The following is a 55426-nucleotide window of genomic DNA, read 5'->3' as shown; positions in this document are numbered from 1 at the left end:
ACGTCCGGATACTCCTGGTAGCAGTCCCAGGTTTTACCGCTTCCCATGGAGAAGCCGGTGGCATAAATGCGGTGCTCGTCAATCGGGTACCGCTTTTTCAGATCCTCGATCACTTCCACTGCTTCGGTGGCGGTGACGTTCTGGTGGTTTTCCACGGAAACAAAGAGGAAGTTGTAGCGGTGGCAGATTTCCCACCAGCCGGCCACAAAGGTCAGGTACATGGAGGAATCGCCGCCGCCGTGGAAACCGAGGACCAGCGGCACGGGACCGTTGGCGAACAGGTCGTTGTTATAGTAGGCGAAATAGCCCACCTTGTGGGTTTTCACGTCCTTGATGGTCCAGTTGTCAGGAGAAGTGTTAACGGTTACGCAGCCGGCGTCTTCCGTCATGTTCAGGGCTTTGAAATCGGGCTCCAGCTCGATCTTTCCGCACCACATCTTGAAATGCTTTACAAAGGCGTCGAAGTCCGCTTCATATTCAGCTTTGTTCTTGACCAGCAGGTGTTCGCAGCCGTCAAAGGCCTTGTTGATCTCCGCGCTGTTTCCGACGCTGAGGACAGGGATGTCCTTCCGCTGCACGTCCGGCACAACGCTCAGGCGTTCCATTGAGCACATGGCGGGAGTGATCTCGCCGGGTCCCCAGAGGTATTCACCCTGCAGGGTCTGCAGGAGATTCTTTGCCACATAATCCGCGGAGACGCCGAAGCTGTAGATATCCGTGCGGAAGATGGCGCCGCGGACGAAATAACCCTTGAAGGTCTGGGTGAAGAAATCAAAGTTTTCAACGATACCGTCTTTATAGACCTGGATCATTTTGATCTCAGAGATCACGGAAGCGTAGAGGTCCTGACCGGCACCGGCCCAGCCGCCTTCCGCGGTGGGGTAGATGAAGAGGACGCTGGAATCAACATTGGCGGCGATGGCTTCCAGGCCGGTATTCCGGGCAAAGGCCACAGCGCTGTCCATGTCCTGCTTTTCTTCTTCAAAAACCAGGAGCAGCGGAGCACGGAAACCATAGTTGTTAACCTGTCCGTCAATCTTGTTATCCGGAACATATACTTTCAGAAAGAACTGATCAAAGGTGTGTTCCCAGCATTTGCCTCCGGTGATTTCCCGGACCTGCGGCCTTTCCATCATTGCCATCGGTGTGTCCTCCTGCGTTTTGTGCGGTTTTATGCTTTTCACGATTCAGATGATCGTTCACTCACTTTGTATTCTATACCGTAAGACTTCTCCGATACAATACGCAGATCTGCCAATCAACGGACAAAAATCGCAAAACCGGCATAAAACGTTCAGAGACACACAAAAAACAATTGAGGTTTACGCAGGACTGGAAACAAGGATCCGACCGCGGCCTTCCACAGCGATTTCCGGCAGGGCGGCAGGGAGAACGGCGGTCTGCCAGGGAAGGAGGGAGATCCGGTGATCTTCCCAGCACAGGGTACAGCCTTTGGCGGTGGCACTCAGGAACTGCATTTTGCCGGTGGCCAGGGACAGCCTGCCGCCCAGGTCACAGGCATACAGCCGGAAATGCGGATCGCTGACCAGCAGCGTGCGAAGGCCGCCGGGAAGCTTTTCCACGGTTTCCCCACGGACGGGGAGGGAATTGATGTTGGAAACGGCAATTGCCTGCTCAATGTGCAGCTGACGGGGCCTGCCGTCCTTTCCGACCCGGCCCCAGTCCCAGAGACGGTAGGTGAGGTCACTGGTCTGCTGGATTTCGTAGCACCGGATGCCGGCTCCCAGGGCATGCACTGTTCCGGCGGGGATATAGAACACATCTCCCGCGTGAACCTCTGTGCGGCACAGGCAGCTTTCCAGCTTTCCTGCATCCAGGACGGACCGCAGGGACTCTCCGCGGGTGTTGATTCCGTACACCAGCTCAGCCCCGGGCGCAGCGTCCAGGATATACCATGCCTCACTCTTGCCGAGCTTGCCTTCATGGGAGAGGGCATAGCTGTCATCGGGATGGACCTGGACAGAGAGAGGCTGACGGGTGTCCAGAAACTTCAGCAGCAGCGGGAAGTCCTTTCCTTCCAGGCCGGTCAGGGATTTTCCCCAGAGGGAATGCATCTCCCGCAGCGTTTTGCCGGCATACTCCCCGCCGGAAACACAGCTTTCCAGTCCGGGCAGGGCGGAAACTTCCAGGCTTTCACCGGTGATATCCTCCGGAGTATCTTTTCCGAAAAGTTCCTTCAGGGCATGACCGCCCCAGGGAGTCTGCGAACCGTGGCGGAAGGCCGGGGTCATAACAAGCGGAAAGACATTCATGTTCATGGCATTATTCCTCATTTTGGCAACAGCAAAGCTCAGGCAGGCGGTATCCGCCTGACAGCGGGTTTTGCTGTTCAGTTGTTATATGCGGGTTCGTAAACCCGCCGGGTATTCAGAAATCAAAGGGTTCAAGCGGCAGGCCGTTCAGCCCGAACAGGCTGACAGGCGCAGCATAATCGGTCCAGGCATAACGGGCGTGAAGGGGATGCTCCACACCATCCGCCCGCAACAGCAGCCGGCTGCCGCTGATTTCCGCCTGCGCGGGAACGTAGAGACCATCCGCACCGGCAATTTCCAGCAGGCCGGGCGCGGCATCACTCCGGATCTCCACAGGAGCAGACAGGTGCACGGCAAGCGTGCTGCCCTCGGGATGGAGACCTTCCGCACGGGGGGATAGTTCACCGCTGCCGTACAGCATGACGCCGGCGAGCTCTGTCAGGCGTTCACCCACGGGGCGCTTCGCGGTGGGGTGAATGTTGCCGTATTCGCCCTGATCCAGGAGGCAGATCATTCCGGTACGGGGCACGGCATCCCGGACTGCGGCCTGCGCCTTGCGGAGCTTAGGCCAGAGGAAGGTATCCGCTGCGCCGGAATCGATCCACATGGGAAGCTGGACGAAGAGAAAGGGCAGATCTTCTTCCCGGAACCAGGTCCTCCAGGTGCGGATGAGCAGGGTGAAGAGCGCATCATAATGATCCGTTTTGGTCGTGTCCTCTTCGCCCTGGTAAAAGAGAACGGCGGTGAGGGTAACGGGAATGATTTCACGAACCATGGTTTCTGCCAGTCCGCCCGGGCGATACGGGGAACCGGGACCTGCGGGAGGAGCCCAGGGGACAAATCCGCAGGCAGCAATAACATCGTCCCAGGGCGCGCCCGGATGCTCGTGCTTATACTTTTCCGCGGTCTGGTTCCAGGCACCGAAGGTGTCCTGGAACTGTTTTTCCTCCGCCAGCCAGGTCTCCATGCTTTTGCCGCCGGCCAGCTCAGCATAATGATCCAGATAGCGGGTGCCTTCCGGATCAGTCCGGAGGGTTTTCTCATCCATCCAGCAGGTGACGGAGGTACCGCCCCAGTAGCAGCCGATGATCCCCACGGGAATATCCGGCATCCGCTCACGGAGCTTCGCGGCGAAGAAATATGCCACAGCGCTGTTGACTCCGCCGGTTCCGGGAGAGATGGCATGCCAGCGGTTTTCATCGTTTGCCTTCCGGTGATCCGGACCGGGAACTGCGATCTTTGGGACATTGAAGAACCGAAGCAGCGGATCATTATACTGTCGGATGATCTCCGGGCCTTCGTCCGCGTTGCGCAGCTCCAGTTCCATGTTGCTTTGGCCGCCGGCCAGGAAGACCTCGCCGATTGCTATATCGTCCGCTTCGGACTGCTCTTCGCCCGCAAGGATGACCAGCCGGCAGCCGGACTGTGCTTCCTGCGGGGGAAGGGTGACCAGGAAACGGGTTCCTTCCGCCTGGGCGGAGCCTTCGCCCAGCAGGATGCCGTCCCGGTTGAAAAGCCGGGCGATGACAGCCAACCCTTCGGAGACTTCCCCGAAGATCCGGATCTCTTTCCGCCGGCACAATACAGCACCGTCGGTGAACAGAGAAGCCGGTTTCAGCATGGAGCATTATCTCCTTTCATTCTTCAGGTATTCCAGGTTCCGGCGGATCAGACCGGCCCGTTGGCGGACGCAGTCCGCGCTGCGCAGGGGATCTTCGGGAGTGTTGAAAACGTAATCCTTCAGCCGCTCGATATCCGTTTCCGCCACATGCATGCGTGTGTCGGAAGAGGCATAGTAGATGTAAACCCTGCCATCGTCATCCGCGATGGCACCGTTGGTGAAGACCACATTGCTGACGTCTCCGGTACGTTCCCGGCCCAGCGGCCCCAGCAGCAGGCCGGAAGGCTCCGCGATGAGCTTTGAAGGATCCTCCAGGTCTGTGGCGAAGGCATACAGCACATATCGCAGCCCGGCAGCGGTGTTCCGAACCCCGTGGGCGATATGGATCCAGCCGCGGTCCGTTTTGATGGGCACCGCACCGGCACCGTTCTTGGCCTCGGTCAGAGTATGGTATTTCCGGCGGGAGATGATCTTTTCCTCGCCGATGACCGGATGGGTGATATCCGGGCAAAGGCCAAAGCCGATACCGCCGCCGGATCCGGTTTCGATGAAATCGTCCATCGGGCGGGTATAGAAGGCATATTGGCCGTTGACAAATTCCGGATGCAGCACCACATTCCGCTGCTGGGGAGAGTTCAGGGTGACCAGGTTGGGAAGCCGCTCCCAGTTTTCCAGGTCCTTTGTCCGGACGATCCCGGCGGCAGCCACTGCCGCGGAAAGATCAGCACTGCCGGTATCCTTGCTCTCAGAGCAGAACACCCCGTAGATCCAGCCATCTTCATGGGCGGTCAGGCGCATGTCATAGACATTGGTTTCCTGCTTTTCGGTGTCCGGAAGAATCACTGGAAAATCCCGGAAACGGAAGCCTTCGGTTGGCCGGTCACTTTCCGCCACAGCGAAAAAGCTTTTCCGGTCAGCACCTTCCACCCGGGCCACCAGGCAGTATTTCCCGTTCAGCTTAATGGCGCCGCTGTTCATTACCGCGTTGACACCCAGGCGCTGCATCATAAAGGGGTTGGTTTCGGAATCAGCGTCATACATCCAGAAGGGAGGAATATGTTCCCGGGTCAGAACCGGATTGCTGTAACGGGTATACAGGCCGTTGTAGAAGTGCTCGTTTGCCGGATTGGGGCGAGCCAGGAGACGCTCGTAGGACTCCATGAGGCTTTCAAAGCTGCGATTTTTCATACGATATCCTTGTTAATTCAGAATTAAGAATTCAGAATTCAGAATTATGCGTCCTTCGGACGTAGTAAGGGATTCCTCGACTACGCTCGGAATGACATTTAGCAGTATGCGCTCGGTTCAGCTGGAACAATTCAATTGTTCATTATTCATTGTTCATTGTTCATTTTCACAATTACTGATTCGTGAATCAGTAATTGTGAACCGCTTCATCGTCGCCGGAATGGAGGACGCTGTGGGACTTGATGTAATTCACGACTTCGTCCACGGTGGTGAAAGCAAGGCCTACATGGGTGTCCGCGGCACCGTAATAGATCGCGATGCGGCCGGTATCCCCGTCCTGCAGCGTGGCGCAGGGGAAGATGACATTGGGAACAAAGCCGGTGACCTCGTAGTTTTCTTCCGGGGTCAGCAGGTGATTGGCGCAGCGGTAAAGCACCTTGCTGGGCTCGTTGATATCCAGGATCGCGCCGCCCATGGAATAGACGAAGCCGTTGCAGGTGGTCGCAACCCCGTGGTAGAACATCAGCCAGCCTTCGCTGGTCTCAATGGGAGCCGCGCCGGCACCGATCTTCACGCTTTCCCACCATTCTCCGCCGCTGCCCATGACATGGCGGTGTTTGCCCCAGAAGGTCATATCCGGGCTCTCGCTGATGAAGATATCGCCGAAGGGAGTATGGCCGCTGTCGGACGGACGGGAGAGCAGACGGTAGGTTCCGTTGATCTTGCGGGGAAACAGAACCGCGTTCCGGTTGAAGGGAATGAAAGGATTCTCGATCCGGGTGAAGGTTTTGAAATCCGTTGTCTTTGCCATGCCGATGGAAGCACCGTAGAAATCCCCGCACCAGATGATGTAATAAGTGTCATCCACTTTCACCAGCCGGGGGTCATAGGCGTAGTGAGGCATTTTCGGATTGCCGGCTTCATCGGTAAAGGGTACTTTTTCCCGTTCCACATCCCAGTGGATACCGTCTTTGGAATGACCGAGATATACATAGGGGATACCGTTGATCTGTTCGCCGCGGAGCACCGCGATAAAACCGTCTTCCCACGGAACGACCGCACTGTTGAAGATGCGGGCGATCTCAGGGGTGGGATTCCGGCCCATGACGGGGTTTTCGGAATAACGCCAGACAGGAGATTCTGTTTTCAGCCCCGCAGGACGCTCCTGCCAGGGAATGTTGGGGAGAGAAGAGACATTCAGCATTTTGATATCTGCCATGTGTTTGTACTCCTTGTGTTTGATTATTAATTCATAATTCTGCGATCGCCGTTACCAAAGCCGCTTCACGCCTTTGACGGCTGTAGCATGGGAACTGTTACCCAAATCATAGATTTGGACAACTCCTCAACAATTATGAATTGCTGAACCAATTGGTCTGATCTGAGGATTGTATAATTACCATTATGCTGCTGATAAACGATGAATGCGGAGATAAACACTATTCATTATGAATTATGAATTCAAAAATTCCCGAAGGGAATTTCTGATCCCCTGTATACCGGCTGACCGCCGACCACCAGGCGGCCGAAGGGTTTCCGTTCACCGGCACAGCGTTCCATCAGCGCCTTGACCGCCAGCTCGATCATTCCATCCGTATCGATCCGGAAGGTGCTCAGCGGTACATCATTTGCGCTGCCCTGGGGGAAATCATCAAAGCCCGTGATTGAGATATCCTCCGGTACCCGATAGCCTTTTTCCTGCAGCAGGCTGATCATCATCCGGGCGGTGATGTCGCAGTTGCAGACAAAAGCTGTCGGGAGTTCTTCGGGCAGAACAGGCTTCACCAGCCCGCCGGTCAGCTCGCGGTCGGGGATGATCCAGTCCTCCCGTACCTGAAGGTCATTGACCAGCATGGCGCGGTAGTATCCCAGAAAACGGTCCATGATGCTGCTGGTGGCTTTGATATTCCCTACGAAACCGATCTTCGTGTGTCCCCGGCGGATCAGGTGGCTGGTAAGCCGGTATGTGCCGTAGCTGTTATCCCCGGCTACAGCATCGGCATTGGCCTGCTCGTCATAGAAGTCCAGGAACACGATGGGTACGCCCGCCTGGGCGATCTTCCGGTAATAGGGCTTGGCAGGCTCACCCAGCAGGATCAGCCCGTCCGCGTGGCCGGCAGTCAGCAGGTTCGGCAGGGCAAACTGCTTTTCCACTTCTGTGGTCAGAATCTCCAGCAGGCCGAAATGTCCCATATCCTCCAGCTTTTTAATCAGCCGCTTGCAGAGGATCGCGTAATAGGAATCCGGTTCAAAGTACTTGTCCGGAATGAGGATGCCGATCTCCATGTGCTCCGGGAGGATGACACGGCTGTTCCGGGGATACTCGTATCCCATCTCCCCGGCTTTCTTCATTATCTTGGAGCGAAGCTTGTCGCTCATGCCCGGCTTTCCGGCCAAGGCTTTGGATACGGTTACTGCACTGGTGCCTACAGCGCGGGCAATATCCCGCATGGTTGCTCTTTTCATATGCTTCTCCAGTCCTTTTCCGCCGGATCTTACAGGATACCCGGCAATCCACCTCCTATCAGGCGCAGACACATCCTGCCGTTGTGATAGGGGCATTTCCATTCTTCCACCATTGGTTTTCCGAGGGAGCTGCCATCCTCCCGCAGTTCATTGAACCATTCGCTGCCTTCCCGGGGATCCACGGTCATCCGGCGGATATATTCCCACTGGGTTTTCATCCTGCTGAGCCATACCGGATCCTGTGTCATCTCCCAGCCGCAGGCAAATCCCAACATAGCCTCCGCCTGGGGCCACCAGGCACGGACTGTGTTCACCCGGCCGTTTACGGACTCATAGTGAAACCCGTGATCGGTAAAGGCGCGGTCCGCGGCACTTTGGAGCAGGTCCAGACACATGACGTCCAGGGAAGCCTGTTCCGCTTCGGGAAGCAGGGCTTTCGCGGCATCCCGGAGCAGCCAGCCGGCCTCGATGTCGTGACCGTAGCTCTGCATGTCCAGCAGGGGACGGAATGACGCGTCAAAGAACACTTCCAAGCGGTGCTTTTCCGGATTCCAGACCTGGTTCAGGCACTGGCGAAGCGCTGCGGCTCCGGCGGACCGGACGGCTTCATCCGGATAAGCCCGATACAGTTCCGCGTACGCTTCGATGACGTGCAGGAGCGTGTTCATGGTCCGGGAAGCCATGACACCGTTTTCGCTCAGCTTTTCATTGCCTTCGGGTGTGAAATCCGCCTTTTGAGCCTCCAGGTAGCCGCCCTTGTCCCGGCATTTGCGCTCGATGACGCGGAACAGAGAACGGGCCCTGTCCAGCGCGCCGGGATTGCCGGTCAGCCGGTAATAGGCCGCAAGTCCGTATACAGCGAAGGCCTGACAATAGGTGTGCTTGGTGGTGTCCGCCGGCGTTCCGTCATAAGTAACAGACCAGAACAAGCCGCCGTTTTCCGGATCACCGAAGCGGTCCAGGAAACGATAGGCATGGTCCGCGTACACCCGCAGATCCGGCCGTTTCAGCACGGTGGCAGCCGTGGAAAAGAACCACAGGATCCGGCTGTTGAGGATGCAGCCTTTATCTGCTTTCCGGTTCAGATGTAAAGCTTCATCCATGTATCCGTAATATCCGCCGAACGCATCGTCCTTCAGGTTTTCCCAGAAGGGAAGGATCTTTGTTTCCAGATGTGAACGGATACCGGATATCAGCACTGCGGGTTCACTGTTAACCATGTTGTTAACCTCACAATTTCATTATAGGGAAATGACGGTTTCTGTCAATCGCCGGAAGGGTATCAGCCTTTTACGGAACCGCTTGCAAGCCCGGCATAGACCTGCTTCTGGAAGACCAGGAAGATGATCAGACTGGGAATCAGCGTCAGCAGGACGCCGGCGCAGATGATGTTGTAGGAGCTCTTGAAAGGACCGGAGAAGGAATAGAGCGCGGTGGAAATGGTGCGCCAGGAATTGGACTGGAGATAAAGATTGGCGCTGTAATACTCATTGTAGACGCCCACACCCTTCAGCACGGCTACGGTGATGATGGCCGGTTTGGTCAGGGGAAGCAGGATTTTGAAAAACACCCCGAAGTAGGTGCAGCCCTCCAGCACGGCGGATTCATCCAGCGCACCGTCCAGGTTTTCAAAATACTGGAGGAAGATATAAATGGAGATGACATCCGTTCCGCTCATGAGGATCATATAGCCCACGATGGAGTTCAGGAACCCCAGGTCCTTCATGATCTGATAGGTGGTGACCTGCATGGCGATGCCGGGGATCAGGGTGGCGATCATGAACAGATTGCGGATGAGGCTGTTGCCCGGGAACCGGAAGCGGTTCAGCACATAGGCCAGCATGGAACCCATCATGACGGAAACGGTGACCACGACGATGACCACGGAGGCGGAGGTCAGGAATGCCCGGAGCATATCACCCTGCGTCCAGACCTGGGCATAGTTGCCGAAGTTGAACCAGTTCCGCGGAAGCGCCATGGCATTGGTGGTGGCATATTCCTCCGCGCCTTTGAAGGAGGTGGTGAAGGAAGACCAGATGGGCAGCAGCGCGATAAAGCAGGCCAGGAGCAGAGCAAAATATTCCAGTCCGCGGATGACGGAACGTTTGATCCGTGAACTCCGGTTGGTGTCCCGCACCGCATGAGTCACAACAGACATTTGCGCAGCCTCCCTTCTTTACCACAACGCCTTGGCCTTGTTGGCCCTGGCGTTGAAGGTGCTTTCGGAATCCTTCATCACATAGCGGAAGAACAGGCGCTGCAGCACGGTAAACAGCAGAATCAGCGCCATGAGCACCATGGCCATGGCACAGGCCTGACCGACCTTCTGGGAAACATGCGCCATCTGGTGGATCTTGATGAAGAAGGTGGCGGTGCCGTTGGCTCCCATGCTGCCGACCACGTAAGCCGGTTCAAAGGCGGAGAGAGAGCCGGTAATGGAAAGGATCAGATTCAGCATGAAGACGGTTTTGATTCCCGGCAGGATGATGGCCTTGAACTGCTGCCAGCGGTTTGCGCCGTCGATGGTTGCCGCTTCATAAAGGGTGGGGTCAATGGATGCGATGGCGCCGATGAACAGCACCATGTTCTGGCCGCAGTATTTCCAGACGGAGGTGAAGACCAGGGACCAGTTGTTGACGCTCTGATCCCGCAGCCAGTAGGGAAGGCGTTCCAGCGGGAAACCGAGCGTCTGCAGGACGGTGTCCAGGACAAAACCATGAGTGTAGAAATACTTGAAGATGTAGCCGATGGCGATACCGTTGACCAGGAAGGGGAAGAACAGGATCGCCTTATAGATCCCTGATCCCCGGAGACGTTCCAGGCTGAGGACGGACGCAAAGAAAAGGGCCAGGGCCAGCTGTACCACCGCACCGGCCATGTAATACAGGCTCAGCAGCATGGCATCCACATACTCGGGCTTGGTAAAAATACGCAGGTAATTGTCAAAGCCGACAAAGCCCTTGTCTTTTGTATAGCTCATGTTGTGGAAGCTGAACTGGATCATCTTCACGAAGGGAACATAAGTGAACAGGATCAGCAGAAACAGCGGAACCACGGCAAACAGGAAGATCACCAGCATCTTCTGGGTGTTGATTTTCCTTCTGCGCAGATTCGGCTGAACTGTACCGATGATACTCACTGGGAACACACCTCCCTGGTGTTGCACGGTTGAAAGAAGAAGGCGGGCCCGGGGGAGTGCTTTCCCGGGCCCGCCCGGTGGAGGAGACATCCGATGCGGATCGGATGATACTCGTTATGGAAGTGAAAGATTATTTGACTTCCACGTTCAGGGCAGCCTGCGCGTCGCTCCAGGCGGCGTTCCAGTCAGCCATGATGTCGTCGAAGGATTTGTCGTGGTTGAAGGCATGCTCGATGATTTCCTGCACCTTGGTGTTGCCGCCGTTGTTGAAGTTCAGTTCGGACTCGGCGTTCATTTCGCTCAGCAGGGTTTCCTCGCCGGCCACAGCGTCGGTGTCGGACAGCATGTCGATGCCATCGAAAGCAGCGTACAGGTCCGGATATTCACCGTTCTTGTCGATCGGGACGCCGCCTTCGCTGTAGGCGAAGCCGCTTTCATGGGTCAGCCACTTCAGGTAGTACAGGGAAGCCAGCTTCTCTTCATAGGAAGCCTTGGCGTTGATGCCGAAGTTGTAGTCGCCGCCGGCAGGAGCATACTGCTTTCCGTCGATGGAAACGGGGAACGCCATGTAGCCAACATCTTCCGGATGCTCGCCGCCTTCGGCGTCACGCATCTGGGTGAAGGCCCAGGAGCCCAGGACCATGGTGGCAATCTGGCCGTTGTTCAGCATCGGCTTGCAGCCTTCCCAGTCGGTGGTGGTGTAGTCGTCTTCGATCAGGCCTTCCGCCGTGGCGTCGTACAGAATCTTGTAGACGGCGTAGGGGCCGGTGCCGTTGCCCTGGTCCGCGAAGGGATCCTTGGTATGGGCCAGAACGCGGTTCATGTAGTCAGGATTGCCGGTGGCGGCCACGCCGATGTAGGCGTCCCAGGCACCCATGGTCCAGCCGGCAGCGTAGTTGGTGTACAGCGGGATGGCGTCGGTCTTTTCCTTGACGGCCTTCAGGGCGGCGATGAACTCATCGGGGGTCTTGGGCAGCTCGGTCACGCCGGCTTCCGCGAAGATCCGCTTGTTGTACAGGACGCCGTTGGCATTGCCGGTGGAAGGAACGCCGTAGCAGATGCCTTCGAAGGACTGGGTGCTCATGAAGTTATACAGGCCGTCCAGCACTTCCAGGGAGCCCAGCGGCACGAAGTACTTGGAGAGTTCGTCCTTCTGGACAGTGGGGATGCCCATGATGGTCCAGTCGGTGTTGTCAACGCGCAGCAGGGCGTTCTCGGCATAGTCGGTGATCAGTTCGTACTCGATCTCCACGTTGGGGTAGATCTTGCGGAACTCTTCCACATAACCGTTCAGTTTGTCCGGAATGTCGGTCCGGTGATAGGCAAAGTGGATTTTCGCGGTCAGATCGGCGTTCTCGCCCAGGACGATCTGATCAAAGGTGGGCAGGGTTTCTTCCGCGGAAGCGAAAGAGGCCAGGCCGAGCAGCAGGCACAGGGCCAGAACCAGAGACAGGATCTTCTTCATTAGGGTTTCCTCCTTTAAAATGATGGATATTTTATGAGCGCTTCGGCCCATATAAACGTGTTTCGCAGCTTCAGCTGCCGCCGCTCCGTACCGCGGAGCCTGTTCTTTTCTCCCGGTTTCAGAACCGGTGAGATTTCCTCCTGAATGAATTTCGTTAGGTTAACATGTAAACCTTATTTGATCATATATTAATCAATTATTGCAAGCTTGTCAATACGCCAAAACGTTGATATATAAGTGTTTGAGAGAAATGAACTTTATAAACTTAACAGAATATTGCCTTTACAAAAACCTGCACTTCAGCTCACAAAGGCTAACAGACGAGTTAACAAGAAACGAAAAATTTAACAAAAACATAACAATCACTTTGGACAGAAAAGAGAGACGGATGAAAAACGGGAATGTGAAAATCAGCCTTGACAGGCATTATGCCGCCGTTGTATAGTCATCCCAATATTTCACAGGAAGGAGCGCCGTATCATGCGACTGAACAAAACCGTATCCGCAGGATCCATTATTGCCGCGAACGCAGAAAAGCATGTCCGCTCTCATTCCGCATATCATTCTGTACCGATCAGGGAAGAATAGCCTGGCATATACATAGATAAACCAGCCGCTTATCCCTGACGGATAAGCGGCTTTTTTCATACGTGAACAACTACACAAAAATGACGGAGGATTCAGATGAACAGAACCAATCCAATGATAGCCCTGATCATGAACCGTCGGAGCTACCGCGGCCAATACAAACCGGACAGGGTACCGCGGGAGGACCTGAAGACGATCCTGGAAACGGGACTGGCTGCACCTTCCGGCTGCAACAAGCAGACTGTCAGCCTGATCGCGGTGGATGATCCGGAGATCCTGAAGCAGATCAACGCGGTGATTGACCCGCCTGTATGCGAGACGGCGCCGGCCATGATCTGCGTACTGAGCCAGCGAATCAACGCCTTCCGGGACCGGTGCTTTGCCACCCAGGACTATTCCGCGGCTATTGAGAATATGCTGCTGGCGATTTCCTCCCTGGGATACGGAAGCTGCTGGTTTGAAGGACATATTACCGATGAGGACAGGATCTGCGACCGGATCGCGGAGATCCTGAACGTGCCGGAAGGATATGAACTGGTCTGCATCCTGCCGGTGGGAAAGATGGAATCCGCGCCGAATGCGCCGAAGAAGAAGCCCTTCGCGGAGCGGGCCTGGTTCAACGGATTCGGAAAAGAAACAGAGGATGGGAAGGAATGAACGGTATGAAACTGGCAGAGCCTTCCATGGAATATGACGCGCAGATCCAGGCGTACCGGAAGGAGTTCCTGGAATACGGCGGATCCATGGACGGAACCAATTCCCTGCGGCAATATGAAAAGACGCAGGACTGGCTGGATCACCTGGAGATCCGCAGAACTCCGGAACTGCTTACCCCGGGCAGAACGCTGAGCCGGCAGTATCTGTATATTCGGGAAGAGGATGAAAAGATTGTCGGTATGTTCAGCCTCCGGCCGCAGTTCAATGAATACCTGGAAAAGTACGGCGGGAACATCGGCTATTCCGTTGTGCCGGGCGAGCGCCGGAAGGGCTATGCCACGGGCATGCTGAAGGCGGCGCTGCCACTGTGCAGGGAACTGGGCCTGAAGCGGGTGCTGATTACCTGCATCAAGGGCAACGAAGGAAGCAAAAGGACGATCCTGAATAATGGCGGTGTGTATGAATCAACCGTGTATGAACCAGATGAAAGAATCTGGCTGGAACGGTACTGGATTAACCTGGACAGGTGAGGAGGATGGCAAAATGGATTCGTTTGTGAATGAGAAGGATTTTGAACTGCTGGCGCAGGATCCGTACACCTTTGCGGTGCTGGACAGGATCCTGAGGGGGAAATGTGAACTGGTCAGGGCTGACCATCGGAAGCTGATCCTGTGCCATTCGGAAAAACAATATCCCGTATGGATCTGGACGCCGGACGGCATGATGGAAGAGGAGAAGGAAGAAGCCTGGAAACTGGCCGAATCCTGCAGGCCGCTGGAGGAAGGATACCGGATCAACATGAAATATGAACTGGCGGAGTATTTCATGAAAAAGGCGCGGGAGAAAGGTGTGGACACCGGGTACTATATGCAGATGTATGCCTATGACTGTCCTGAGCCCATCGCCCCCGGACAGCCTGCTGACGGAGAAATGTATAAATGCACGCCGGAAGACGCGGAAGAAGCTGCCGGACTCTATTCCCAGTTTACTGAGGATATCGGGGAAGAACCTCTGGGAAGTGAACGCAGCCTGGAAAAAGCCAGGGCCAGCATTACGGAAAGTGAACTTTTTTTCTGGAAGGACGAAAACGGGAAAACCACTGCCTGCTGTTCCTACAAAGTCAATCAGTGCTTTGCCTGCCTTGGACCTGTGTTTACTCTTCCGGAATACAGGAGAAGGCACTATGCCCAGCAGCTGGTTTACCTGGTGACAAAACGGCTGAAGGATAAGGGATATACGCCGATGCTGTATACCGATGCCAATTACGCGGCGTCGAATGCCTGCTATGAAAAGATCGGTTATATACTGCGCGGAAGGCTGTGCACGCTGGCTGCGGCAAATAATCAGACAGGAACGGAGGAAGGCTGATGGAATGCAGGTATATGAGGATCCAGGGCAGGGAAGACTCCTGGATCACGAAATATCCCAAGGGGATCTTTGGCATGTGCTGGCGGCTGATCATGGACGGCATGATGGAACCGGAGGATGAGAAAACTTTCAGGGCAATAGATAAATGGTTCAGGGAAAACCTTCCGGAACCGGAACAGTGCAAAAAGCAGGAGAAGGTGATCACCTTCTTCAAGACCGGAACAACCGGGGAGATGCTGAAGATGATTGAACCGGCAGTCCGTATGCTGGACAAATACGCCCGTCCGTATGACATTGTTTACACCAACGCGGTCGGAACGATCATTTATGAGGATGACTGGCAGATTGCGGTGCGTGTTGAAGGAGGAAAGATGATATAATGCTGAAGAATAATATGTTTTACGATACGGAGGATCTCCGCGACGGGGAGATCATGCTGCAACTGGAAAGAACCGCCGAAGGGAATCCGGAGAAAAACTGGGTGCCGGCCTATTACTTCGGCATCTGCCTGGCGGGCGGAACGCGGATCGGGCAGTGCGACCTGCGGATCGGCCACAATGACAGGCTGTACATCGGCGGGAACATCGGCTACGGGATCGATGAAGCCTACCGGGGTCACCATTACGCGGCGAAAGCCTGCAGACTGCTTTTCCGGCAGGCACGGAAACACGGAATGGACTATGTGATCATTACCTGTGATCCGGGCAATACCGCCTCGGCGCGGACCTGCGAGCTGGCAGGCGGGCAGTACCTGGAAACCGCGGACATCCCGGAAGATCATGATATGTATGAAAGGGGATTCCGCCAGGTGCTGGTATACCGGTTTAACCTGGATACGGAGGGAAAAGACAATGGAACGTGCTGAAAAGGTGATCCTGACCAACCTGTGTATGATCCAGGACGGCACAAAGGTACTGGTACAGGACAAGGTGGGCAAGGGAGCTGACGGGATCATTTTCCCGGGCGGCCATGTGGAGGAACATGAGGCGGTTGTGGATTCCGTCATCCGCGAGATGAAGGAAGAAACCGGTCTGACCATAGAGAACCCGAAGCTGTGCGGGATCAAGGAATGGGTGAACGAGGACGGAACGCGCTATATTGTTTTCCTGTTCAAAACCGACAAGTTTTCCGGGGAACTGACTTCATCGGAGGAAGGCCGCGTTTTCTGGCTGGAGCGGGATGAGGTCCTGAAATCCAACTGGATCTGGCAGATGGACTGCCTGCTGCGGATCATGGCGGACGGGGAATATACGGAACTGTTTTTTGATCCGGCGGATGACTGGAAACCGGTGCTGAAATAAACACGGCGGACGATTACGGAGGGAATGATATGAGTATCACCTACCGGAAACTGACGGAAGAGGATCTTGACGTTTTTATCCGCATGCGGATCGCGCAGCTTCGGGAGGAAGGTGCAAAGGAAGACGTTGACCTGGCAGAGCCGCTGACGGAGTACTATCACCGGCACCTGGCGGACGGGACTTTTGTTTCCTGGCTGGCGCTGGACGAAGGGCGGATCGTCGGTACCAGCGGCATGTCCTTTGTGGAGAAACCGCCGTATTTCAGCTGCCCCTCCGGAAGGATCGGCCTTTTGTCCAGTATGTATACTGCCCCGGCATACCGCCGCAGGGGAATCGCGAAGGAACTGCTCCGGCGGGTGACAGAGGAGGCCCGGGCATACGGCTGCGGAACGGTGCAGATCACAGCGTCTGATATGGGCGTCCTGCTGTATACAGCCTTTGGTTTCGAAAAAAACGGAAATTTTATGCAGTATAAGCTGTAACATTTTTCTTTTTCGTTCGTTAATTATTACAGAAGGCAGGTGAAACGGATGCCGGGGGATCTGGAACTGATCGTGTCGCTGAAGACCGGTGACACGGAGGCGCTTGAACAGCTGATCAGGCGCTGGCGTTCCGGGGCTGAGGCGTATGCCTGCAGCCTGCTGCATGATCCCCAGGCCGCCGAAGACGCCGTACAGGAAGCTTTCTCGCGGATCTATGCCGTACGGGAGGATCTTGACGAGCATCGTTCCTTTTCAGCCTATCTGTACACGATCGTTAAACGGATCTGTATAGATGAACTGCGAAGGAAGAAGCGATATCCAAGCCTGCCGGGAGATCTTCCGGATCCGCCTGTTCCATCCGCCGAGGCTGAATACATCAACCGGTGGGACCGGCTGAACCGGATCCATCTGCTGGCGGAGCTGGATGAAACGGACCGGAAACTGCTGACGGCTTTTTCGCTGGAAGGAAAATCCACGAAACAGATTGCCGGGGAAATGAACCTTACGGACGGCCAGGTACGGGTCCGGCTGCACCGGATCCGGAAGAAAATGAAGAAAGGAATGAAAGATGATGCGTGATGAATACCTGAACAAGATCATCCTGCGCGGGAATGAAATTACTGTCCTGGAACAGGCAGCCCTGCTCTTTCCGAAGAACACATCCGCAATCCGCTGGGCGGTAGCTGCCGCCTTCGGTATGCTGCTCACCTTTCTTCCTTCCGTCTGTACCGCCGCGCATGCCTTCTCACATATAATCTGAAAGGCTGGCAGAATGTATGGAAGAAATGAAGAAAAAGAATGTGAAAAAGAAAACGATCGGACGGGAAATCCTGGAATGGATCCTGACCATTGTCGCAGCTGTGGTGATCGCCCTGCCGCTGCGGGCTTTCGCGTTTGAGATGGTCCGGGTGGACGGATCATCCATGAATGGCACGCTCTCCAGCGGAGAGATCATGTTTGTGACCAAGTTTGATTACGCGAGTACCTGGCTTTCCCTTCCCTGGTGGGATGACAAAGGCAAGGAAGCAGCGTCCCGCATTACCACAGGCGGGGATCCGAAGCGCTTTGACGTGGTAGTCTGCCGTTATCCGGGACGGGGTGACACGAATTTCGTGAAGCGCGTTGTCGGCCTGCCGGGGGATACCGTGGAATTGCGGCAGGGCTACCTGTATGTGAACGGGGAAAGATATGAGGAACCGTATATCCTGGATGAATACCGGGGTGGCAGCCTGAACAACTTCGGACCCTATGAGGTTCCGGAGGGAGAATTCTTTGTCATGGGTGACCACCGGAACAACTCCAACGACAGCCGGTCCCAGGGTTCCCTGCCGCGGAATATGATCATCGGACACGCACGTACGGTGCTGTATCCGTTCAGCGGCATCCGCGGAATCGAATAAAGACAGATAAAGAAAGAGGGTATCGCCTGTGCGATACCCTCTTTTTATTGATGAGATCAGAAGAAACGGACAGTTTCCTCCAGGGGCTTCCGGGGTGGGGTGGCAGGCACGATATCACTCCTGCCGACCGCGATGACGGAGATGAGCTCCTCGTTTTCCGGAATGCCGAGTTTATCCCGGAGCAGGTCCACATCCCGCATGCCCATGATCAGGGTATCATAGCCGAGATCCTTGGCCGCAAGGATCAGGTAGGCGTCATGCAGACCCAGGTCGTAAATGCCCCAGCCGTTGCCGATATCATCCACGGGCTTGCCGTCCGGACCGAACCCAACGATGCCTTTGACAAAGGTGGTGACGATGAGGACTGCGTTTGCCGAGCTGTTCCGGTTAAAGGAAGGGAGCGCGGCGTCGCGCAGGGATTCCAGGATCTCCGGCGTTTCCACCACATAGCAGCGGGCTGTCTGCTGGTTCATCCAGGAGGGAGCCTGCTGCGCAGCCTTGCAGATGGCGGCCAGGTCCTCATGACTTGCGCCGGACTGATAACCCCGGACGCTCCGGCGGGCATCGATCAGTTTTCTGAATTCCATATAGGTATCCTCCCTTTATATGTTATTACTCCGGCTTTCCGGAGCTGATATCCTTTCCCGAGTATGCTTTTATCGCGGCTTCCCGGACGGTGCTCAGCGGCACATTGTGTTCTTTGGCCAGGGCAGCGATATCCTCGTATTCTGGCTTGGCTCGGCTGACGCCCATGCCGGAGGCATATTTGACCCGGACGGGGCCGTATTCCGTGCTGACGGTTTCGATCTTCCGCCGGAGGAAATACCGGCTCATATCCTGGCGGCGGATGCCCAGGGTGGTGGTATGCTTCATCATCACTTCCGCCAGGTGATCGGCGTCCTGCGAAGCACAGATGACCGACAGCAGGATACCGGGACGATTCTTTTTCATGCCGACAGGTTGGGTGTAGACATCCCGGGCACCGGCGGCAAACAGCTGGTCCATGGCGAAACCGAGGTCCTCCGCGGTCATGTCATCCAGGTTGCATTCGAGCCGGGTGATGGTTTCCCGTTCCCCCTCGCTTTCCCCCAGGAAGGCACGGACGCAGTTAGCCTGCTCAAAATCCTTTTTGCCCATGCCGTAGCCGATTGCTTCCACCGTCATGACCGGACGATCCCCGAAACGGGAAACGAAGTGTTTCAGCAGGGCGGCACCTGTGGGGGTGCAAAGCTCGCTGCTTACAGAACCTTCACAGGAAGGGATTCCCTGCAGGAGCAGTGCCGTGGCGGGGGCGGGAACCGGAAGGATGCCGTGGGCACAGTGGACATGGCCGCTGCCCGTATGGACGGGGGAGGCCATGACCCGATCCGGGGAGAGCTGCTCCATCAGGAGGCATACGCCTACCACGTCCGCCACCGCGTCCAGGGTACCCACCTCATGGAAATGGATCTCAGTGACGGGCCGGCCGTGAACCCGGCTTTCCGCATCCGCGATCAGGGCGTACACAGCCAGGGCGTCTGCTTTGACCCGGTCGGATATGTCCAGGCCGTTGATCAGCGCCTCAATATCCGCCATGGAGGCATGGTGGTGGTGCCCGTGGCTATGATCGTGATCATGATGATGCTCATGTTCATGTTCATGCCCGTGTTCGTGATGATGCTCATGCTCGTGATCGTGGTGGTGGTCATGATCATGGTGATGTTCATGCTCATGCACATCACCGGCTTCCTCTTCCACCCCGTCTACGGTGACCGTGACATGAGTACCGGTGATACCGCACTTCACGGCAGGTTCCGCAGCAACGGAAACACCGGGCAGGCCCAGGGCATTCATTTTGTCAATGAACGCCTGCCTGTCTCCGGTGAGCTCCAGCAGAGCCGCAGTCAGCATATCGCCGGCAGCGCCCATTGCGCATTCCAGGTACAGTGTTTTCATTGGACTGTTCTCCTGTTATTCAGAATCAGCCGGGCCCGCTCCAGGACCATAACAAGCAGGGGAACCAAAGCAATCTGCAGGATGATCCCGGCGAAAGGCTTGGCAAACGCCCTGACCCAGACAAAGGCCAGGAGGGCATCGTTAATCTTCACCAGCCCCAGACCGGTGAGGAAAAGGTATACGATTCCGTACACGATACGGCCGGCGAGCATGGCGCCGATCAGCGCGGCATAAATGCTCCATTTCTTTTTCGGCAGCAGCCTGTACAGCAGTCCGGAAAGGGCGCCGTACGCGGCCAGCTCAAAAGCCATCACCACCGCATCGGGAAAAATCCCGGGCATACCGTTCAGCAACGAGCTGAGCAGCGGTGCAGTAAAACCAACCACAAGCCCCCAGGACCAGCCGCACAGGAAACCGCACAGCAATACCGGGATATGCATCAGGTTCAGGGTTTTTCCGATGTCCGGGATGAGTCCGGCAATTCTGGGCATCATGACCGCCAGCGCCAGCAGTAACGCGGCGTAGGTCAGCTTTCTGATCTGCAGGGAGTTCAAGGGCAGGTCTCCTCTCATATGAACGATTTACTGGGACTGTATTCACATTATATGTATGTTATCCTCTGAAGTAAACTCTAAGTCAAGGACTGATTTCAGGCAAAAAAGTCGGAAAAGGGAATCTATTTTGCCACTTCAACCCTTTATTACGGTATCATGTAACGGTATGATGGACCTGAAAGGGGCCCGGGACCGGTGCTCCTGACAGAACTGAAAGGATAATCAGACGAGCGATATGGATAATAACAAACAACCCGCGGAGTTTTTGTATAATCCCTTTGCGGATCTTTTCTACTACCTGCTGGCGCATATGCCCATAGACTGCGCCGCGGATGTATCCGACCCGGGATACACGGCGGAAATGGCCGGATGCCTGGGGGTTTATCCCGGAATCCCGCAACGGCTGATCAGTTACTACCAGGAACACTTCGACCGGCTGGCGGTGATCAATTTCATAGCCCTGGCGGCGGAAAACCCGGGACAGTTCAGGGAAATGCTTGCCGGATGCGGCATGCTGACAGATAAGGATATGAAGGATTTCGCGGATCCCCTGATCGAGATCTGCGACAGGGTTTCCGGAACCTTTTATCAGTGGTGGAAGGAACATCATACCGAAACCGCGCAGCAGACGGAAAAGGTTTACAGCCGTTTCCGGGCACTGGCGGACAGGTTCAGCAGCTTTTTCGCGGAACTGGGCATGGACACCAAAGTCCTTTTTTCCTACAGCCTGAGGAAGAACGGACGGGCAGTCAACCTGCAGAACGCCTTGGTGGTTTACCTGACCTGGCCGGAAAAGGAGGAGGATCTCACGGGCTGCTTCCTGCAGTTCCTGCATGAATGCACCCATTCTGTCACAGATCCGATGATGAGCGGGGATATCCGGATGGAAGACGGATCCCATGATATCGCGGAATACCAGGTGCTCTGCTTTGATGAGTACCTGATCGAAGCACTCTGCCCGGATCTTTCCGGGGCCTACCGTGACTGGATCGGAGAGGAGAACCTGGAGGTTTCCCGCAAGGCGCTGGGAGAAGCCGGAGAAAACCGGCTGAAGGAACGCCTGAGGCAGATGGTTCAGGGAGGAACAATATGAAAATCGGACTGGTATCCTACAGGAGCGAGAATAAAAACATCCCGTTCAATCTGACGCAGATTGAGCGGGCACTGAAGGAAACACAGGGACAGGCGGAACTGCTGTGTTTCGGCGAAGCTTTCCTGCAGGGTTTCGACAGCCTGTGCTGGGACTATGAAACCGACAGGCAGATGGCGGTGGATCAAAACTCAGAAACAATGGACTATCTGCGCGGCCTGACGGTCCGGTACGGGACAGGTCTGCTTTTCGGCTATATTGAAAAAGAAGGGGATAAGATTTATTCCTCCTGCGCCGTACTGGCGGAGGGGAAGACCGTGCATAATTACCGGCGGATTTCCCGGGGATGGAAAGAGTTCAGTAAAACGGACAGCCATTACCGCGAGGGAACGGAAACCGGGGAATTTACATTCCACGGGAAAAAGATCATGCCGGCCCTCTGCGGGGATATGTGGGATTATCCGGAAAGGTTCCGGACGGAGCACCTGCTGATCTGGCCGGTGTATTGTGACTACACGACGGAGGAATGGGAGGACAGTGCCCTGGACGAATACGCGGAGCAGGCGCTGCTGGCCGCGAAAGATACGCTGCTGATCAATCCCCTGGACAATGATCCGGTGAACCACGGCGGCGCTTTCCGGTTCAGGGACGGGAAGGTAACGGACAAAATCCCCTTTGATGAGGAACGGATCCTGATCGTTGACGCTTAAGAAAAGAAAGCATGGGGGAGGAAACGGAAAATGGCCATAACCATTCTGATTCAGGCAGCTCTGTGGATCTGGTTCCTGGGCTGCGTGACCACTTACCGGCTCGGGAAACGACTGCTGGTGGGAGGCATGGGCGTGAAAAGCGCGGAGTTCTGCATGCTGTGCCTGTACAGCCTCGGACTGATCGCGTATCACTGCTTCCAGCCGGCGGGGAGATGGATCCTGCTGGGGATCCTGCTGCTCTGGTTTGCCGTGCAGTTTATGTGCCACTGGTATTTCACCATCTTCGGCGCAAGCGAGCGGAAGCTGCAGGGATACAACGACTGTTTCAAAGATACGATCCGGCTTTTCCCTATGAGCGAAAAGCGGCTGGTGCCGGACCTGTATCATATTCTCCTGCATGTGCTGATCCTGCTGAATATCATCGCATGCCTGGTGTAAGCACAAAACGGAGGGAAAAATGATCACACTGCGTGACATGCGCGAAAGTGACATAGAGGATTATGTCCGCTGGTTTACAAAGGACACCGGATGGATGCTTTTTGACGCGCCGTGGGAAGAATTACCCGAAACTACGGAGGAAGAAGAGCGCAAAGGCTGGACGGAATACTATGAATCCGTAAAGAACCTGCCGGAGGATACGGTTCGGTGGAAGTATGATGTAGACCTGGACGGAAAGCATATCGGATGGGTCTGCTGGTATGATGACCTGGACTATGTGGAAAATCCGGAAGGGATCCGGGCTGTCGGAATTGATCTTCCCGAGGAAAGCGTCTATAACAGGGGCGCCGGTACGGAAGCCCTGAGGCAGTTTATCCGGTACCTGAAGGAACATGGCTCCGCTTCCGTATATACCCAGACCTGGTCGGGAAACACCCGGATGCTCCGGGTGGCGGAAAAGCTGGGATTCACAGAGGTATACCGGAAGAAGGATTTCCGTAATGTGAACGGAAAACTCTTTGACGCGGTGACCCTGAAACTGGATCTGTGACGGGCGGAAATATGATGTATCTTTACCATAGGGTTATGCTGAACCGGAATGCTGTTGCATTCCGGTTTTTTGAAAAGAATGTATTGACGGGAACAGGGAAAGAGGATATTATATCGAACGAACGTTCGATTAATTGATGCAGGAGGATGCTATGCCGAAAGAAAACAAAAAGGAACTGATTATCCGGGAAGCCCTGAAGCTGTTTTCTGAAAAGGGATTCGCGGCTGTTTCCATGCGGGACCTGGCGGAATCCGTCGGTATCAGTGTCAGCACGATTTACCATTATTATGAAAGCAAACAGGCCTTGGTGCGGGATATGATCACCCGGGCCAACGAGCTGACCGCGAAAGCCCGGGATTCCTTTTTCCGGATCCTGAGCGGTACGGAGAAGGTGGAATGCGAGCCCTTTGTGCGCGCGGGGGTCATGTATGTGACAGCCTACCTGCGGCATGAACAGATCGATCCCCTGCTGCGGATGCTGGAGAGCGAGCGGTTCCATGAACCCGCCGCGGAGGAAGCCTGGCAGCAGATGATGTTCACCGATCCCATCGCGCATGAAGCAAAGGTGTTTGAGCTGCTGGCGTCCCGGGGAGAAATCGGGGAAACTGACGCGGACCGCCTTGCAGGGGAATATCACGGGATCATTATGCTGGGATACTTCACCGGGGACACGGACAGGATGGCCCGGGAACTGACGGCGTTTTATAACAGGGTATTCAAAGAAAAAGGAGCGGACAGGCAATGAAGAAATACAGAAGCGAAAAGAGCGGACGGGCTATCCTGGAGACTTATGACCGGGTCCTGGCCTCCTGGCAGTGCGGGACAAAGGAAAGGGACGTGGAGACTGAATACGGAACAACCCACGTGATCGAGTGCGGGGCGGAGGATGCCCCGGCGCTGGTGCTTTTCCACGGTGTGGGGGACGACTCCGCGCTGATGTGGATCTACAACGCGCCGGAGCTGGGAAAACATTTCCGCCTTTATGCCATCGACACGATAGGCGGCCCGGGGAAAAGCATGCCCAACGAAAACTACAACAGGGAATTTGACGACGTCCGCTGGATCGACGGGGTGCTGGACGCGCTGGGGATTGAAAAGGCCTTCTTCGCGGGTGTATCCATGGGCGGATACCTGGTACAGATGTACACGCTGATGCGTCCGGAACGGGTGATGAAAACCATCAGCATCTCCGGCACGGTGCCGGTGGGCGGAAAGAAGAACTCCATGTCGGCGATGATGAAGATCTTCCTGCCGGAGGCGCTGTTCCCGACGGATAAAAACGTGACGAAGCTGCTGCGGAAGCTGAGCGGAGAGAACTACGCGGTCTTTACGGAAAACAGGGAGATCATGGCCCATTACAAAAGCCTACTGAAGGGCTTCAACAACATGGCAATGGGTTACCACAGGCTCCATGCGTTCACACCGGAAGAGGTGGACAGGATCCGGGACAAGGTGACCTACCTGGTGGGCACAGATGATCCGTTTGAGAAGATCGGCGGAAGGGAAGTCCTGGAGCAGAACCACATGAACGCCGTGTTCTATGAAAAAGCCGGCCACGGGCTGAACCATGAGCGGGCGGAGGAGATCAACCGGAAAATGATCAGCGTTTTTCAGGCGCCCTGACGGAGAACGGTGTGATGACCAGGTGCACCGGCGAAAGAGTAAAGGGGATTTGAGATGAATCACAAGCGACTGAACCGGGACCAATGGGGATTCCAGTATTACCCGTACTACCAGATGCGGATTGACCATGAACTGTTTCACGGGACAGTCTGCCTGATCCGGCTTACGGACGGGGAAAAGAATTACTGGGAAACGCCGAAAGCCGGCAGGATCCAGGTGACCGGCGGAGGCATGACCTGGCTGGAGCTGATTCCGGATGGCACCCGCCGGGTGATCACCACCATGTATTTTCCGGACGGAACCCATGATCCGGAACGGAAGCATTATCCGGTGACCGCGGATGAAAGATACCAGCCGTCCATCTGGTATATTGATATCATCGAGGGAATCGAGCAGGATGAGGACGGCATCACGGTGTTTATCGACAAGTACCTGGATGTGATCATAACGCCGGAAGGCGAAGTGAAGGTGGATGACCGGGACGAACTGGACGCGGCCTATGCTTCCGGGGAATTGTCCAAAGAGCAGTATGACGCGGCGCTGGCGGAGGGCGAAGCCATCCTGCAGGCGTACGGCGGCGATATCCGCGGACTGGACGCGTTATGCGCGGCGGTGCGGAAGCTGGCGGAGGAACGGATCGGGGCCGGAGAGCCCATCACTATGTGCCGGGAAGTCCGGGAATGGCGAAAGACGCAGGGAGAATCCTGAAACTGCAAACAGCCCAAAATCCCTGCCCGAAAGACAGGCAGGGATAAAATGTATCTTAACAGGAGATTACAGCTGCTTTCGGTTGAAAACGGGAATGCTGACAATAAAGCAGACTGCCGCTGTGACGGCGGTAATGGCCAGGGACAGGGTATATGTTCCTGGCTTTTCCATGCCGTAAATAAGGGAATTTCCATCCATCAGCAGGGTGGGCAGGTATTTGCTGACATTGGGGAAGATCCCCAGCAGGACGCAGAGCAGAATGATGCCGCCTGTTCCGGCAAGCACACCTGTGTTTGACGCGGAAACCGCGGAAAAAAAGACCATCAGCATAACAGCCCACAGGCCGAACAGCCACCAGCAGCCGGCGGAAAAGAGCAGGTTCTGCGCGACGGCATTATCCCAGAAGTACCCGGTATACCCATAGGTAACCCCGAAGCAAAGCCAGTAACAGGCCGTCCAGAGAAGCACGGGGATAACGGTTTTCGCGGCAACGATCTTCCAGCGTTCCAGGCCTTTGGTCAGTGAAAGCAGCAGGGTGCCGGAACGGTATTCCCGGGTAAAGATGCTGCTTTCCAGCAGGATGAAAACGATCAGCGCGATCGGCATGTTTTTGAAAAACTGCACCCAGGAGTCCATGGCGGTGACGGTGACACCGGTAAATGCAATTCCGGATCCGGCTAAGGAATCCGCCATCATTTCAATGAGCGCGGGAGTGAGCCTGGCAATCGCCGGGCTCATGATGCCGAAGAAAAGGAACAGGATCCCGAAGATCAGCACCCGCCCGGAACGGAGGTGTTCGGTCCATTCCTTCCGGATAAAGGCAAGAAGGGATTTCATTTTTCCACCACCTCCATGAACAGAGACTCCAGCGTTGCTTCCTCCCGCTCAATTTTCAGGAGAGGGATCTGCCGGTCTGCCGCAAAACGCATAATATCAAAAACACGGCTGTCCTCCTCACGGAATACAAGCTGGTTCGGGCCGGTGTGCCGCATGAAGGGAAAGACTTCCTGAAGGGTAAGCATGCCGGCTTTGTTTTCGGTCTCTACCGTATATTCATCGCTCCGGTACCTGGAACGGATATCGGCCAGTTTTCCCTGAATTCCGGCTGTGCCGTGATCCAGCAGGGCTACGTCTGTACAGATACGTTCCACGTCAGAAAGAATATGGGTGGAGAACAGGACGGTCGTCTGTTCACGGACTGCCAGCAGCAGATCCAGGATCTCCTTCCGGCCAACCGGATCCAGGGCGGAGCTGGGCTCGTCGCAGATCAGGAGCTTCGGCCGGTTCAGCAGTGCCTGGGCGATTCCCAGACGCTGCTTCATGCCCCTGGAAAAGCCCTTGATGCGGTGCCTTTCCTCCCTGAGACCGACCAGTTCAAGCAGCTCTTCGCACCGGCCGGCGATGTCTGCTTTAGTCATACCCGTGATCTCGCCGCAGAAACGGAGATATTCAGGCGCGGTCATAAAAGGATAAAACTCGGGTACATCCGGAAGGTAGCCGATATGGCGGTTAGTTCCGGTCTGGCCGTAGACAGCCTTTTCCCCGTTTACCCGGATCTCGCCGGCATCGGCCTTCAGAAGACCGAGGATCATCTTCATGGTGGTGGTTTTTCCGGCACCGTTCCGCCCGATGAAACCAAAGACGCTGTGTTCCGGTACGGAAAGATCCAGTCCGCGCAGCACTTCCTTATCACCGAAGCGTTTATGCAGGCCGGTGATCTTCAGCATTTCCATCAGGCATCCTCCCGGCCGAGCAGCAGGTAAAGGACCGGCCCGACGAAGGACATCAGTCCGATGGTGACAAAGAGCCACAGGGTACGGTTTCCGCGCTTGTAGTATTGATGGGTCAGGATGTGGTGCAGGGTATAGCCCAGCAGGGCAAACTGCAGGACCGCGAGCGGGATCAGGAAGGGAAGGTATTGATTCAGATTATCCATTATTCAATGCTCCTTTGCTGTTCTGTCCGGGAACGGCGTTTTCCGGTTCCGGCAGGGTAAGAATAGCTTATGACGCAGCGTTACAAACAATACCTGACGTAAGGGGATTTTTTGGTTTTTCAAGAAAAACAGGGCTTGTAAAATCATAAAACAAATTAATAATTAGATAAATATCTAAATGGTATTGCAATTTTGATTAAACCGTGATATAAATAGTGGCGAACCGGAGGTGGTATCATGAAACGTGAAACGATCCTGAAGATCGTCAAGGCAAGCGGAGTATCCGCGGGAGAACTGATCCTTGTTCATTTCTGGGGCGAGGATTCAGAGAAGGAAATCGCGAACAGCTTCCTGGCAGCTGTTGCGGAACTGGGGGCGACTCCTGTGCTTCTGCAGCAGGCCCGTTCGATTAACCGGGATATTTTTGCATCAGCGAAGGAAAGCTGTTTTGATGAGCGGTATTTTGAACTGATCTCAAAATTCGATGCTGTGCTGGACGTGTTCGCCTGCCAGCCCATCGTGCTTGGATATTCCCTTGAGGATGAACAGATGGATCTGTACCGCAGGTACATGGCGCAGCTGTTCGGTAAGCTGATGGAATGCAAACGGTTTGCCCAGATCCGAATCCCGACGGAAGCCAACGCGGCTGAGTCCGGCCTGGATCCGGAAGACTATATTACCCGGATGAATGAAGCCTATGATGTAGACTATGAGGCACTGGGCGCCGCCTGCCGGCAGGAAGCGGAGAAGTACGCCGGGGCGGAAAAGGCGGTTGTCCATACCGGGGAGGATTGTGAGCTGAACCTTGACCTGACCGGACGCAAGTGGCTGGCGGACGCCGGCGACGGAGACCTTCCCTGCGGGGAAATTTACATTGCTCCGGTGGAGGACAGGACGAACGGTACGGTATTCTTTGAAGAGTTCTGGCTGGAGGATGAAAAGTACAGCAATGTCACCCTGCGGGTTGAAAACGGGGAAGTGACAGGAAGCAGCGATGAGGCTGTGGCGAAGCTTTTCGCGGGGATGCCGCGGGAGAACCGGATTGTCTGTGAACTGGGCCTGGGAATGAATCCCAATGTCAAAAGCCTGTGCGGATATACCGTGCTGGATGAGAAAATGGCGGGGACTTTCCATATCGCGGTGGGTGCGAATGTGATGTTCGGCGGCGCGAACCAGGCGACCGATCATACCGATTTTGTCGGAAAAGGAAAAGTTGAGGTAAAATAACAATGGAACAGAAAATAACGAAGATGAACAACTGGTTTGAAGAAAAGATTGCCGCCTGCGGCCGCCGCAACGCGGAACTGCAGGCGGATGACCGGACGGATGAAGCGGTCTTTGAAAAGGTGAAGGCCAATATCTATGACGCTATGCGCACCTGGATGACCGTTGCGGTCCGGATCGGCAACGGAAACGAGAAGGCGGTAAAAGACTTCTTTATCGCCCGGGCGGAGCAGATTCCGGCCTCGTGGGAGGCTGCCTATGAAAAGGCAAAGGAGCATAACGACGCGGCCAGAATGCAGACGGAACAGGTCAAGCTGGACGTGGTCCGGGAAGTCCGGGCTGAATTTGATCAGATCTGGGAGGGAGCGGAATGACAGAAACTGAAGCCATCCTTTTATTCAAATGCCTGTCGGATAAGTCCAGGCTGCAGATCCTGAAATCACTGGCGATCGAAGATATGTATGTGGAACGGCTGGCGGAACGGCTGGGGATCACCGCGGCCACGGTGTCCTTCCACCTGAAGAAGCTGGCGGACGCCGGTGCGGTAACCTCCTATAAAAGCCAGTATTATATGATGTACTCCCTGAACAAGGAGATCTTTGAAACAAGCATTCTGGATATTATCAGGGAGAAATCCGATGAAGCGGATCTCCAGGCACAGCGGGATGCCGAATACCGCCAGAAAGTGATAAACGCTTTCTTTGAGTACGGCAGGCTGAAATCGATCCCTGCCCAACGGAAGAAGGAACGCATTGTGCTGGAAGTGATCGCGGAGGCCTTTGAGTATGACCGGATCTATACCGAGCGGGAAGTAAACATTATCATCGCGGACTTCCATGATGATTTCTGCACCATCCGCCGGAACATGGTCGGGGAGGGCCTGCTGGCCCGGGATACCAGCGGATACTGGCGGGTGAAACCGGAATGAACGAACGGTATATCACACACTACTATCTCCGGGGAACGGATCCCTGGCAGAACATCATGCACCTTCCGGAAAAGGAAGCTTTCCGGAAAGCCAAAGAGCTTGCGAAAGAGCATGAATGGAAGACGAGTGTCGGCCGGTTTATGGATTTTTAAAGATACTATCCGCTGCGGAAAGGTGCGGACAAAACAGTCCGTGAAGCATTCAACCGGCTGGGCGGACATCCCCGGCTGGCGCATCCATACCATTTTGTCCCGCTGGAATGCAGTTACCTGCATGAATGGTATGACAATGAGGAAAGCCTGCGGATACCGCTGGATGAAACTCCGGATGACCAGATCAGCTTTACCCTGGGGGACAGCTGCGCGTCTATGACAACTCCCTGGAGAAGCTGCTTGAGAGCATCCCTCCGTTCAGGCACGTGGAAGCGCAGGTATGGTTCAGACCGGAAGCCTGACGGAACAAAAACAATAAGAGAAAAACCGCCCCGTCCTGCAGACAATCCAGTCTGCCGGACGGGGCGGTTTGTTTATTCAGTCTAATTATTCTGCCTGCCCGGTTATTCCGCCTGCAGGCTTTTGACCGGCATACGGATCTTTTGTCAGGCAAAGACCAGCTGGATCAGCAGCATATAGACGACGGTTCCGCACAGGATACTGAGGAGCGCGTTTCGCTTCCACGCCTGCAGCAGAACGACCATCACACCGGCAATCAGCTCCGGTAAACCGAAAGGCGCGGAGGTGATCACGGTATCCTTCAGACAGTAGATGACCAGCATTCCGATGATGGCCGGCGGAAGCACCCTGCCCAGGTATGTGATACAGGGCGGCACCTTTTTCCGGAAAACCAGGAAGGGCAGGAAACGGAGCAGGATGGTGACAAGGGACATGACTGCCACCAGGATGGCGGAATGGGATGCTGTACTCATGGCTCCACCTTCTTTCCGGCTGTAATCCGGTTCCTGAACAGGGTCAGCACGAGGGTGATGAGCAGCATGGCCGGGATCAGGAAACGTTCCGGCCCGAAAAGCAGCAGGCAGGCAAGCGTGCCCAGCAGGCCCGTCAGCGCGGGAAGATGGTCTTTGGAAGTAAGCCACTGCTCTGTGAAGGAAGCAATAAACAGCGCGGTCATGGAGAATTCAATGCCGACGGAGGGAAAGGGCAGGACGCCGCCCAGCAGGCTGCCCGCAACGCTGCCCAGAACCCAGTAGGAATGATTGAACAGGGAAACCAGGAAACAGAACAGATCCGGATCTGTCCCCTCCGGCGCGCTTCCGTCGCACAGAAGGGAGTAGGTCTCGTCTGTAAGGGCAAAGATCAGATAAGGTTTATACCGGCCGGCGTTTTTATAGCGCCCGATCATGGAGATACTGTAGAAAAGATGGCGTGCGTTGACCATGACGGTGGTGAGAGCTGTTATCAGCACGGAGGCTCCGCCCTGAAGCAGGCCAATCCCCACAAACTGCATGGAACCGGCAAACATCAGCAGGCTCATGGCGAGAACCCAGAGGATTCCGTATCCGGCACGGCCGGCCAGGATTCCGAAACCCATGCCCAGGATGAGATATCCTCCCAGAACCGGAAGTGATTTCAGGAAGGCTTTCCTGGCTGTCAGCGCTCTCATGGAATACGGTTCACCTCGTTTCGGATCATCAGACTAAACTGATAGTATGCTAAATCATAGAGCATACTCAAAGTCAAGTTTTTTGACTGCTCTCTTTTTAGTTTCTGAATCTTAACTTGACTTAAAGTAAACTCTAAGGATTATGATATAGTCAGGAACAGGAAAATGTGATAAAGGAGGATGCGGATGCGGTATATATGCTCGATCTGCGGCTATGTGTACGATGAGGCCGGGAATACGCCATGGGCAGAGCTTCCGGAGGACTGGAAATGTCCGCTGTGCGGTGCTTCCAAGGCGGATTTTGTTCCTGAAGGAGTGTCACAGCCTTCAGCTGAGACAATCGCTCCGGTTCTCTGTGCAGACACAGAAATGAAGCCGCTGAACGCTGCTGAAACGAGTGCTTTGTGCAGCAGCCTGGCCAAGGGCTGTGAAAAACAATATAAACCAGAACAGGCAGAAGCCTTCAGGAAACTGGCGGACTGGTTTAAGGCACAGGGCGGGGGAAAGGCCGGAGCGACCTTTGAGGCGCTGCTGGAGCGCGTGAACGCTGACCTGGAAAGCGGTTTTTCCGCCGCAGGCGGAGCCGCAAAAGCAGACGGTGACCGGGGTGCGCTTCGCAGCCTGACCTGGAGCGAAAAAGTTACGCGGATCCTGAAATCCCTGCTGGACAGATATGCACGGGAGGAAGCAATGCCGGAGGATACCGGCGTCTATGTCTGCACCATCTGCGGGTTTGTCTATATCGGTGATGACCTGCCGGAAGTCTGCCCGGTGTGTAAAGTGCCAAACCGAAAGTTTGAAAAGATCGGAGGGTAAGCATATGAGCGGAAAGATTGCGGTCCGGAATGTCCGCCTTTGTGAAAAAGACTGCCTGTGCCTGTATGTTTGTCCTACGGGCGCGTCAGACACGGAAAACAGCGTGATCGACGCTGATAAATGTACCGGCTGCGGAGCGTGCGCGGAAGCATGCCCGGCCGGAGCGATCAGCCTTGTGCCCCGGGAATATCCTCCGCAGCAGACAAAAACGGACGGAGTGGCAGCCGCGCTCCGGCAGCTGGCAGGCAGTAAAGCTGAACAGGAGGAACTCGCGGTGGAACTTCCCGGAAAACTGGCCAAAGCGCTGGAACGGTCAAACCGCATCATGGCGGAGGACCTGCTGCGGGAAGCAGGATACATGCTGCCGCAGAGCGGCAACGTACGAATACTGCTGGAGGAAATGCGCAGATATGCACAGGAACCGGGCTTCCCTTCGGAAGCGCTGGAACTGCTGCTCTCATCCCTTGAATTCAATGAATCAGTCAATCAAAAGGAGGAAGAAACCATGGAAAAATGGAAGTGCTCAGTATGCGGATATGTTCATGAAGGACCTATGACGGATGATTTCAGGTGCCCGGTCTGCAAGCAGCCCGCGGAGAAGTTTGTGAAGATTGAAGAGAATGCCCCGAAGAAGAATCCCTATGCGGGGACACAGACGGAGAAGAACCTGGAGGCAGCTTTTGCCGGAGAATCCCAGGCCAGGAATAAATACACCTATTTTGCCTCCAAGGCCAAAAAGGAAGGCTTCGAGCAGATCGCTGCCCTGTTCCTGAAAACCGCGGATAATGAGAAGGAACACGCAAAAATGTGGTTCAAGGAGCTGAACGGGATCGGCAGTACAGCGGAGAATCTCTGCGCTGCCGCGGACGGTGAAAACTATGAATGGACGGACATGTATGAAGGATTCGCAGTGACTGCGGAGAAAGAAGGATTCCCGGAACTGGCGTCTAAATTCCGCATGGTGGCGGCCATTGAAAAACACCATGAGGAACGCTACCGCGCACTGCTGAAGAACGTGGAGATGCAGCAGGTGTTTGAAAAGAGTGAAGTAAAAGTCTGGGAATGCCGGAACTGCGGCCATATCATCGTTGGTACCAAAGCGCCGGAAGTGTGTCCGGTCTGCGCTCATCCCCAGAGCTATTTTGAAATCAACGCGGAGAATTATTGATGCTCCTGCTGTGAATCCCTTTCGGAAGCATTGATGCCTTGCAGAGGAAACTATATCATTACCAGGAATTAACAGAACAAAACACGGGAAATACTATGAAAAGCCATCGTTTGCTTTGACGATGGTTTTTCCTTTTGATAGAATTGGAAATGGTAATGAAACAGGGTATACCGTGTGAGACGGAGCAATCAGGTCTGGATAAAGAAAACAAAATAAGATGAGGTTGCATAATGAAGAAGATCCTGGCTGTTTTTCTTGCTTTGCTTATTATCGTACATTCGGTTCCATTCGCATCCGCCGGGGGAACCGCTTACACCGTACAGCGTACGCCGGTCATTGAAAAGGATGAACAAACCGGCAGCCTGAACCTGCGGTTTTATACAGATATGTCTCATGTTCCCTGTTTGGGCATACGGGAGTATCTGGGCTTTGTTATGGAAACGGAAGTAACCGTTTCGCAGCCGGACGAAGATACCTGGGAATTCACGAGATCCAACGGAGCCTGTATCCGGGTAAATCCGGACGCCGGCACCGTTTCATCGCCGGACTGGGAATCCTTCCGGATCCTGCCCGTTTCCGGGGAGAAGAAGGCCGGAGTTGAGGATTCTCCATGCCCATGGTCCAGATACATGGATATGTTCTTTGACGATGAACCCAACGCGGTGCTCTTTGATTTCGCAAAATACGGCATCAGGATCCATGCGGACGCGGAGGATGTCTATCTTCCCCTGGTCATGCTCTCCTCCCTGTTTATCGACAGTTCATACAATTATCTCCTGTATAACGGGGAAAAGATTTTCAAACCGGAACTGAACCTGGAAAATATAGCGGCTCTCCCCGCGGGATACTATGAAAGCGAGCGGATGCGTGCCCTCCTGAACGGGGAAGCACAGCGGGAAGAAGATGAGATCCGCGAAAGCTACGGAGAACTATGCTTCCTGCTGGATTACTTCTTCGGCCATCCCGGTATTGCACCGCTGGACGGGGCGCTCGCTGAAAAGGGACTGGAAGGAGCCCTGAGGGACATGCCGGACGGAGAGGGAGAAGCTATCCGGGAGGAACTGCTTTCGCCGGATATGGCGGAATACCTGACGGGTATGAGCAAATTGTTTTTCCTGCAGCTGGATGACGGACATACCGCGTTCAGCGGAATATCGGACCTGATTGACGGCAGCACTCCCTATTTTGCGCTGGCTTTACAGATCATGTCCGGTGTCGGGGCGGGTTTGATAGGGAATTCGGCAGTATACCGCCAGCTGCTTCTGCTGGACCCGATTACCAGGACAAGGGCCGAAGCCTGGGGGGATGAGGCTTACCGGGAGTATGGCAGCACCGCCATTATCCGGATTGACAATTTCTATCCGGACAAGGCTGGATGGCTGGCGTATTATACCGGCGAGGGAGAGATTCCGGCGGACAGCTACGGCATTGCCTGGATCGGGCTGAAGCGGGCTTCGGAGAACCCGGCTATAAAGAATATCCTGTTTGATCTTTCCGCGAATGTGGGCGGAGACAGTGACGTCCTGATGGCGATAATGGATCTGGCTGCCGGGGAAGACACCATGCGGCTGTACAATGCCCTGACCGGGCAGCATGAGCGGGTACAAATCCATACGGACAGGAACCTGGACGGCGTGATTGATGAAAAGGACAAAGAAGTGAAGTATGACTTCAACTACGGGGTCCTGACCACCAGGCTGTCTTTCTCCTGCGGCAATCTGTTCCCGATTATGATGCAGGAGCACGGTGCTGTTCTGCTGGGAGAACCTTCAGGAGGCGGCTCCTGCAGCGTGCAGATAGCGGTGCTTTCCAGCGGTGCTGTGTTCATGATGTCCAGCTGCACGTGGACGTTCAGGAACCTGGATGACACGTCTGTTGAAGACGGATGCCGGACGGACCTGCTGATCGAACGGATAGAACAGGAAACAACGGTCAATATGAATCCCCGGCTTTCACCCGGTGATTATGCTCCCTTTTTCGATGATGAAATGCTGGATAAGATGATGAATGAATGGTTCGCCCCGGCAGAGGAAGCGCCGGCGGCCTGAACGGCGCAAAAAAACTTCCCTGACGAAAAGGAAGGGAAGTTTTTTTCTTTTGCCGATGTTATATTATCAGACGCCTGTTTCGTCTAATAGATGTATAAGGAGGTGGGACCGGCTATGGAAACTGCCAAGGCGCCTGACAGTTGTCCGGAAACGGTGCTGGAGAGGCTTATCCGGGAAAATGAGGTTTCGCTGAAACGGCTTTGCTATCTTTACCTGCATGATGAAACGCAGGCGGAAGACGCCGTGCAGGAAACATTCCTGAAGGCCTACCGGTCCCTGGAGAAATTCCGCGGGGAGGCAAGTGAAAAGACCTGGCTGACGCGGATCGCACTTAACATCTGCAAGGACATGCTCCGGTCCGCCTGGTTCCGCCACACGGACCGGCGGGTGACGGTGGATATGCTCCCTGCTGCACGGGCGATCCGGGATCCGTACCACCGGGAAGTGACGGCGGCGGTGATGAACCTGCCGGGGAAACTCAGGGAAGTGATCCTCCTTTACTATTACCGCGGACTGACCATGACGGAGACCGCAGAGGTTCTGGGAATAACGCAGCCGGCGGTGACAAGCCGGCTGAAGCGGGCGAAGGATAAACTGAAAACGGAGCTGAAAGGAGGCGGCATCGATGAAGAATGAGAAACTGAAGGACTGTATTGACGATGCGCTGTCCGGAATCGGCGAAAACCCCTGGATGCTCCGGCAGGTGCTTGCCCGGGCTGAAAGTGAGGAGAATAAACCGGTGAAAAGAAAGATATCGTTTGGAACGGTGCTGATCGCGATGCTGTTTATGGCCCTGATGAGCGTTGGTATCGCGGCGGTAACCCGATGGAATGTGCTGGATTTCCTGAATACTGAAATTCCATATATCACAGCGCCGGTTGGCAAGGAGGCAGAAACGGACGGTGCGAAACTGCGTGTGGAATCTGTTCTTTATGACGGAGAAAAGCTGGCTTTTGACTGGACCCTGGAGAACAAGCGGCCGGAGGTTCCGTTCTGGTGCTATATGGAAGAACTGACCATCAATGGACGGGACATCATCGATCACTATACCGGCGATCACTGCATAGAATACTGGCTGCCGGGGGATGACTATAAGGACGGGATTGCCCGGTCGGGCGACCTTTTTGAGTACCCCCTGGGTACCACCGGGGCGGATATAGTCCATATCCACATGAAAGTGAGTACTTACCGTCCTATCCGTCCCATTGGGCTGGTGGATACGGATAAAGACGGTTTCGGGAAAGAAGTGGAACAGAAGATCGCTGAAGGATATTTCGCGGTACCGGCCTGTTTTGACTCCGACGGGGGCTACGTGATAGACGGATTTTTCGATCCGGAACCGGATCTGAACGTGTGCCCGGAAGGCTGGTCCATTGCGGTATCCGGCGATCCGACCACGGTGGATATTACGCAGGAGATGGGCGGTATGACGGTGGAAAGCCTGGTGCTGGATTTTGACGCAGTCAAAACGGCACCGGTGGAAAATATCCGGGAACTGAAGACACAGGAAGTCTATGACAATGAGTACTGTACGGCGGTGGTTGAGCAGGCGGATATCTCTGACCTGGGCATGAGGCTGGTCCTGAGGGTTACCCCCAAGAACGATCAGTGCAAGTTCCCGATAAACATTACTTTATCAGACGGCGTAAACAAAGGGCTGAACGGAATGCTGTACGGTCCCATTGAACACACAGAAAGCCCTTCCATCGACAAGGAAGGGGAAATGGTCTGGAAGTTCAGGTGGTACGGGAAGTATCTGGAGGGTCTGCCGGAGAAATTCTTCATCCGTATGAGGATGCAGGACTGGACGGATATTTATTTCCCCATTGAACTGGATCAGTGAGAACAGGAGAAAGGGCCTGCAATACCTGCAGGCCCTTTCCGTATAAAGAAGAGGAGGAGCTTACCAGAAACAGACTACGTACCTGATTCCGTTGTCCTTGCAATATTTGTGGGCGTAGGAACCGAAGCGAACTTTGCAGACCAGGTTGTCGCAGTTCACAAAGGCCATGTTTTCGATCTTTTTCACGGTGGTTTTTCACAATTTACATGTTTGTTACATCGTTGTGAAAACATGGTAACAAGGATTCTGGTATACTTATTTACGAAGTTGGATAGTATATCCGGATGCTTATCAGTTGAAGGGAGAAACCGACAATGAAGAAACTGCTGGCTGTACTGCTTGCGCTGCTTATCCTGGGTGTGGGAGCAGCATTCGGAGAAACAACGAACAAGAATTTCAAGATTGAAGGCAATACGCTGGTGAAATACAATGGCCCCGGCGGTGAGGTGACTGTTCCGGAAGGAATTACCGTGCTGGGAGAATGGGCTTTTGAGGACAGCGGCGTTACGAAAGTGAACCTTCCTGAGAGCCTGGAAGAAATCAAAAGCTATTGTTTCTTTAGCTGCGATGAACTGAAAGAGGTTACAATCCCTGCCGGTACAAAGAAGATTTCTGAGGCGCAGGTTTTTGCTTATTGCCCCAACCTTCCGGCCATCAATGTGGAAGAAGGAAATACAGAGTATGTTTCAGTGGACGGGGTTCTGTTTACCGCGGACAGGAAAACACTGATGTATTATCCTGACGGAAAAAAGACGGAAATCTATTTTATTCCGGAAGGGACAGAGCAACTCGGACGTTCACTTTTCAACAAACCGGTTAACCTGAGGGCAGTTGTAATCCCTGCCACACTGAGAGGGCTGGAGAATAAAAATCATTTTTCGTGCAATCCCAAGCTGGAGTCGATCATTGTATCCTACGATTGCAAAAAATACCGGACATTCAATGGTGCCTTGTATGATAACAACGGCAATGAACTGATTGCTTATCCGAGCGGAAAAACCGTTGAAAGCGTCGGGAAGGACGATTTCCTTCCGGGAGTTAAAAGAATCGGACCGTGGGCTTTCCAGGGCAACGAGTACCTGAAGAACGTGGAATTGCCGGAGGGAGCCACCTCGGTGGGCTGGATGTGTTTCACATTTGATACATCCCTGGAAAGCGTTACCGTTCCGGCTTCTGTGAAGACGATTAACGGGTATGCTTTTGCAGACTGTAATAGCCTGAAACGGGTGATCATCCTGAACCCGAATGTTCATTTCGAAGATGCGGAAGGAAGCGTTGTGGATGATTCGCCCAATGTGGTCCTGTGTGGATATGAAGACAGCACAACACAGGTATATGCCGAAAAATGGGGCCTGAAGTTTGAAAAGCTGGAGACAACTCCCAGAAAAGGAAACTAAGGGTATATACATTCATCACCACCCGAGACCGGGTGGTGATTTTTCTTTTGAATGGATTATGACCGGAAAAGAACCGGGGAAACATAAGCGGCTGTACAGCCGTCCTTTTCCGGTCTGCGGGGTTCCTCCACGATGCCCCGGAGCAAATCCCCGCAGGCCAGGTTTTCCCTGATGAGCAGGGCGGCGGCTTTGGAACGGTCTTTTTCCCGAACCCGGATACCCCAGCGCTTATCCTTTTCAGGCATATGGAAAACGCTTGTAAAGAAAAGATCTGAAAAAGGCATCCTGAAGGAAATGTGATTCTTCCGGAAAAGTTCCCGGATACGGAAGATATCCTCTGTTTTCCATTCGGGACCCATATCTGTCCAGCGGCTGACGATCATCATGCTGATCCCTCCTTTGTTTCTTTCGGGATCAGCGTATCAGGTTTCCGGCGCGGTTTCCTGATGTTTTATGCGCTCTTTTGTCGTACACGGCGGGAATCTGCTGATATGATAAAACCGGATACGTATGAAACGTATCCGGTTTTGTCTTCAGGATTGGATTACAGGCAGGCCTTTTCGGGAGCATCCGCCGGGGGCTCGGAAGGCGCTTCCTGTTCGGGTTCGTCCTCTTCCAGGCCATCCAGGAAATGCCTGTCGATGCGGTCCGCATACGCGTCAGCGGGATTCGCCGGGTCATAATGAACAGCGATTTCCTGGCCGACGAGGGATTTTTTGCCGAGCCAGCGCATGGTCAGCTTATAGATTTCCGCGCGCGTTTCATACTGAACATCGTCAACAGTGTATTCAATACGGGCATGATAATCGGTGACCGGATCCCCGTCCAGGTCCAGGCGGGTTTCCCCGATGAGCTGTACGATACAGCCGGCAGCCAGGCCTGTCGCCCTGTGCCGGAACATGGCACGGCGGAAGGAAGAACGCATCCTGTAAGTGAAAGCGGCAGGGATCAGGGCAATCAGGATCAGGAGGGCGATCCAGGTATTTGACGTTGCCTTACGGCTTTCAAAATCCCGCAGGATCTGGAAAAGCATGAAGAATGCCAGCAGCCCGATGGTGATCCAGGCTGCAACTGCAAACACACGGGAGAGCCGGGTGTTGCGCGCGGCAAACCAGAAACCGAGCAGGAACAGGAAGACAAATGTCAGGCAGCCGGCAATCGTTGCCAGGCTGGAAGCCAGAGGATCATAAGCCGGGATCGCGTTATACTCAATCAGATCCACGAGGAGCAGGCAGAAGACGCCATAGGCATAAACCAGAAGCGAAGGATGCTTCCGGTGGATGACAGTATATACCAGCCAGTTAAGCAGGACCGCGCCAAAGGCTGCGAGAAGGATGAGGAAGGCTGCTGAACCGGAGGCGCGGACCGCGCTGCAGATCGGCTGATGAAGGAAATACAGGCAGACGGCGGGCGCCAGCACATACAGGGGCAGGGTTTTTCGCAGCAGTAAACTGAAGAAAGACTTCAGGGAACGTATTATATCGGTCCTGTTCATCGTTTGTTCTCCTTATAACCTGTGCCTGTCACTTTCGGATAGTCAGAATTGCGGGCTTTCACTATGTCAGTTTTATCATATCCGAACCGGGAAGCGCAATACAGGCCTGAAAAAGCAAAATAAGACGGCTTAATCCGCAGGATTTCAAATATGGAGGATAGATGGCGAAGGAAAACGGTTCATGAATCGTTCTTTATGTTGAAAAGACATATCCGGTTTATGAAGAGACGGCATATGAGAGGCGAGTCCTGCAGCATGAAAAGAAAGAAGTACACAATCGGACTGATCATCCTGGCAGTCATCGCAGTTATTGGCGCGGCTGTTGTGTTTTCAGACCATAACTGTGATATGATGATATCTGCGACGATCCATATTTCACCGGAGGAACAGCATACGGTCTATCCGGCCCGGGAGGCCCGGTGGTCAGAAAAAGAGCACGGGGCGCCCGAGACGCATATCAGCATTGACAAGGGCAGGCTGAAACGTTCAGTCGGCTATGGGCCGATAACGCTCAAAGGCGCTTTCTCCTGTGAAGAGATAAAGAATATATGGCCGGACACACCGGTTGACGGTGACTGGGCATTTGAAGTCATACTCTTCAATTGCCATACAGAGGGGCAGCAATACCGGGTTTTTCTGGACATCCAGGCCGATGCCGAAACAGGCCTGAGCACAGCGGATCTCAGTATATACCAGGATGGATACACGCATCCGGAGACAGCCCACTGGGAAGGGAAAACGGGGGAAAGAATCCGACTGAATACGGATTTTTAAGATCAGCATGTCCCGACGGGAAAAGATCATAATGCTAAAGGAGACGAATGCGAATGAAAAGATTCCTGTTCATTACACTTGTGTTGTTATGTGTTTTCTGTGCCGGAGCGATGGCGGAAGAAAGTTATCTTTATCCGATCCGGGAAAACGGGAAATGGGGATATATGGACCGGCAGGGTACCACTGTCATTGAACCGCAGTGGGATACTGTGACCGGCTTTGCATATGAATACGCGATGGTCAGCAGCGGGAATGATTTCTCTGTGATCAGGAGAGACGGAACCATAGCCGCGGGACCGTACACTGTGGCGGACAGGGGGAAAGAAGTAAAGATCAATCCCAGGTCTTTCTCCATTGGAAAAGTTGTTTTTGACTGCATTACGGGGAAAGCCCTGACTTGTCCGCCGGATTTTGAGGGTATCCTGGATGATGAATACGCGGACCAGTCAACCAATCTCCTCTTATGTGTGAATGATGACTGCTACGGCTACATAGACCGTACAACGGGAGAATGGGCTATTCCACCCGTCTATAACGATATGTCCCAGGACTTGATCCATGGCTCTGCTTTTTACGGACTTACAGACGAAACGAGCCTGGCGCAGTTCCGCAACGGATACGCGGTGGTCGGCGTGGACAAGGATATTTGGCTGATCAATGAACGGAATGAACGCATCCCCCTTCCGGCAGGCTGCCAACCTGACTCATCTGTGACAGATGGATATTTCACTGTTATTCTTTTGGCGGATGATGGTGACCATGTTTACAAAGAGGGCATAGCTGATGTATCCGGCAATGTCCTTTTCCTGACGGATCAATATATCATCATGCGCCTGCAGGAAGACGGTGTTGCGGTCGCTTTTCCATCATATGATGAAGTTACATTTATTGACATGCAGGGCAACCAGCTGATGGAGCCTGTAGAGTTCTTTTCCTACGAGCGCAATATCCCGCATCTGGATAAGGGCTATTTTTCCATGGAGGAAGATACCACGCTGGGAACCGCTCTTTGTTCCACCAAAGCGGGAAAACTGTGGTATGACTCCAACTCCAGGATTGTTTGGTATGACCCTGATACGGATACCGTGGTGGTTTATTATGATCCGGATGAAGAAGGAGAATGGCTGTGGCTTGGCAATACCATTTTACAGCTGGATCACAGGCTGACAGGGAGATATGCTGAATTATATCCATACTGGACACCGAGGAACGCGGATTATACGGACAACGATCTGTGCTGTCTCTGGTTAACGGATATGACTGTTTCCTTATACCAGACAGAACAGGGAGAAACAATATACGAAAAGTATTTCAGCGAAGGACTGCAGGCGGCGGCGATCCGTTCAGAGAATGGCGAAGTTCGTTATGGATACATAGATACAAGCGGAGAATTTGAAATCTGGCCTGAATATATCACCGCGGGCAACTTCCTGAACGGACTGGCGCTTGTCACTACGGAGAAAGGCCTGCAGTATATCGACCATGATGGATATATTGTCTGGCATGAGTATAAAGACCCTGCATTTGACGAACTGGCAACCGGACATATAAACGGAATCCGGCTGGGAATGACTGTTGACCAGCTTCGGCAGGAATACGGAGAATGGTACAAAGGCGATGTGTATTATCATTTCAAGGAAGAAGGGGATGCCTACCTGGTGTGTGATGATCCGTCCATGGCCGGTGTATCTGTCATGAAAAGCTTTTATTATGATAGCATACAGATGATCCGCAGCACATCATTTGATGTCGGCGGGATCAAACCTGGTGCGTCACGCGATGCAGTGATTGAACGATTCGGGAAACCTTATGAAGAATCGGCCGTGGATGAGGAATATGCTTTTGAATATGGCTGCCAGACCGGGCACCAAATGACCTATAGCTTTGACGGATATCGTGTTCCGAATTCGGACAGAGCCTGTTTTGCCGATTTTCTATTTGATGAAGCAGGCAGTCTTTATTGCCTGCAGCTGGAAATGGGACACTGATACAGTAGCTGTAACAGAACAAGATGAGCAGACAAACTCCGGATCCTATGAAAGGAATCCGGAGTTCGCTTTTTGAGGGCATGAATGAATGATATAGACACAGCTGGATACAGGATGCTATTATTACGGTGATCAGCAAAGGCTTTGTACAGTATCATAAAAGTGCCGGATTACCAGCCTTGAGTTCAATCAAATAAGAGGAGGATACACCTATGTTCGGACGCAGACCTGACGGAAAACGAGTGAAAAAGCTGGACCCCATTGTACAGATGACCCCCTATCTGATGCCGATGCGGTGTGACGCGCAGGTTTTCCTGGAACATAAAGCGGACTATGAAAAACTGAGCCGTTATATTGTGCGCAAAAGCCAGGAAGGGGAGAAGATCACCTTCATGCAGATCCTGGCGGCGGCATACGTCCGGGCGGTCAGCAGGAATCCGGAAGTGAACCGGTTCATTTTCAACAAGCAGTATTTCGCCCGGAACAACTGCTCCATTTCCTACACCGTGCTGAAGGATCCGCAGAACACCAGCAGTCATGAAGACGCGGTACGCATCCTCTTTGACCTGACCGACACGATCTTCGATGTACGGGACCGGATGAACGCGGCAGTGGCGAAAAGCCGCGGCGCGGAAGACGGCGGTTTTTCGATCAGACTGGCTAGGGCACTGCTGTCCGTTCCGGGCCTTGCCACAACGGTTGTAAGTATTGTGCGGCTGCTGGACCGGTATGGTATTCCGCCCCGTGTGCTGGTGAAGGAGCTGCCTTTCTACAGCGGCCTGTTCATTACGAACAACGGTTCCATCGGATTGCATCATCCCCTGCACCATATCTATAATTTCGGCAATGTGAGCCTGTTCTTCGGTATGGGCAGCATCCAGAAGGAAGCGATTGTGGAAGCGGAAGGAAAGACCAGGATGCGCCGCGTGCTGCCGGTCGGCATCACGGCGGATGAGCGGGTATGCTCCGGCGCCCATTACGCGGCCTTCTTCTTTGATGTGATCCACTTCCTGGACCATCCGGAGGAGCTGGAGGTTCCGCCGGAAACAGTGCAGTTTGACCAGGGCGTGGAATACCATGTGCCGAAGATCAAAAAGGCGGAGGCATAAACCTCTGCTATAAGCAAACAAATCCGGATACCAGCGACGGTATCCGGATTTGTATTGAAAGAGTACAAGTCAGGGATTATGACGGACATAAACACGCACGATGGTTCCGCCGTTTACTTTCATGATCTCCATCAGGGAACCGTCATCCAGCAGCCTGAATTCTGAAACATAGTCCTGTCCGTCATCCATTTTGACGGGCATCGTGACGGCATGATCCTCAAAGGTGGATTCATACCGCGTGTTTACCCATTCTCCGGAGGCGGGATCATAGCTGCTTTCCACAATTGCTCCGTCCTCAAAGGACAAGGTGCTTGTGACCTGCGCTTGATCCGCGTCAACGGTGATCCCGGCTCCGGCATAGATTATTTTGCTCAGCCGCCAGACACCATGGAATTCCCCGGCAGATTCGGCAGGGATTGCTGTCAGCCTGGCGTTTCCGCCTTCTGTTCCGGGCTCACGGGAGAAATGGGCGATGCTGTTTCCCATGTTCATGGTCAGCTCATCACCGTCATTTTCAAGGGGAATGAAACTGCTGTCGGAAGCGATAAGCCGAAGCTGGCCGTCCCGTACATCCCAGTTCATGGCATAACCGTATTTCTGGTTGTCATTCGGAGCCCAGGTGTAGATCTCCGCATTGCTGTCTTCACCCATGACAATGGTCATTCCTTTTGTGGCATTGGCTGAATAAAGGTAGACGGAACCATTCGACATATCCTCCCGGACCATATACCAGGTGGTTCCGGTGTAATCCGTTTCTTCAGCAAAGGCAGCGACTGCAGTCAGGGTCAGAATGAATGCTGCCAGCAGGGCAATCAGTTTCTTCATTATTTTGCATCCTTATCATAATATTCTTATGGGCATTATTCTTCAGCTGGTTCTTTGTTCTTTTTCTCGTACACGTTAATCACCTTCCGGGCTTTTTTGCATACTTCCGCCAGGAAGAAGCATATGGAGCCGTAAAGCAGGTAAGGGATGAGAGTACCGAAGAAAGTAATAAAGCTAAAACCACTCAATTCTTTGGTATACAGGCCGGAAAAGAGCAGTGAGGCACTGATGGAAATGATCAGCCCGGCAGCCCAGATCAGGCAGGCGGCAGCGAGAAGAATGATATAGGGCCAGTCTTTGTCTTTGTTAGTATCCGTGGATTCCCGTTTCATACCATTGAGCACTTTTTCCGGGATTTCTTTTTCAACGGCAGCGAACTCCTCATCGGTCATTTTGATCGGGAGTTTCTTTGTGACATAGTATTTCTTATTTGCGTACAGGACCGGCTGGGATTCGGAATTTTTAAACCGTTCCCAATCTTCCTTTGAGACTTCCACATATCCTTCTTCTTCATCCAGAAGTCCCGCGTATTCCTGGACAAGCCAGCAGTATTTTTCTCTTGCCAGTTTTTTCTCATGCTCGCATTTGTTCAGAAATGATTCGACCTTTTCCTGCATCCGGATCGCTCCTTTGTTATAGATGTACCGGGGACGTGTTTTATCCGCAAATACTATATCCAATAAAAGAATAGTTTTCAATGGATCGCGGGCATTGTTTACAGCATTGTGATATGTATTACGGAAATCGAGAATTCGTTTTTTGTGTTGACAGATTCTGAATTGAAGGATATACTCTAATCATGCTCCAACTGGAGCATAAAAGGAATATAGGAGGAACATAATATGGATGGCAGTTCAGAAAAAGTATCCGTCAATATGAATGTCGGTACACTGTCCCAGATAGACCTGCTGGTGGATCTGGGCTATTATTCCAATCGCAGCGATTTTATTAATCAGTCAGTAAGGCAGGCGCTGGATCAGAAACAATCCATTATTGAGAATGAGACACAAAGGCATCGTGAATCCAAAGCAGAGTGGTTCATAGGGATCTATGTGTTTTCTGAAGACCAGCTCATCAGTGCCAAAGAAAAAGGGAAAAAGATCAAAGTCGGCGGCTATGGCGTTGTTATCATTGACGAAAAACTCGATGATCTTGCGCTGGAAGTGATCGAGAGCATTGATGTCAAGGGAAAGATCATAGCGTCGCCTCGTGTCAGGGAAAGGTTTGCGAGGAAGTAAATAAATCTTATACAGAGAGCGTAAAGGAAATAACCGATTATCTGGAGGTCACACCATGAAACAGATCATTTTACTTGGCGATTCTGTCCGGATGCAGTACCAGCCTGTTGTTGCGGAAAAGCTCTCTGATATCGCAGGGGTTTCCGGGCCGGAGGAAAACGGAAGGTGGAGCGGGTATACGCTGAACTCCCTTCGGTTCTGGCTTCCCAACATGCCTTCACCGGATCTGGTGCAGTGGAACTGCGGCTTATGGGATATGGGGGATGACTATCAGGAGGGAAGGCATTTCTATCCTCTGGATCTGTATGAGGAAACCTGCCACAGGATCTGCAGGATCCTGAGGAAGGTGACTGGGAAACCGGACCTCCCGATTGTTATTGCCACAACCACACCTACAATGCACGGGGACCACGGGGATATCCTGCAGTACAATGATATCCTGCGGAAGGTTGCCAGAGAAGAGAACGCTCTGGTTAACGACCTGTATGTGGTGGTGGCCCCCAACAAGGAGAAGATGATCTGCGAGGATCATATCCACCTGACACCGGCGGGGGTGGAGGCTGTGGCGGAACAGACGGCCACAGTGCTGCGGAGCGTGCTGCAGGGGATCAATTCTTTCGATTGAGAATTGGCACATCAAAAAAGGATGGTATAATAGATACTTAGAGCCTTGCAGACATTGTGCAAGGCTTTTCTATATTGGTGAAATACAGAGGGCGTAAGGGAGCCTAAACCTGCTTTACTGCGAGTTGATGAAGAAACTGACGATGCTGTTTATTCCGCGAATTGCATTAGTGTCATCAGCTGCGGGAATTGTGTTGGTGTTGTGGCTGGATACCAGATCGTGAATGTCATGACAGTTCATGTGATGTAACAGAATGCGGGCCGTGCTGTATGCCTTTTCCATATGGCCGTCACCGCCGCCGACCAGGACCACAGCTCCTTTTTTCTCTTTCAAGACTGGCTTTTCATTTCGGAAGGCTGCGGCACAGTAATAAGTCTGGAGCCTGCTTCCCAAATCCAGCAGTTTCCCGGTCAGTTCAGAAAAATAAACCGGAGAAGCGATGAGAATGTTGTCACATTCCTGGATGCAGCTGTATATCTCCTGCATTTCATCTTTGACAGAGCAGCCGGTGTGCTGCCAGCAGTATCGGCAGTCAATGCAGGGAGAAACGTTGCATTTATAGGCGTTTACGATTATATATTCTCCGGGCAGCTGCTTTGTCAGTTCTTTGATCAGGCTGACGGTGTCGCCGTTTTCCCGCGGAGAACCGTTCAATATCAGTGTTTTCATTGTGGCTCTTTTTGCTTATCCTCCCATTCCTCGCACAGTATGGAATAGCACAGCGTATCGCTCTGATCCCTTGCATGCTTCCGAAGCCTGCCCTCAAACACGAAGGCACATTTCTCCAAAACCCGGAGGCTTTCAGCATTGTGGGAACGAACCCATGCCGCAATCACCGCCAGGCCGAGTTTCGAGAATCCATAATCCACCATGCACTTTACCGCTTCTGTGGCATATCCTCTGTTGCGGTAATCTGCCGCGATTGCGTATTCCAGTTCCGCATAGCCCTTGTACCGGTTCATGTCTCCCAGACTGATGAAGCCGATCAGTTCACCGCTTTCCCGATGAATGACCGCTTTGAAACGGGTATCTTTGGCCCGGGATCGAATCGCTTCTCCGGCGGATTGAATGGATTCGATGTAAGTCACACCGCTTTTGCGGAGCGCTTCATCCCGGCATATCCGGTATAACGCAGGGGCGTCGGCTTCCTGCCAGTTGCGTAAGATCAGGTTGGCTGTTTTTATAGTCGTCATTTTGAATATCCTTCCGGGAATAGTAGGATGATTTGTCTTGCTATGATATATGATGATATTGCTTATTACAGCAAAAGTAAACATTCAAAAACCGGAGCATAGGGGAGTCGATTCCGTTCGCTCAATGGTCATTCAAGTCCCTTGGAGCGGGACTTGCCCTCCCTTTCGCGCTAACAAACTCAGGGCATTTTCGCCTACGGTGAACAGCCCACTGGGCTGACATTTCCTTCGTTTGCCCCGTCTCGCTGCGCTGCGTATTTCAAATGCTTCGCATTGTATTTGGTCAAGGGAGTCGAACCCCTGTTCCGCAACCTCAATAGTCGCAACTCTCCACTGGAGAGATTGCTCCTTTTCGGTTGAGAAAGCCGCCGACGGGATTTCCTCCACTGGAGGCCCTCGGCGGCTTTCCCTCTCCAATGCTTCGCATTGGAGGTCGGGGTTCGGCTCCCCTAATGCGCAACAAGTCAAAAAACCGGAACCACCATAAAGGTGATTCCGGTTTTTTGATGTGGAGCATAGGGGAGTCGAACCCCTGACCTCGACAATGCGAATGTCGCGCGCTACCAACTGTGCTAATGCCCCATATGGGTACCCGGATCAGACCGGGTCAGCTTCCTCGACTTTAACGTCCAGAGGTCTGGGACGTGATCCTGTTGAATCCTGGCAACATAAAAGCTTCAAAAGCTCCATGCGCAAGCGGCAGTATATCACAGCACAAGTGAAAAAGCAAGGAATTTTTGACGGAGGGGTTTGTTTTCGGTATAATCCGGGTAGCAGATGAAGATTAAAAGGGGAGAGGAATATGGCTGTGCGGATGCGGGCGTGGCTGCTTGGAGTATGTATAGCCTGTCTGCTCCTTTTTGTTATGCCCGTTTTGGCTGAAACAGAAGGACTGAAGATCTCCCTGCCGGAGACGGTGAAGGGGTATACGCCCTGCGAGATCGTGATTGAGTCGCCGGTGACGGGAGAAGTTGAACTGAAGCTGTTTGACATGACCCAGAACCTGTGGCTGGTGCGGAAAGAACAGATTAGTGAAGGAAAGAATACGATCCCCTGGGACGGACTGGGGGAATACGGGGAGCGGATGTTCGCGGGGCCTTACCGTTTTGCGGCTAAGGTGAAGGGAACGGATGGAACGGAACGGACGGGCACCGCGAAATTCACCATCAACGGAACAACCCAGACGCTGGTGTACGCGCTGCCTTCCTCGGAGACGCTGTACCTGGACAAGGGTGAGAAATGGTTTGTGGAGTGCTTCGTGTCAGCGGAATGCCTGGTGGCGATGGAAGTGAAGAACGCTGACGGCGAGCGGGCCTATTACCGGGAGGAGCAGATCAGCAATCCGGACGGGGTTTCCATTGCCTGGGCCGGATCCATAGACAGCAAGACCAAGATCCCCGCGGGGAAATACACCGTGAACATGTGGAGCAAGCTCAACCCAGGGTATGTATGCAGCTTCCCGCTGACGGTGAAGGAAACCGCTCCGCCAAAGCCGGCGATCGCGCCTACCGGATCTGTGATGCCGGAGAGGGGCATGTCCGACGAGGAAATCTGGGAGATCATGATGAAGCCGTCGGTGGTGATCGACAGCAACGGTACATTCCGGCGGTTCAAGCTCTATTCCAAACCCAATACTTCCGCCCGGGCAGTGGGAACGCTGCGCTGCGCCCTGCAGGGGGTGGAAGTGCTGGATGTGGAAGGCGCCTGGGCCCATGTGCGGGCTTCGTGCCATGAAGACGGACAGCAGGCGGAGGGATACCTGTTGCTGAAACAGCTGACAGTTTATTCTCCGGGGACGCACTACGGCGTGCTGATCGACAAGCGGGAACAGACGCTGACAGTGTACCAGGACGGGAAGAAGGTAGGAACCGTTCCGGTTTCCACCGGGCTGGTGACTCCCGGCAACACCTACCGGGAAACACCGGCAGGCGCTTTCCTGACAGACGTGCATACCGGGTCCAGCTTCGCCCAGGAAGGATACCGGTATGAATATCCACTGCGGTATGACGGCGGAAACTACATCCATGGTCTGGGATTTGTCCGGAACGGAAGGGCAAGGGACTATTCCAATAATCTGAAGAAGCTTGGACAGAAGGCTTCCCACGGCTGTACACGGGTCAGCCTTTTCCTGCAGGAAGGGTGTCCGATCAACATGTACTGGCTCTGGATCCACCTGCCTTATCATACCCGGATCATCGTCCTGGACGATTAATTCATGATTTCCTATTATAAATGAAGGAAAAAAAGTCATTGACATAGAAATAAAACTATTTAGTATATTATGCGGATTTTTACCGCGTGAAGGAGGATGGATCCATGGCTCTGACCCCGAAAGATATCGCCGCAATGCTGGATCATTCAACGCTTCAGCCCTGGCTGACGGAAGACGATATACGACGCGGCTGCGAGGTCGCCCTGAAATACCAGACGGCGAGCGTATGCGCGCGCCCCTGCGATGTGCCGATTCTGAGTGAAATGCTGAAAGGCAGCCCTGTGAAGGTCTGCACGGTGATCGGCTTCCCGCACGGCGCACACCAGACCGCCATTAAGGTGGCCGAGGCGAAGCAGGCGCTGGCGGAGGGCTGCGAGGAGCTGGACATGGTCATCAACATCGGCAAGCTGAAGCACGGCGATGCTGACTATGTGGAGAATGAGATCCGGCAGCTGGCGGAAACCGCCCACGCGGCCGGCGCCATCCTGAAGGTCATCCTCGAAACCTGCTACCTGACGGAAGAGGAGAAGATCCTGGCCTGCAAGCTGAGTACGAAAGCCGGCGCGGATTTCGTCAAGACCAGCACGGGCTACGGCAGCGCGGGCTGTACGATTGAGGACCTGAAGCTGATGCGGGCGAATACGCCGGAGACGATGCGAATTAAGGGCTCCGGCGGCATCCGGGACCTGGATACGGTCCTTTCCGCTCGGGCCGTCGGAGCAAGCCGCTGCGGTGTGAGCGCCACGGAGAAAATCATGGCCGAAGCCGAAAAGCGGTACGCGGAAGGCACACTGAAGGAAATTGACACGCTCAAGGAAATGGGCGGAGGATACTGATTCGCGAAGCGAATCAATTAACAATTAACAATGAACAATGAAATGTTCATTATTGGAAGAGGTTGTTGGTTATGTACAATAAAGTTGCGACAGATATGAATTTTGTGTCCCGGGAGCAGGCAATCGCGAAGCTGTGGAATGAGAAGGATATCATCCGCAAGAGCTATCATCACCGGGACGGCAGTGAACGTTTCACCTTCTTTGACGGACCGCCTACCGCGAACGGCAAACCCCATATCGGCCATATCGAGACCCGCGTGATCAAGGACCTGATCCCGCGATACCAGACCATGAAAGGCAAGAGCGTGCTGCGCAAGGCCGGCTGGGATACCCATGGCCTGCCGGTGGAGCTGGAAGTGGAAAAGGCCCTGGGCCTGGACGGCAAGCCCCAGATCGAGCAGTACGGTATCGAGCCCTTCATTGCTGAATGCAAGAAGAGCGTGTGGAAGTACCTGCATGAGTGGGAAAAGATGTCCGAGCAGGTCGGCTACTGGGTGGATATGGAGCATCCCTATATCACCTATGACAACAAATATATCGAATCCGAGTGGTGGAGCCTGAAGCAGATCCATGAAAAGGGACTTCTGTACCAGGGCCACAAGATCGTTCCTTACTGCCCCCGCTGCGGAACCGCCCTGTCCAGCCACGAAGTGGCCCAGGGCTACAAGAACGTGAAGGAAACTTCCGCGTTTGTCCGCTTCGCCGTGAAGGGTGAGGAGAATACCTATCTGCTGGCCTGGACCACCACCCCGTGGACCCTGCCGAGCAACCTGGCGCTGTGCGTGAACCCCCGCGATACCTACTGCAAGTTCACCGCGCCGGACGGTAAGAAATACATCATGGCCAAGGCCCTGACCGACAAGGTTTTCGAGGGCCAGGAGCTGACCTTTGAAGCCGAGTATGTCGGCACGGACCTGAAGGGTATGGAGTATGAGCCCCTGTACCGCTTCGTGGAGCCGGACAAGAAAGCCTGGTTCGTGGTCTGCGATGACTACGTCACCATGGAAGACGGTACCGGTATCGTTCATATTGCTCCCGCCTTCGGTGAAGACGACAACCGGGTCTGCCGCGAGAACGGCGTGCCCTTTGTGAACCTGGTCAATACCCAGGGTAAGTTCATCGAGGAGACTACCTGGGCCGGCACCTTCGTGAAGGACGCGGATCCCCTGATCCTGCAGGACCTGAAGGACCGCGGACTGCTGTTCGCGGCTGTGCCCTTCGCCCATGACTATCCCTTCTGCTGGCGCTGCGACACGCCCCTGCTGTACTACGCACGGCCGACCTGGTTCATCAGGATGACCGCGCTGCGGGATAACCTGGTGCGCAACAACCGGACCATCAACTGGATGCCGGACAACATCAAGGAAGGCCGTATGGGCAACTTCCTGGAGAACGTCATCGACTGGGGCCTGAGCCGTGAGCGCTACTGGGGAACGCCCCTGCCGGTATGGAAGTGCGAAGAAGGCCACCTGCACGTGATCGGTTCCATCGAGGAACTGCGCAAGATGGCCATCAAGGATCCGGGTCCGGATATCGAACTGCACCGTCCCTTTATCGACGCTGTGACGATCCGCTGCCCCGAGTGCGGCAAGGAAATGCACCGGGTGAAGGAAGTTATCGACTGCTGGTACGATTCCGGCTCCATGCCCTTCGCCCAGTGGCACTATCCCTTTGAACACAAGGAAGAGTTCGAAGCGAACTTCCCTGCGGACTTCATCTCCGAAGCTATCGACCAGACCCGCGGATGGTTCTACACCCTGGAAGCCATCTCCACTCTGCTGTTTGACCGGGCTCCCTTCAAAAACTGTATCGTGCTGGGTCACGTACAGGATGCTGAAGGCCGCAAGATGTCCAAGCACCTGGGCAACGTGGTGGATCCCTTCGTGATGCTGGATAAGTTCGGTGCCGACGCCCTGCGCTGGTACTTCTACACGACTTCCGCCCCGTGGCTGCCCAGCCGCTTCAGTGAGGAAGCGGTACAGGAAGGCCAGCGGAAGTTCATGGCCACCCTGCAGAACACCTACGCCTTCTTTGCCATGTATGCCCAGATCGACGGATTTGATCCGCTGGCGCATCCGCTGGAAAAGACGGAACTGACACTGATGGACCGCTGGATCCTGTCCAAGCTGAACACCCTGATCAGCCAGGTGGACGATGACCTGGCCAACTACCGGGTGACCGAGAGCGCCAACAAGCTGGCCGCCTTCGTGGACGAGCTGAGCAACTGGTACGTGCGCCGGGGCCGTGAACGGTTCTGGGGCAAGGGCATGGGCGGAGACAAGGAAGCCGCTTTCGCCACGCTGTATCATGTGCTGGTGACCCTGAGCAAGCTGTGCGCGCCCTTCATTCCGTTCCTGGCAGAGGAGATCTACCAGAACCTGGTGGTGAACAACGTGCCCGGCGCTCCGGAAAGCGTACACCTGTGTGACTTCCCGGTGGCTGACAAGGCTGCTGTGAATCCCGATATCGAAGAGCAGATGGACGCCCTGGTGGAAGCCATCCAGCTGGGCCGCGCCTGCCGCAACACCGCGAACCTGAAGGTCCGCCAGCCCGTGCAGAAGCTGTACGTCAAGGGCGCCAAGTTCGAAAAGGCCTACCAGGAGCTGTGCGAGGACGAACTGAACGTGAAGGAAGTCGTCTTCACCGATGACGCCCGCGCCTTTACCACCTACCAGCTGAAGCCGCAGATGCGGACCCTGGGACCGAAGTACGGCAAGCTGCTTGGTAAGATCGGCCAGCACCTGGCCGGCATGGACGGCAATGACGTGGTGGATGCCTTCAACCGCGGCGAGGAAGTTTCCTTCATGATCGATGACACCGAAGTGAAGCTGAACAAGGACGACGTGCTGACCACGCCCATGAACAAGCCCGGCTTCATCGCGGCGGAAGACCGCGGCGTGACCGTTGTGCTGGATACGAACCTGAGTGATGAGCTCATCCGCGAAGGCTATGCCCGCGAGGTGATCTCCAAGGTGCAGACCATGCGCAAGGACGCCGGCTTTGAGGTGACCGACCGCATCAGCCTGTATTACGAAGGCGATGACGAGCTGGCTGCCGCGCTGGAAACCTATGGTGAAATGATCGGACGCACCACACTGGCCACCTCCATGACACGGGGAACCGCGCCGGAAGGCAGCGTAAGCCAGAAGTGGGATATCAACGGCAAGAAAGCCGAACTGGGGATCGCAAAAGCATGAAAATTGCCTTGATCGGGCAGGACGTACCAACGCTCCTGCCCGCCCTTTTAACTGACCTGCTTTTCGCCGGAAACGAAGCCAATGCTGAGGTGACGGTGGAGGAAAGCAATCCTGCCATGCAGGAGCTGCTGCAGGGATACGGGGAAAAGATCTTTGAAAAAGCCGGGAAAGGCGGGACCATTCTGGTTTCTGCCGACCGGGCTGAAGTCCTGACGAACGCCGACTGTGTGATCTATGCCGGTGACTGCCAGGCGGCCAGCCGCTTTTTCCAGGATCGAAGCGCCCTGGGCTCCGATGAGGAGGATAATCCCGGCCTGACAGACCAGGCCCGGGTGAACGGCGGTATCGAAGGCCTGCTTCACGCGCTGCGGGCCGGGGAAGTGATCCTGAAGCTCTGCGACGATATGGATCAGTACTGCCCCAAGGCTCTGGTGATCAACCTGGGCCAGCCGATGGCGCGGACCACCGCTGTGTTTGAAGCCCGGGGATACCGTACCTGCGGCCTCGGCCGGACACCCATGCGGGGCGCCAACGGCATCGATACCTATGCCAAACGGCTGCAGATCAAACCGGACAATGTGCAGGCGGTGACTGCCGGCCTGCCGGGGTTCGCGTTCCTGATCGAAATGAAAGACGGGAAAACGGATCTGCTGACAAAACTGAAAAAAGCCGCTGACAACGGCGAACTGGGCAGCCTGGCACGGCGCTGGCTGGGCTGGTGGGACGCGATCCCGGCAGGGGATGTGACGGACCACGCGGAGTTCCTGCCCGCCCAGGAAGGCTTTATCCCGGATGAGCATCCCGAGTTCGGGGAAACCGTGGAAAAACGCAAAGAACGCATCCTGTATATGAATACTGTGAGGGATCAGGGTGCGGAGAGCAGGGAAGGCGCCATGGCCCAACTGCTGCTGCTTTCCAAGGTGCCGCCAGTGAGGCCGATGAAGCTGGCCCTGGCGCTGCTGCGCGGGGAAACGGCGGAAATTCCGGCAGTAACCCGAAAGAATGACGGCGTTCTGCCGCAGCTGGTGAAAGACGCGATCGTTGAGGCACCGCTTGTCCTGAAGGACGGCAAGGCGGAAACCCCGGCTATCCGGGTTCCGGAAGCCCTGGCGGACATCCTGAGTGAAGTGGACAACGCCAACCGGCTGGCGGCGAAGGCTGCCTTCGGCGACCGGGAAGCCCTGCGGGAGTATGTGGAAACGGATCCCGCCATGGACGGACTGGACCGGCTGTACTGCCTGGACGTGGTGGAAGCGCTGATCAAAATGCATGAAGACGTATTAACAAGGTTTTGAGAAGGTAGGAAATTGTAAGAAGGTAGGAGGTAGGAAGTAGGAGGTATTTTTTACTTCTCGCCTCCGGGTTCCGGACTCCATCTTCTTCAATCAGATCAGAGAT

General features: G+C 54.3%; 61 protein-coding genes and 1 tRNA gene (1 of these 62 cut by a window edge). 36 read left to right on the top strand and 26 right to left on the bottom strand.

The window, feature by feature from the left end; all coding sequences use genetic code 11:
- From JYE50_RS09100 to JYE50_RS09055, 10 genes are all read right to left on the bottom strand, one after another.
- On the bottom strand, positions 1 to 1142 hold the 5' portion of the coding sequence (locus JYE50_RS09100; protein ID WP_084095224.1) for an alpha/beta hydrolase family protein. It extends 451 nt beyond the left edge of the window; only the first 1142 of its 1593 coding nucleotides appear in the window; it begins with the start codon at positions 1140 to 1142; the stop codon falls past the left edge of the window.
- Between the two features lie 180 nt (positions 1143 to 1322).
- A complete protein-coding gene (locus JYE50_RS09095; protein ID WP_179138264.1) occupies positions 1323 to 2279 on the bottom strand; it encodes a type I phosphomannose isomerase catalytic subunit in 957 nt (318 codons plus the stop codon).
- A 109-nt stretch (positions 2280 to 2388) separates the two neighbouring features.
- Positions 2389 to 3894, bottom strand: a complete 1506-nt coding sequence (locus JYE50_RS09090; RefSeq protein WP_084095222.1) for a sialate O-acetylesterase — start codon at positions 3892 to 3894, stop codon at positions 2389 to 2391.
- Positions 3895 to 3900: 6 nt separating this feature from the next.
- A complete protein-coding gene (locus tag JYE50_RS09085) occupies positions 3901 to 5082 on the bottom strand; it encodes a glycoside hydrolase family 130 protein (RefSeq protein ID WP_084095221.1) in 1182 nt (393 codons plus the stop codon).
- Between the two features lie 187 nt (positions 5083 to 5269).
- Positions 5270 to 6301: a glycoside hydrolase family 130 protein gene (locus JYE50_RS09080; RefSeq protein WP_084095220.1), complete on the bottom strand. Its 1032-nt coding sequence runs from the start codon at positions 6299 to 6301 to the stop codon at positions 5270 to 5272.
- A gap of 242 nt (positions 6302 to 6543) precedes the next feature.
- Entirely contained in the window at positions 6544 to 7548 is a 1005-nt protein-coding gene (locus tag JYE50_RS09075) for a LacI family DNA-binding transcriptional regulator (protein WP_179138263.1), read from the bottom strand.
- A 29-nt stretch (positions 7549 to 7577) separates the two neighbouring features.
- Positions 7578 to 8768: an AGE family epimerase/isomerase gene (locus tag JYE50_RS09070; RefSeq protein ID WP_084095587.1), complete on the bottom strand. Its 1191-nt coding sequence runs from the start codon at positions 8766 to 8768 to the stop codon at positions 7578 to 7580.
- Between the two features lie 62 nt (positions 8769 to 8830).
- On the bottom strand, positions 8831 to 9706 hold the full coding sequence (locus tag JYE50_RS09065; RefSeq protein WP_084095218.1) for a carbohydrate ABC transporter permease: 876 nt from the start codon (positions 9704 to 9706) through the stop codon (positions 8831 to 8833).
- An 18-nt stretch (positions 9707 to 9724) separates the two neighbouring features.
- Positions 9725 to 10687, bottom strand: a complete 963-nt coding sequence (locus JYE50_RS09060; RefSeq protein ID WP_084095217.1) for a carbohydrate ABC transporter permease — start codon at positions 10685 to 10687, stop codon at positions 9725 to 9727.
- Positions 10688 to 10817: 130 nt separating this feature from the next.
- On the bottom strand, positions 10818 to 12152 hold the full coding sequence (locus JYE50_RS09055; protein WP_084095216.1) for an ABC transporter substrate-binding protein: 1335 nt from the start codon (positions 12150 to 12152) through the stop codon (positions 10818 to 10820).
- 684 nt (positions 12153 to 12836) lie between these two features.
- Between JYE50_RS09055 and JYE50_RS09050 the strand changes: the two genes are divergently transcribed.
- Genes JYE50_RS09050 through lepB form a run of 10 tightly spaced genes read left to right on the top strand, consistent with a single transcriptional unit; the run spans position 12837 to position 17948 of the window.
- Positions 12837 to 13397: a nitroreductase family protein gene (locus JYE50_RS09050; RefSeq protein WP_084095215.1), complete on the top strand. Its 561-nt coding sequence runs from the start codon at positions 12837 to 12839 to the stop codon at positions 13395 to 13397.
- On the top strand, positions 13394 to 13927 hold the full coding sequence (locus JYE50_RS09045; RefSeq protein ID WP_084095214.1) for a GNAT family N-acetyltransferase: 534 nt from the start codon (positions 13394 to 13396) through the stop codon (positions 13925 to 13927). Before JYE50_RS09050 ends, JYE50_RS09045 begins: the two co-directional genes overlap by 4 nt.
- Positions 13928 to 13940: 13 nt before the next feature.
- Positions 13941 to 14765, top strand: a complete 825-nt coding sequence (locus tag JYE50_RS09040) for a GNAT family N-acetyltransferase (RefSeq protein WP_179138262.1) — start codon at positions 13941 to 13943, stop codon at positions 14763 to 14765.
- Positions 14765 to 15145, top strand: coding sequence for a hypothetical protein (locus tag JYE50_RS09035; protein ID WP_084095212.1), 381 nt, complete (start codon positions 14765 to 14767; stop codon positions 15143 to 15145). Before JYE50_RS09040 ends, JYE50_RS09035 begins: the two co-directional genes overlap by 1 nt.
- A complete protein-coding gene (locus tag JYE50_RS09030; RefSeq protein ID WP_283399171.1) occupies positions 15145 to 15630 on the top strand; it encodes a GNAT family N-acetyltransferase in 486 nt (161 codons plus the stop codon). The genes JYE50_RS09035 and JYE50_RS09030 overlap by 1 nt, the downstream gene beginning before the upstream one ends.
- Positions 15617 to 16066, top strand: a complete 450-nt coding sequence (locus tag JYE50_RS09025; RefSeq protein WP_084095211.1) for an 8-oxo-dGTP diphosphatase — start codon at positions 15617 to 15619, stop codon at positions 16064 to 16066. Before JYE50_RS09030 ends, JYE50_RS09025 begins: the two co-directional genes overlap by 14 nt.
- A gap of 29 nt (positions 16067 to 16095) precedes the next feature.
- Positions 16096 to 16548: a GNAT family N-acetyltransferase gene (locus JYE50_RS09020; RefSeq protein ID WP_084095210.1), complete on the top strand. Its 453-nt coding sequence runs from the start codon at positions 16096 to 16098 to the stop codon at positions 16546 to 16548.
- 48 nt (positions 16549 to 16596) lie between these two features.
- Positions 16597 to 17127 (top strand): RNA polymerase sigma factor, encoded by a 531-nt coding sequence (locus JYE50_RS09015; RefSeq protein ID WP_084095209.1) that lies wholly within the window; start codon positions 16597 to 16599, stop codon positions 17125 to 17127.
- Positions 17117 to 17308: a hypothetical protein gene (locus tag JYE50_RS09010; RefSeq protein WP_143763563.1), complete on the top strand. Its 192-nt coding sequence runs from the start codon at positions 17117 to 17119 to the stop codon at positions 17306 to 17308. The genes JYE50_RS09015 and JYE50_RS09010 overlap by 11 nt, the downstream gene beginning before the upstream one ends.
- A gap of 25 nt (positions 17309 to 17333) precedes the next feature.
- Complete coding sequence (gene lepB, locus JYE50_RS09005; protein WP_179138261.1) at positions 17334 to 17948, top strand: signal peptidase I; 615 nt, start codon at positions 17334 to 17336, stop codon at positions 17946 to 17948.
- Positions 17949 to 18004: 56 nt separating this feature from the next.
- Here lepB and JYE50_RS09000 read toward each other — a convergent pair whose 3' ends face one another.
- From JYE50_RS09000 to JYE50_RS08990, 3 genes are read right to left on the bottom strand one after another with little or no spacing between them, the layout of a single operon-like run.
- Positions 18005 to 18535 (bottom strand): nitroreductase family protein, encoded by a 531-nt coding sequence (locus tag JYE50_RS09000; protein ID WP_084095206.1) that lies wholly within the window; start codon positions 18533 to 18535, stop codon positions 18005 to 18007.
- Positions 18536 to 18560: 25 nt separating this feature from the next.
- A complete protein-coding gene (gene larC, locus JYE50_RS08995; protein WP_084095205.1) occupies positions 18561 to 19883 on the bottom strand; it encodes a nickel pincer cofactor biosynthesis protein LarC in 1323 nt (440 codons plus the stop codon).
- Positions 19880 to 20437 carry an ECF transporter S component gene (locus JYE50_RS08990; RefSeq protein WP_283399170.1) on the bottom strand — a complete coding sequence of 186 codons (558 nt, stop codon included), beginning with the start codon at positions 20435 to 20437 and terminating at the stop codon, positions 19880 to 19882. Before JYE50_RS08990 ends, larC begins: the two co-directional genes overlap by 4 nt.
- Positions 20438 to 20672: 235 nt before the next feature.
- Between JYE50_RS08990 and JYE50_RS08985 the strand changes: the two genes are divergently transcribed.
- The 7 genes from JYE50_RS08985 to JYE50_RS08955 all read left to right on the top strand — a co-directional run bounded on the left by JYE50_RS08985 (position 20673) and on the right by JYE50_RS08955 (position 25556).
- A complete protein-coding gene (locus JYE50_RS08985) occupies positions 20673 to 21530 on the top strand; it encodes a hypothetical protein (protein WP_084095203.1) in 858 nt (285 codons plus the stop codon).
- Positions 21527 to 22237 carry a carbon-nitrogen hydrolase family protein gene (locus JYE50_RS08980; RefSeq protein ID WP_084095202.1) on the top strand — a complete coding sequence of 237 codons (711 nt, stop codon included), beginning with the start codon at positions 21527 to 21529 and terminating at the stop codon, positions 22235 to 22237. The genes JYE50_RS08985 and JYE50_RS08980 overlap by 4 nt, the downstream gene beginning before the upstream one ends.
- Before the next feature lie 30 nt (positions 22238 to 22267).
- Positions 22268 to 22675 (top strand): hypothetical protein, encoded by a 408-nt coding sequence (locus tag JYE50_RS08975; protein ID WP_084095201.1) that lies wholly within the window; start codon positions 22268 to 22270, stop codon positions 22673 to 22675.
- Positions 22676 to 22694: 19 nt separating this feature from the next.
- Positions 22695 to 23225, top strand: a complete 531-nt coding sequence (locus JYE50_RS08970) for a GNAT family N-acetyltransferase (RefSeq protein ID WP_084095200.1) — start codon at positions 22695 to 22697, stop codon at positions 23223 to 23225.
- Positions 23226 to 23376: 151 nt separating this feature from the next.
- On the top strand, positions 23377 to 23970 hold the full coding sequence (locus JYE50_RS08965; protein ID WP_179138260.1) for a TetR/AcrR family transcriptional regulator: 594 nt from the start codon (positions 23377 to 23379) through the stop codon (positions 23968 to 23970).
- A complete protein-coding gene (locus JYE50_RS08960; RefSeq protein ID WP_084095198.1) occupies positions 23967 to 24848 on the top strand; it encodes an alpha/beta fold hydrolase in 882 nt (293 codons plus the stop codon). Before JYE50_RS08965 ends, JYE50_RS08960 begins: the two co-directional genes overlap by 4 nt.
- Positions 24849 to 24902: 54 nt before the next feature.
- Positions 24903 to 25556 carry a DUF402 domain-containing protein gene (locus JYE50_RS08955; RefSeq protein ID WP_084095197.1) on the top strand — a complete coding sequence of 218 codons (654 nt, stop codon included), beginning with the start codon at positions 24903 to 24905 and terminating at the stop codon, positions 25554 to 25556.
- Between the two features lie 66 nt (positions 25557 to 25622).
- On the opposite strand, the gene JYE50_RS08950 is transcribed toward JYE50_RS08955, so the two are convergent.
- Genes JYE50_RS08950 through JYE50_RS08940 form a run of 3 tightly spaced genes read right to left on the bottom strand, consistent with a single transcriptional unit; the run spans position 25623 to position 27492 of the window.
- Complete coding sequence (locus JYE50_RS08950) at positions 25623 to 26393, bottom strand: DUF2705 family protein (protein ID WP_084095196.1); 771 nt, start codon at positions 26391 to 26393, stop codon at positions 25623 to 25625.
- Complete coding sequence (locus JYE50_RS08945) at positions 26390 to 27289, bottom strand: ABC transporter ATP-binding protein (protein ID WP_084095195.1); 900 nt, start codon at positions 27287 to 27289, stop codon at positions 26390 to 26392. The genes JYE50_RS08950 and JYE50_RS08945 overlap by 4 nt, the downstream gene beginning before the upstream one ends.
- A complete protein-coding gene (locus tag JYE50_RS08940; protein ID WP_084095194.1) occupies positions 27289 to 27492 on the bottom strand; it encodes a PLDc N-terminal domain-containing protein in 204 nt (67 codons plus the stop codon). The genes JYE50_RS08945 and JYE50_RS08940 overlap by 1 nt, the downstream gene beginning before the upstream one ends.
- 237 nt (positions 27493 to 27729) lie before the next feature.
- On the opposite strand from JYE50_RS08940, the gene JYE50_RS08935 reads away from it, so the two are divergent.
- From JYE50_RS08935 to JYE50_RS08920, 4 genes are read left to right on the top strand one after another with little or no spacing between them, the layout of a single operon-like run.
- On the top strand, positions 27730 to 28719 hold the full coding sequence (locus JYE50_RS08935; protein WP_084095193.1) for an aminopeptidase: 990 nt from the start codon (positions 27730 to 27732) through the stop codon (positions 28717 to 28719).
- A 2-nt stretch (positions 28720 to 28721) separates the two neighbouring features.
- On the top strand, positions 28722 to 29090 hold the full coding sequence (locus JYE50_RS08930; RefSeq protein ID WP_084095192.1) for a hypothetical protein: 369 nt from the start codon (positions 28722 to 28724) through the stop codon (positions 29088 to 29090).
- Complete coding sequence (locus JYE50_RS08925; protein ID WP_084095191.1) at positions 29087 to 29644, top strand: DUF2087 domain-containing protein; 558 nt, start codon at positions 29087 to 29089, stop codon at positions 29642 to 29644. The genes JYE50_RS08930 and JYE50_RS08925 overlap by 4 nt, the downstream gene beginning before the upstream one ends.
- Positions 29641 to 29796: a hypothetical protein gene (locus JYE50_RS08920; RefSeq protein WP_179138259.1), complete on the top strand. Its 156-nt coding sequence runs from the start codon at positions 29641 to 29643 to the stop codon at positions 29794 to 29796. Before JYE50_RS08925 ends, JYE50_RS08920 begins: the two co-directional genes overlap by 4 nt.
- Positions 29797 to 30242: 446 nt before the next feature.
- Here the strand turns inward: JYE50_RS08920 and JYE50_RS08915 are convergent, their stop codons facing one another.
- Positions 30243 to 30569, bottom strand: coding sequence for a branched-chain amino acid transporter permease (locus JYE50_RS08915; protein ID WP_084095190.1), 327 nt, complete (start codon positions 30567 to 30569; stop codon positions 30243 to 30245).
- Positions 30566 to 31264, bottom strand: coding sequence for an AzlC family ABC transporter permease (locus JYE50_RS08910; RefSeq protein ID WP_084095189.1), 699 nt, complete (start codon positions 31262 to 31264; stop codon positions 30566 to 30568). Before JYE50_RS08910 ends, JYE50_RS08915 begins: the two co-directional genes overlap by 4 nt.
- A gap of 186 nt (positions 31265 to 31450) precedes the next feature.
- On the opposite strand from JYE50_RS08910, the gene JYE50_RS08905 reads away from it, so the two are divergent.
- The 5 genes from JYE50_RS08905 to JYE50_RS08885 all read left to right on the top strand — a co-directional run bounded on the left by JYE50_RS08905 (position 31451) and on the right by JYE50_RS08885 (position 37139).
- Positions 31451 to 32080: a rubredoxin-like domain-containing protein gene (locus tag JYE50_RS08905; protein ID WP_283399169.1), complete on the top strand. Its 630-nt coding sequence runs from the start codon at positions 31451 to 31453 to the stop codon at positions 32078 to 32080.
- A 4-nt stretch (positions 32081 to 32084) separates the two neighbouring features.
- The gene (gene rbr, locus JYE50_RS08900) at positions 32085 to 33248 is read left to right on the top strand and encodes a rubrerythrin (protein ID WP_084095187.1); all 1164 of its coding nucleotides are present in this window, start codon (positions 32085 to 32087) and stop codon (positions 33246 to 33248) included.
- Positions 33249 to 33478: 230 nt separating this feature from the next.
- Complete coding sequence (locus JYE50_RS08895; protein ID WP_084095186.1) at positions 33479 to 35296, top strand: S41 family peptidase; 1818 nt, start codon at positions 33479 to 33481, stop codon at positions 35294 to 35296.
- 114 nt (positions 35297 to 35410) lie between these two features.
- Positions 35411 to 35932: a sigma-70 family RNA polymerase sigma factor gene (locus JYE50_RS08890; protein ID WP_084095185.1), complete on the top strand. Its 522-nt coding sequence runs from the start codon at positions 35411 to 35413 to the stop codon at positions 35930 to 35932.
- Positions 35922 to 37139: a DUF4179 domain-containing protein gene (locus JYE50_RS08885; RefSeq protein WP_084095184.1), complete on the top strand. Its 1218-nt coding sequence runs from the start codon at positions 35922 to 35924 to the stop codon at positions 37137 to 37139. Before JYE50_RS08890 ends, JYE50_RS08885 begins: the two co-directional genes overlap by 11 nt.
- Before the next feature lie 60 nt (positions 37140 to 37199).
- On the opposite strand, the gene JYE50_RS08880 is transcribed toward JYE50_RS08885, so the two are convergent.
- Positions 37200 to 37325 carry a hypothetical protein gene (locus JYE50_RS08880; protein WP_283399168.1) on the bottom strand — a complete coding sequence of 42 codons (126 nt, stop codon included), beginning with the start codon at positions 37323 to 37325 and terminating at the stop codon, positions 37200 to 37202.
- A 128-nt stretch (positions 37326 to 37453) separates the two neighbouring features.
- Between JYE50_RS08880 and JYE50_RS08875 the strand changes: the two genes are divergently transcribed.
- A complete protein-coding gene (locus JYE50_RS08875; protein ID WP_084095183.1) occupies positions 37454 to 38536 on the top strand; it encodes a leucine-rich repeat domain-containing protein in 1083 nt (360 codons plus the stop codon).
- Positions 38537 to 38592: 56 nt separating this feature from the next.
- On the opposite strand, the gene JYE50_RS08870 is transcribed toward JYE50_RS08875, so the two are convergent.
- Together JYE50_RS08870 and JYE50_RS08865 are read right to left on the bottom strand one after the other, a co-directional pair.
- Positions 38593 to 38922, bottom strand: coding sequence for a hypothetical protein (locus tag JYE50_RS08870; RefSeq protein ID WP_084095182.1), 330 nt, complete (start codon positions 38920 to 38922; stop codon positions 38593 to 38595).
- 158 nt (positions 38923 to 39080) lie between these two features.
- Positions 39081 to 40031, bottom strand: coding sequence for a DUF3592 domain-containing protein (locus JYE50_RS08865; RefSeq protein ID WP_084095181.1), 951 nt, complete (start codon positions 40029 to 40031; stop codon positions 39081 to 39083).
- Positions 40032 to 40286: 255 nt separating this feature from the next.
- Between JYE50_RS08865 and JYE50_RS08860 the strand changes: the two genes are divergently transcribed.
- The 3 genes from JYE50_RS08860 to JYE50_RS08850 all read left to right on the top strand — a co-directional run bounded on the left by JYE50_RS08860 (position 40287) and on the right by JYE50_RS08850 (position 43902).
- Positions 40287 to 40805 (top strand): hypothetical protein, encoded by a 519-nt coding sequence (locus JYE50_RS08860; RefSeq protein ID WP_143763561.1) that lies wholly within the window; start codon positions 40287 to 40289, stop codon positions 40803 to 40805.
- Between the two features lie 53 nt (positions 40806 to 40858).
- Entirely contained in the window at positions 40859 to 42793 is a 1935-nt protein-coding gene (locus JYE50_RS08855; protein WP_179138258.1) for a WG repeat-containing protein, read from the top strand.
- 212 nt (positions 42794 to 43005) lie between these two features.
- Positions 43006 to 43902, top strand: coding sequence for a 2-oxo acid dehydrogenase subunit E2 (locus JYE50_RS08850; RefSeq protein WP_084095178.1), 897 nt, complete (start codon positions 43006 to 43008; stop codon positions 43900 to 43902).
- Positions 43903 to 43971: 69 nt separating this feature from the next.
- On the opposite strand, the gene JYE50_RS08845 is transcribed toward JYE50_RS08850, so the two are convergent.
- Positions 43972 to 44727, bottom strand: a complete 756-nt coding sequence (locus tag JYE50_RS08845) for a lipocalin/fatty acid-binding family protein (RefSeq protein ID WP_084095177.1) — start codon at positions 44725 to 44727, stop codon at positions 43972 to 43974.
- A gap of 35 nt (positions 44728 to 44762) precedes the next feature.
- On the bottom strand, positions 44763 to 45344 hold the full coding sequence (locus tag JYE50_RS08840) for a hypothetical protein (RefSeq protein ID WP_084095176.1): 582 nt from the start codon (positions 45342 to 45344) through the stop codon (positions 44763 to 44765).
- Between the two features lie 225 nt (positions 45345 to 45569).
- Between JYE50_RS08840 and JYE50_RS08835 the strand changes: the two genes are divergently transcribed.
- The gene (locus tag JYE50_RS08835; protein WP_084095175.1) at positions 45570 to 45965 is read left to right on the top strand and encodes a ribbon-helix-helix domain-containing protein; all 396 of its coding nucleotides are present in this window, start codon (positions 45570 to 45572) and stop codon (positions 45963 to 45965) included.
- 55 nt (positions 45966 to 46020) lie between these two features.
- A complete protein-coding gene (locus JYE50_RS08830; protein ID WP_084095174.1) occupies positions 46021 to 46590 on the top strand; it encodes an SGNH/GDSL hydrolase family protein in 570 nt (189 codons plus the stop codon).
- Positions 46591 to 46704: 114 nt separating this feature from the next.
- Here JYE50_RS08830 and JYE50_RS08825 read toward each other — a convergent pair whose 3' ends face one another.
- The 3 genes from JYE50_RS08825 to JYE50_RS08815 form a co-directional block, all read right to left on the bottom strand.
- On the bottom strand, positions 46705 to 47259 hold the full coding sequence (locus JYE50_RS08825) for a flavodoxin family protein (RefSeq protein ID WP_084095173.1): 555 nt from the start codon (positions 47257 to 47259) through the stop codon (positions 46705 to 46707).
- Complete coding sequence (locus JYE50_RS08820; protein WP_283399167.1) at positions 47256 to 47783, bottom strand: GNAT family N-acetyltransferase; 528 nt, start codon at positions 47781 to 47783, stop codon at positions 47256 to 47258. Before JYE50_RS08820 ends, JYE50_RS08825 begins: the two co-directional genes overlap by 4 nt.
- A 509-nt stretch (positions 47784 to 48292) precedes the next feature.
- Positions 48293 to 48365 (bottom strand) — tRNA-Ala (locus JYE50_RS08815).
- Between the two features lie 220 nt (positions 48366 to 48585).
- On the opposite strand from JYE50_RS08815, the gene JYE50_RS08810 reads away from it, so the two are divergent.
- The 4 genes from JYE50_RS08810 to JYE50_RS08795 all read left to right on the top strand — a co-directional run bounded on the left by JYE50_RS08810 (position 48586) and on the right by JYE50_RS08795 (position 55323).
- Positions 48586 to 49995, top strand: coding sequence for a L,D-transpeptidase family protein (locus tag JYE50_RS08810; RefSeq protein ID WP_084095171.1), 1410 nt, complete (start codon positions 48586 to 48588; stop codon positions 49993 to 49995).
- 104 nt (positions 49996 to 50099) lie between these two features.
- Positions 50100 to 50831 carry a deoxyribose-phosphate aldolase gene (deoC, locus tag JYE50_RS08805; protein WP_084095170.1) on the top strand — a complete coding sequence of 244 codons (732 nt, stop codon included), beginning with the start codon at positions 50100 to 50102 and terminating at the stop codon, positions 50829 to 50831.
- Between the two features lie 71 nt (positions 50832 to 50902).
- On the top strand, positions 50903 to 54028 hold the full coding sequence (gene ileS / locus JYE50_RS08800; RefSeq protein WP_084095169.1) for an isoleucine--tRNA ligase: 3126 nt from the start codon (positions 50903 to 50905) through the stop codon (positions 54026 to 54028).
- A complete protein-coding gene (locus JYE50_RS08795) occupies positions 54025 to 55323 on the top strand; it encodes a family 4 glycosyl hydrolase (protein ID WP_084095168.1) in 1299 nt (432 codons plus the stop codon). The genes ileS and JYE50_RS08795 overlap by 4 nt, the downstream gene beginning before the upstream one ends.
- The last annotated feature ends 103 nt before the right edge of the window (positions 55324 to 55426 follow it).

This window comes from Aristaeella lactis (assembly GCF_018118585.1).
Classification (GTDB): domain Bacteria; phylum Bacillota; class Clostridia; order Christensenellales; family Aristaeellaceae; genus Aristaeella; species Aristaeella lactis.
The sequence above is the reverse complement of the archived record's forward strand: the minus strand, read 5'-3'. Positions and strand labels throughout refer to the sequence as shown.

Excerpts from the sequence above, each read along its gene's own strand:
- ileS (WP_084095169.1), top strand. The coding sequence starts at position 50,903 with ATGTACAATAAAGTTGCGACAGATATGAATTTTGTGTCCCGGGAGCAG.
- JYE50_RS09040 (WP_179138262.1), top strand. The coding sequence starts at position 13,941 with ATGGATTCGTTTGTGAATGAGAAGGATTTTGAACTGCTGGCGCAGGAT.
- JYE50_RS09030 (WP_283399171.1), top strand. The coding sequence starts at position 15,145 with ATGCTGAAGAATAATATGTTTTACGATACGGAGGATCTCCGCGACGGG.
- JYE50_RS09020 (WP_084095210.1), top strand. The coding sequence starts at position 16,096 with ATGAGTATCACCTACCGGAAACTGACGGAAGAGGATCTTGACGTTTTT.
- JYE50_RS08795 (WP_084095168.1), top strand. The coding sequence starts at position 54,025 with ATGAAAATTGCCTTGATCGGGCAGGACGTACCAACGCTCCTGCCCGCC.
- JYE50_RS09070 (WP_084095587.1), bottom strand. The coding sequence starts at position 8,768 with ATGGTTAACAGTGAACCCGCAGTGCTGATATCCGGTATCCGTTCACAT.
- JYE50_RS08915 (WP_084095190.1), bottom strand. The coding sequence starts at position 30,569 with ATGAGTACAGCATCCCATTCCGCCATCCTGGTGGCAGTCATGTCCCTT.
- JYE50_RS09055 (WP_084095216.1), bottom strand. The coding sequence starts at position 12,152 with ATGAAGAAGATCCTGTCTCTGGTTCTGGCCCTGTGCCTGCTGCTCGGC.
- JYE50_RS08855 (WP_179138258.1), top strand. The coding sequence starts at position 40,859 with ATGAAAAGATTCCTGTTCATTACACTTGTGTTGTTATGTGTTTTCTGT.
- JYE50_RS08940 (WP_084095194.1), bottom strand. The coding sequence starts at position 27,492 with ATGGATAATCTGAATCAATACCTTCCCTTCCTGATCCCGCTCGCGGTC.
- JYE50_RS08945 (WP_084095195.1), bottom strand. The coding sequence starts at position 27,289 with ATGGAAATGCTGAAGATCACCGGCCTGCATAAACGCTTCGGTGATAAG.
- JYE50_RS08905 (WP_283399169.1), top strand. The coding sequence starts at position 31,451 with ATGCGGTATATATGCTCGATCTGCGGCTATGTGTACGATGAGGCCGGG.
- JYE50_RS08845 (WP_084095177.1), bottom strand. The coding sequence starts at position 44,727 with ATGAAGAAACTGATTGCCCTGCTGGCAGCATTCATTCTGACCCTGACT.
- JYE50_RS09025 (WP_084095211.1), top strand. The coding sequence starts at position 15,617 with ATGGAACGTGCTGAAAAGGTGATCCTGACCAACCTGTGTATGATCCAG.
- JYE50_RS09035 (WP_084095212.1), top strand. The coding sequence starts at position 14,765 with ATGGAATGCAGGTATATGAGGATCCAGGGCAGGGAAGACTCCTGGATC.
- JYE50_RS08860 (WP_143763561.1), top strand. The coding sequence starts at position 40,287 with ATGAAAAGAAAGAAGTACACAATCGGACTGATCATCCTGGCAGTCATC.
- JYE50_RS08865 (WP_084095181.1), bottom strand. The coding sequence starts at position 40,031 with ATGAACAGGACCGATATAATACGTTCCCTGAAGTCTTTCTTCAGTTTA.
- JYE50_RS08920 (WP_179138259.1), top strand. The coding sequence starts at position 29,641 with ATGAACGAACGGTATATCACACACTACTATCTCCGGGGAACGGATCCC.
- JYE50_RS09075 (WP_179138263.1), bottom strand. The coding sequence starts at position 7,548 with ATGAAAAGAGCAACCATGCGGGATATTGCCCGCGCTGTAGGCACCAGT.
- rbr (WP_084095187.1), top strand. The coding sequence starts at position 32,085 with ATGAGCGGAAAGATTGCGGTCCGGAATGTCCGCCTTTGTGAAAAAGAC.
- JYE50_RS08820 (WP_283399167.1), bottom strand. The coding sequence starts at position 47,783 with ATGACGACTATAAAAACAGCCAACCTGATCTTACGCAACTGGCAGGAA.
- lepB (WP_179138261.1), top strand. The coding sequence starts at position 17,334 with ATGAAGAAAAAGAATGTGAAAAAGAAAACGATCGGACGGGAAATCCTG.
- JYE50_RS08955 (WP_084095197.1), top strand. The coding sequence starts at position 24,903 with ATGAATCACAAGCGACTGAACCGGGACCAATGGGGATTCCAGTATTAC.
- JYE50_RS08930 (WP_084095192.1), top strand. The coding sequence starts at position 28,722 with ATGGAACAGAAAATAACGAAGATGAACAACTGGTTTGAAGAAAAGATT.
- JYE50_RS08870 (WP_084095182.1), bottom strand. The coding sequence starts at position 38,922 with ATGATGATCGTCAGCCGCTGGACAGATATGGGTCCCGAATGGAAAACA.
- JYE50_RS08875 (WP_084095183.1), top strand. The coding sequence starts at position 37,454 with ATGAAGAAACTGCTGGCTGTACTGCTTGCGCTGCTTATCCTGGGTGTG.
- JYE50_RS08890 (WP_084095185.1), top strand. The coding sequence starts at position 35,411 with ATGGAAACTGCCAAGGCGCCTGACAGTTGTCCGGAAACGGTGCTGGAG.
- JYE50_RS08850 (WP_084095178.1), top strand. The coding sequence starts at position 43,006 with ATGTTCGGACGCAGACCTGACGGAAAACGAGTGAAAAAGCTGGACCCC.
- JYE50_RS08835 (WP_084095175.1), top strand. The coding sequence starts at position 45,570 with ATGGATGGCAGTTCAGAAAAAGTATCCGTCAATATGAATGTCGGTACA.
- JYE50_RS08965 (WP_179138260.1), top strand. The coding sequence starts at position 23,377 with ATGCCGAAAGAAAACAAAAAGGAACTGATTATCCGGGAAGCCCTGAAG.
- JYE50_RS09050 (WP_084095215.1), top strand. The coding sequence starts at position 12,837 with ATGAACAGAACCAATCCAATGATAGCCCTGATCATGAACCGTCGGAGC.
- JYE50_RS08925 (WP_084095191.1), top strand. The coding sequence starts at position 29,087 with ATGACAGAAACTGAAGCCATCCTTTTATTCAAATGCCTGTCGGATAAG.
- larC (WP_084095205.1), bottom strand. The coding sequence starts at position 19,883 with ATGAAAACACTGTACCTGGAATGCGCAATGGGCGCTGCCGGCGATATG.
- JYE50_RS08960 (WP_084095198.1), top strand. The coding sequence starts at position 23,967 with ATGAAGAAATACAGAAGCGAAAAGAGCGGACGGGCTATCCTGGAGACT.
- JYE50_RS08970 (WP_084095200.1), top strand. The coding sequence starts at position 22,695 with ATGATCACACTGCGTGACATGCGCGAAAGTGACATAGAGGATTATGTC.
- JYE50_RS09065 (WP_084095218.1), bottom strand. The coding sequence starts at position 9,706 with ATGTCTGTTGTGACTCATGCGGTGCGGGACACCAACCGGAGTTCACGG.
- JYE50_RS08885 (WP_084095184.1), top strand. The coding sequence starts at position 35,922 with ATGAAGAATGAGAAACTGAAGGACTGTATTGACGATGCGCTGTCCGGA.
- JYE50_RS08950 (WP_084095196.1), bottom strand. The coding sequence starts at position 26,393 with ATGAAATCCCTTCTTGCCTTTATCCGGAAGGAATGGACCGAACACCTC.
- JYE50_RS08975 (WP_084095201.1), top strand. The coding sequence starts at position 22,268 with ATGGCCATAACCATTCTGATTCAGGCAGCTCTGTGGATCTGGTTCCTG.
- JYE50_RS08825 (WP_084095173.1), bottom strand. The coding sequence starts at position 47,259 with ATGAAAACACTGATATTGAACGGTTCTCCGCGGGAAAACGGCGACACC.
- JYE50_RS08810 (WP_084095171.1), top strand. The coding sequence starts at position 48,586 with ATGGCTGTGCGGATGCGGGCGTGGCTGCTTGGAGTATGTATAGCCTGT.
- JYE50_RS08910 (WP_084095189.1), bottom strand. The coding sequence starts at position 31,264 with ATGAGAGCGCTGACAGCCAGGAAAGCCTTCCTGAAATCACTTCCGGTT.
- JYE50_RS09080 (WP_084095220.1), bottom strand. The coding sequence starts at position 6,301 with ATGGCAGATATCAAAATGCTGAATGTCTCTTCTCTCCCCAACATTCCC.
- JYE50_RS08895 (WP_084095186.1), top strand. The coding sequence starts at position 33,479 with ATGAAGAAGATCCTGGCTGTTTTTCTTGCTTTGCTTATTATCGTACAT.
- JYE50_RS09095 (WP_179138264.1), bottom strand. The coding sequence starts at position 2,279 with ATGAACATGAATGTCTTTCCGCTTGTTATGACCCCGGCCTTCCGCCAC.
- JYE50_RS09085 (WP_084095221.1), bottom strand. The coding sequence starts at position 5,082 with ATGAAAAATCGCAGCTTTGAAAGCCTCATGGAGTCCTACGAGCGTCTC.
- JYE50_RS09090 (WP_084095222.1), bottom strand. The coding sequence starts at position 3,894 with ATGCTGAAACCGGCTTCTCTGTTCACCGACGGTGCTGTATTGTGCCGG.
- JYE50_RS09045 (WP_084095214.1), top strand. The coding sequence starts at position 13,394 with ATGAACGGTATGAAACTGGCAGAGCCTTCCATGGAATATGACGCGCAG.
- JYE50_RS09015 (WP_084095209.1), top strand. The coding sequence starts at position 16,597 with ATGCCGGGGGATCTGGAACTGATCGTGTCGCTGAAGACCGGTGACACG.
- JYE50_RS08985 (WP_084095203.1), top strand. The coding sequence starts at position 20,673 with ATGGATAATAACAAACAACCCGCGGAGTTTTTGTATAATCCCTTTGCG.
- JYE50_RS09000 (WP_084095206.1), bottom strand. The coding sequence starts at position 18,535 with ATGGAATTCAGAAAACTGATCGATGCCCGCCGGAGCGTCCGGGGTTAT.
- JYE50_RS08840 (WP_084095176.1), bottom strand. The coding sequence starts at position 45,344 with ATGCAGGAAAAGGTCGAATCATTTCTGAACAAATGCGAGCATGAGAAA.
- JYE50_RS08980 (WP_084095202.1), top strand. The coding sequence starts at position 21,527 with ATGAAAATCGGACTGGTATCCTACAGGAGCGAGAATAAAAACATCCCG.
- JYE50_RS08935 (WP_084095193.1), top strand. The coding sequence starts at position 27,730 with ATGAAACGTGAAACGATCCTGAAGATCGTCAAGGCAAGCGGAGTATCC.
- JYE50_RS08830 (WP_084095174.1), top strand. The coding sequence starts at position 46,021 with ATGAAACAGATCATTTTACTTGGCGATTCTGTCCGGATGCAGTACCAG.
- JYE50_RS09010 (WP_143763563.1), top strand. The coding sequence starts at position 17,117 with ATGATGCGTGATGAATACCTGAACAAGATCATCCTGCGCGGGAATGAA.
- deoC (WP_084095170.1), top strand. The coding sequence starts at position 50,100 with ATGGCTCTGACCCCGAAAGATATCGCCGCAATGCTGGATCATTCAACG.